The sequence below is a fragment of the Stenotrophomonas sp. 2YAF26 genome (genome assembly GCF_052114625.1).
Classification (GTDB): Bacteria; Pseudomonadota; Gammaproteobacteria; order Xanthomonadales; family Xanthomonadaceae; genus Stenotrophomonas; species Stenotrophomonas indicatrix.
Genome location: NZ_JBFRFC010000014.1, coordinates 1 through 57,207, shown reverse-complemented (window position 1 = coordinate 57,207; position 57,207 = coordinate 1). Strand labels below are relative to the sequence as shown.

Annotated in this window: 45 protein-coding genes, 2 pseudogenes and 1 riboswitch (1 of these 48 only partly in view); of the genes and pseudogenes, 22 read left to right on the top strand and 25 right to left on the bottom strand. The window is 66.9% G+C overall.

Translation table 11 applies throughout. The features are described 5' to 3' along the window. From AB4Y98_RS14960 to AB4Y98_RS14945, 4 genes are all read left to right on the top strand, one after another. Positions 1-1,356, top strand: partial view of an ArnT family glycosyltransferase gene (locus AB4Y98_RS14960; RefSeq protein WP_442244620.1) — the 3' portion only. The gene continues 348 nt to the left of window position 1, outside the view; the window shows 1,356 of its 1,704 coding nt (coding positions 349-1,704); its start codon lies beyond the left edge, outside the window; the stop codon is at positions 1,354-1,356. A gap of 112 nt (positions 1,357-1,468) precedes the next feature. Further along, positions 1,469-2,221, top strand: a complete 753-nt coding sequence (locus AB4Y98_RS14955; RefSeq protein ID WP_442244619.1) for a phosphatase PAP2 family protein — start codon at positions 1,469-1,471, stop codon at positions 2,219-2,221. Then, positions 2,218-3,867: a phosphoethanolamine transferase gene (locus tag AB4Y98_RS14950; protein WP_442244618.1), complete on the top strand. Its 1,650-nt coding sequence runs from the start codon at positions 2,218-2,220 to the stop codon at positions 3,865-3,867. The genes AB4Y98_RS14955 and AB4Y98_RS14950 overlap by 4 nt, the downstream gene beginning before the upstream one ends. A 539-nt stretch (positions 3,868-4,406) precedes the next feature. Then, positions 4,407-6,377 (top strand): M2 family metallopeptidase, encoded by a 1,971-nt coding sequence (locus AB4Y98_RS14945; protein WP_428704382.1) that lies wholly within the window; start codon positions 4,407-4,409, stop codon positions 6,375-6,377. 80 nt (positions 6,378-6,457) lie between these two features. Here AB4Y98_RS14945 and AB4Y98_RS14940 read toward each other — a convergent pair whose 3' ends face one another. The 3 genes from AB4Y98_RS14940 to AB4Y98_RS14930 all read right to left on the bottom strand — a co-directional run bounded on the left by AB4Y98_RS14940 (position 6,458) and on the right by AB4Y98_RS14930 (position 9,192). Next, positions 6,458-6,850, bottom strand: a complete 393-nt coding sequence (locus tag AB4Y98_RS14940; RefSeq protein ID WP_089236443.1) for a hypothetical protein — start codon at positions 6,848-6,850, stop codon at positions 6,458-6,460. 77 nt (positions 6,851-6,927) lie between these two features. Next, positions 6,928-7,824, bottom strand: a complete 897-nt coding sequence (locus AB4Y98_RS14935; RefSeq protein WP_442244617.1) for a siderophore-interacting protein — start codon at positions 7,822-7,824, stop codon at positions 6,928-6,930. Positions 7,825-7,965: 141 nt separating this feature from the next. Then, the gene (locus AB4Y98_RS14930; protein WP_088100553.1) at positions 7,966-9,192 is read right to left on the bottom strand and encodes a multidrug effflux MFS transporter; all 1,227 of its coding nucleotides are present in this window, start codon (positions 9,190-9,192) and stop codon (positions 7,966-7,968) included. Between the two features lie 299 nt (positions 9,193-9,491). Then, positions 9,492-9,594: riboswitch (glycine riboswitch) on the top strand. Between the two features lie 61 nt (positions 9,595-9,655). On the opposite strand from AB4Y98_RS14930, the gene gcvP reads away from it, so the two are divergent. Next, complete coding sequence (gcvP, locus tag AB4Y98_RS14925; protein WP_442244616.1) at positions 9,656-12,523, top strand: aminomethyl-transferring glycine dehydrogenase; 2,868 nt, start codon at positions 9,656-9,658, stop codon at positions 12,521-12,523. 88 nt (positions 12,524-12,611) lie between these two features. Here gcvP and AB4Y98_RS14920 read toward each other — a convergent pair whose 3' ends face one another. The 3 genes from AB4Y98_RS14920 to AB4Y98_RS14910 form a co-directional block, all read right to left on the bottom strand. Further along, positions 12,612-13,022 carry a VOC family protein gene (locus tag AB4Y98_RS14920; RefSeq protein WP_442244615.1) on the bottom strand — a complete coding sequence of 137 codons (411 nt, stop codon included), beginning with the start codon at positions 13,020-13,022 and terminating at the stop codon, positions 12,612-12,614. Between the two features lie 103 nt (positions 13,023-13,125). Further along, complete coding sequence (locus AB4Y98_RS14915) at positions 13,126-14,496, bottom strand: amino acid permease (RefSeq protein ID WP_442244614.1); 1,371 nt, start codon at positions 14,494-14,496, stop codon at positions 13,126-13,128. Positions 14,497-14,577: 81 nt separating this feature from the next. Further along, complete coding sequence (locus tag AB4Y98_RS14910; protein WP_025877061.1) at positions 14,578-15,300, bottom strand: AraC family transcriptional regulator; 723 nt, start codon at positions 15,298-15,300, stop codon at positions 14,578-14,580. Positions 15,301-15,418: 118 nt separating this feature from the next. Between AB4Y98_RS14910 and AB4Y98_RS14905 the strand changes: the two genes are divergently transcribed. Both AB4Y98_RS14905 and AB4Y98_RS14900 read left to right on the top strand, forming a co-directional pair. After that, complete coding sequence (locus tag AB4Y98_RS14905) at positions 15,419-17,515, top strand: catalase (RefSeq protein WP_442244613.1); 2,097 nt, start codon at positions 15,419-15,421, stop codon at positions 17,513-17,515. Between the two features lie 21 nt (positions 17,516-17,536). Beyond that, a complete protein-coding gene (locus tag AB4Y98_RS14900; protein ID WP_428704376.1) occupies positions 17,537-18,025 on the top strand; it encodes a hypothetical protein in 489 nt (162 codons plus the stop codon). Here AB4Y98_RS14900 and AB4Y98_RS14895 read toward each other — a convergent pair. Beyond that, positions 18,022-18,768 carry an alpha/beta fold hydrolase gene (locus AB4Y98_RS14895; protein WP_442244612.1) on the bottom strand — a complete coding sequence of 249 codons (747 nt, stop codon included), beginning with the start codon at positions 18,766-18,768 and terminating at the stop codon, positions 18,022-18,024. The two genes, AB4Y98_RS14900 and AB4Y98_RS14895, sit on opposite strands and share 4 nt — an antisense overlap. A 138-nt stretch (positions 18,769-18,906) precedes the next feature. On the opposite strand from AB4Y98_RS14895, the gene AB4Y98_RS14890 reads away from it, so the two are divergent. Together AB4Y98_RS14890 and AB4Y98_RS14885 are read left to right on the top strand one after the other, a co-directional pair. After that, the gene (locus tag AB4Y98_RS14890; protein WP_363732164.1) at positions 18,907-19,446 is read left to right on the top strand and encodes a hypothetical protein; all 540 of its coding nucleotides are present in this window, start codon (positions 18,907-18,909) and stop codon (positions 19,444-19,446) included. A gap of 14 nt (positions 19,447-19,460) precedes the next feature. Beyond that, positions 19,461-19,751, top strand: coding sequence for a hypothetical protein (locus tag AB4Y98_RS14885; RefSeq protein WP_032951973.1), 291 nt, complete (start codon positions 19,461-19,463; stop codon positions 19,749-19,751). Positions 19,752-19,835: 84 nt separating this feature from the next. Here the strand turns inward: AB4Y98_RS14885 and AB4Y98_RS14880 are convergent, their stop codons facing one another. Then, positions 19,836-21,962: a methyl-accepting chemotaxis protein gene (locus AB4Y98_RS14880; protein WP_442244611.1), complete on the bottom strand. Its 2,127-nt coding sequence runs from the start codon at positions 21,960-21,962 to the stop codon at positions 19,836-19,838. A gap of 234 nt (positions 21,963-22,196) precedes the next feature. On the opposite strand from AB4Y98_RS14880, the gene AB4Y98_RS14875 reads away from it, so the two are divergent. Next, positions 22,197-23,162 (top strand): L,D-transpeptidase family protein, encoded by a 966-nt coding sequence (locus tag AB4Y98_RS14875; RefSeq protein WP_442244610.1) that lies wholly within the window; start codon positions 22,197-22,199, stop codon positions 23,160-23,162. Positions 23,163-23,166: 4 nt separating this feature from the next. Beyond that, a complete protein-coding gene (locus tag AB4Y98_RS14870; RefSeq protein ID WP_442244609.1) occupies positions 23,167-23,823 on the top strand; it encodes a M23 family metallopeptidase in 657 nt (218 codons plus the stop codon). Between the two features lie 30 nt (positions 23,824-23,853). On the opposite strand, the gene AB4Y98_RS14865 is transcribed toward AB4Y98_RS14870, so the two are convergent. The 5 genes and pseudogenes from AB4Y98_RS14865 to hflK all read right to left on the bottom strand — a co-directional run bounded on the left by AB4Y98_RS14865 (position 23,854) and on the right by hflK (position 28,376). Further along, positions 23,854-24,510: a hypothetical protein gene (locus tag AB4Y98_RS14865; RefSeq protein ID WP_363732158.1), complete on the bottom strand. Its 657-nt coding sequence runs from the start codon at positions 24,508-24,510 to the stop codon at positions 23,854-23,856. An 88-nt stretch (positions 24,511-24,598) separates the two neighbouring features. Then, positions 24,599-25,891: an adenylosuccinate synthase gene (locus tag AB4Y98_RS14860; RefSeq protein WP_025877044.1), complete on the bottom strand. Its 1,293-nt coding sequence runs from the start codon at positions 25,889-25,891 to the stop codon at positions 24,599-24,601. A gap of 238 nt (positions 25,892-26,129) precedes the next feature. After that, positions 26,130-26,312: pseudogene (locus AB4Y98_RS14855) on the bottom strand (DUF2065 domain-containing protein); the annotation flags it as partial. A gap of 67 nt (positions 26,313-26,379) precedes the next feature. Continuing rightward, positions 26,380-27,243: a protease modulator HflC gene (gene hflC, locus AB4Y98_RS14850; RefSeq protein WP_025877040.1), complete on the bottom strand. Its 864-nt coding sequence runs from the start codon at positions 27,241-27,243 to the stop codon at positions 26,380-26,382. Beyond that, positions 27,240-28,376 carry an FtsH protease activity modulator HflK gene (gene hflK, locus AB4Y98_RS14845; RefSeq protein WP_223496164.1) on the bottom strand — a complete coding sequence of 379 codons (1,137 nt, stop codon included), beginning with the start codon at positions 28,374-28,376 and terminating at the stop codon, positions 27,240-27,242. The genes hflC and hflK overlap by 4 nt, the downstream gene beginning before the upstream one ends. A 152-nt stretch (positions 28,377-28,528) precedes the next feature. Here hflK and AB4Y98_RS14840 point away from each other — a divergent pair, with 152 nt between their 5' ends. Continuing rightward, positions 28,529-29,524 (top strand): YhdH/YhfP family quinone oxidoreductase, encoded by a 996-nt coding sequence (locus AB4Y98_RS14840; RefSeq protein ID WP_442244608.1) that lies wholly within the window; start codon positions 28,529-28,531, stop codon positions 29,522-29,524. Positions 29,525-29,612: 88 nt separating this feature from the next. Beyond that, a complete protein-coding gene (gene pilH / locus AB4Y98_RS14835) occupies positions 29,613-29,984 on the top strand; it encodes a twitching motility response regulator PilH (protein ID WP_005410644.1) in 372 nt (123 codons plus the stop codon). 140 nt (positions 29,985-30,124) lie between these two features. Here the strand turns inward: pilH and AB4Y98_RS14830 are convergent, their stop codons facing one another. Beyond that, entirely contained in the window at positions 30,125-31,021 is an 897-nt protein-coding gene (locus AB4Y98_RS14830; RefSeq protein ID WP_108266796.1) for a DnaJ C-terminal domain-containing protein, read from the bottom strand. Between the two features lie 258 nt (positions 31,022-31,279). Between AB4Y98_RS14830 and AB4Y98_RS14825 the strand changes: the two genes are divergently transcribed. Together AB4Y98_RS14825 and AB4Y98_RS14820 are read left to right on the top strand one after the other, a co-directional pair. Continuing rightward, the gene (locus AB4Y98_RS14825; protein ID WP_025877032.1) at positions 31,280-31,762 is read left to right on the top strand and encodes a peroxiredoxin; all 483 of its coding nucleotides are present in this window, start codon (positions 31,280-31,282) and stop codon (positions 31,760-31,762) included. A 30-nt stretch (positions 31,763-31,792) separates the two neighbouring features. Continuing rightward, positions 31,793-32,374 (top strand): ferritin-like domain-containing protein, encoded by a 582-nt coding sequence (locus AB4Y98_RS14820; RefSeq protein WP_033831761.1) that lies wholly within the window; start codon positions 31,793-31,795, stop codon positions 32,372-32,374. 123 nt (positions 32,375-32,497) lie between these two features. Here AB4Y98_RS14820 and pbpC read toward each other — a convergent pair whose 3' ends face one another. The 7 genes from pbpC to prpB all read right to left on the bottom strand — a co-directional run bounded on the left by pbpC (position 32,498) and on the right by prpB (position 47,701). After that, positions 32,498-34,882 carry a penicillin-binding protein 1C gene (gene pbpC / locus AB4Y98_RS14815; RefSeq protein WP_442244607.1) on the bottom strand — a complete coding sequence of 795 codons (2,385 nt, stop codon included), beginning with the start codon at positions 34,880-34,882 and terminating at the stop codon, positions 32,498-32,500. A gap of 49 nt (positions 34,883-34,931) precedes the next feature. Continuing rightward, entirely contained in the window at positions 34,932-39,839 is a 4,908-nt protein-coding gene (locus AB4Y98_RS14810; RefSeq protein WP_442244606.1) for an alpha-2-macroglobulin family protein, read from the bottom strand. 208 nt (positions 39,840-40,047) lie between these two features. Beyond that, positions 40,048-41,508 (bottom strand): bifunctional 2-methylcitrate dehydratase/aconitate hydratase, encoded by a 1,461-nt coding sequence (locus AB4Y98_RS14805; protein ID WP_442244605.1) that lies wholly within the window; start codon positions 41,506-41,508, stop codon positions 40,048-40,050. Between the two features lie 148 nt (positions 41,509-41,656). Beyond that, positions 41,657-42,835 (bottom strand): 2-methylaconitate cis-trans isomerase PrpF, encoded by a 1,179-nt coding sequence (prpF, locus tag AB4Y98_RS14800; protein ID WP_394197842.1) that lies wholly within the window; start codon positions 42,833-42,835, stop codon positions 41,657-41,659. Positions 42,836-42,886: 51 nt separating this feature from the next. After that, positions 42,887-45,505 carry a Fe/S-dependent 2-methylisocitrate dehydratase AcnD gene (gene acnD / locus AB4Y98_RS14795; protein WP_312106607.1) on the bottom strand — a complete coding sequence of 873 codons (2,619 nt, stop codon included), beginning with the start codon at positions 45,503-45,505 and terminating at the stop codon, positions 42,887-42,889. Between the two features lie 109 nt (positions 45,506-45,614). Beyond that, complete coding sequence (gene prpC / locus AB4Y98_RS14790) at positions 45,615-46,772, bottom strand: bifunctional 2-methylcitrate synthase/citrate synthase (RefSeq protein ID WP_025877010.1); 1,158 nt, start codon at positions 46,770-46,772, stop codon at positions 45,615-45,617. A gap of 35 nt (positions 46,773-46,807) precedes the next feature. Continuing rightward, the gene (gene prpB, locus AB4Y98_RS14785) at positions 46,808-47,701 is read right to left on the bottom strand and encodes a methylisocitrate lyase (protein WP_025877008.1); all 894 of its coding nucleotides are present in this window, start codon (positions 47,699-47,701) and stop codon (positions 46,808-46,810) included. Positions 47,702-47,855: 154 nt separating this feature from the next. Here prpB and prpR point away from each other — a divergent pair, with 154 nt between their 5' ends. Beyond that, complete coding sequence (gene prpR, locus AB4Y98_RS14780; RefSeq protein WP_442244604.1) at positions 47,856-49,439, top strand: propionate catabolism operon regulatory protein PrpR; 1,584 nt, start codon at positions 47,856-47,858, stop codon at positions 49,437-49,439. Positions 49,440-49,638: 199 nt separating this feature from the next. Here the strand turns inward: prpR and AB4Y98_RS14775 are convergent, their stop codons facing one another. From AB4Y98_RS14775 to pdxH, 3 genes are all read right to left on the bottom strand, one after another. Continuing rightward, positions 49,639-50,100 (bottom strand): DoxX family protein, encoded by a 462-nt coding sequence (locus tag AB4Y98_RS14775; RefSeq protein WP_442244603.1) that lies wholly within the window; start codon positions 50,098-50,100, stop codon positions 49,639-49,641. 186 nt (positions 50,101-50,286) lie between these two features. Further along, on the bottom strand, positions 50,287-50,634 hold the full coding sequence (locus AB4Y98_RS14770; RefSeq protein ID WP_442244602.1) for a hypothetical protein: 348 nt from the start codon (positions 50,632-50,634) through the stop codon (positions 50,287-50,289). Positions 50,635-50,643: 9 nt separating this feature from the next. Beyond that, positions 50,644-51,243 (bottom strand): pyridoxamine 5'-phosphate oxidase, encoded by a 600-nt coding sequence (gene pdxH, locus AB4Y98_RS14765; RefSeq protein ID WP_033831770.1) that lies wholly within the window; start codon positions 51,241-51,243, stop codon positions 50,644-50,646. 40 nt (positions 51,244-51,283) lie between these two features. On the opposite strand from pdxH, the gene AB4Y98_RS14760 reads away from it, so the two are divergent. After that, a complete protein-coding gene (locus AB4Y98_RS14760; protein WP_442244601.1) occupies positions 51,284-52,111 on the top strand; it encodes a kinase in 828 nt (275 codons plus the stop codon). A gap of 6 nt (positions 52,112-52,117) precedes the next feature. Here the strand turns inward: AB4Y98_RS14760 and AB4Y98_RS14755 are convergent, their stop codons facing one another. Next, on the bottom strand, positions 52,118-52,321 hold the full coding sequence (locus AB4Y98_RS14755) for a dodecin family protein (protein ID WP_025876997.1): 204 nt from the start codon (positions 52,319-52,321) through the stop codon (positions 52,118-52,120). A gap of 98 nt (positions 52,322-52,419) precedes the next feature. Here AB4Y98_RS14755 and AB4Y98_RS14750 point away from each other — a divergent pair, with 98 nt between their 5' ends. The 5 genes and pseudogenes from AB4Y98_RS14750 (at position 52,420) to mdtD (ending at position 56,762) form a co-directional block, all read left to right on the top strand. After that, the gene (locus AB4Y98_RS14750) at positions 52,420-52,962 is read left to right on the top strand and encodes a shikimate kinase (protein ID WP_032976596.1); all 543 of its coding nucleotides are present in this window, start codon (positions 52,420-52,422) and stop codon (positions 52,960-52,962) included. Then, positions 52,959-53,888 (top strand): annotated as a pseudogene (gene aroB, locus AB4Y98_RS14745) (3-dehydroquinate synthase); the annotation flags it as partial. The gene AB4Y98_RS14750 and the pseudogene aroB, both read left to right, overlap by 4 nt. Before the next feature lie 22 nt (positions 53,889-53,910). After that, a complete protein-coding gene (locus tag AB4Y98_RS14740) occupies positions 53,911-54,150 on the top strand; it encodes a WGR domain-containing protein (protein WP_025876992.1) in 240 nt (79 codons plus the stop codon). Between the two features lie 28 nt (positions 54,151-54,178). Beyond that, entirely contained in the window at positions 54,179-55,261 is a 1,083-nt protein-coding gene (gene hemE / locus AB4Y98_RS14735) for a uroporphyrinogen decarboxylase (RefSeq protein ID WP_312785889.1), read from the top strand. A 91-nt stretch (positions 55,262-55,352) separates the two neighbouring features. Next, positions 55,353-56,762 carry a multidrug transporter subunit MdtD gene (gene mdtD, locus AB4Y98_RS14730; RefSeq protein WP_100460053.1) on the top strand — a complete coding sequence of 470 codons (1,410 nt, stop codon included), beginning with the start codon at positions 55,353-55,355 and terminating at the stop codon, positions 56,760-56,762. Positions 56,763-57,207: the final 445 nt, after the last annotated feature.

Sequence of the window (57,207 nt, the reverse complement as noted above, 5' to 3'; positions counted from 1 at the left end):
TACGCGCTTGGCGCACTGTTCTGCACCCTGCAGTTCGGCCTGATGGCCAAGCGCGCGCAGATCGACATGGTGCTGGTGGGCATGACCACGCTGGCCCTGTGGGGCCTGCTGCGCCACCTCTGCGAGCGCCGCAACCTGCCGGCCCTGTGGCTGGCGGGCTTCGCCGCCGGCGTCGGCACGGTGACCAAGGGGGTGGGCTTCCTGCCCTTGCTGATGGTGCTGCCCTGGCTGGGATGGCGGCTGTACCAGCGCCGTCGCGGCCAACCGGTGGACGGCCCCCACCCCGTCAGCCTGCTGTGGCTGATTCCGGCCTTCCTTCTGGGTACCGCGGTGTGGCTGGCACCGCTGGGCTGGGCGCTGCTGCATGAACCCAGTGCATCGCTGCAGTCGTACGCCCACGAGCTGTTGTTCAAGCAGACCGGCACCCGCTATGCCAACGCCTGGCACCATCGCCAGCCGGTCTGGTACTACCTGCAGGTGATCGCCACGCTGTGGCTGCCGGGTGCGCTGCTGCTGCCGCTGATGGTCAAACCGTGGTGGCGCCGGCTGCGTCGCGGCGACCAGCGCCAGTGGCCGCTGCTGGGCTGGGCCGCGCTGGTCCTGCTGTTCTTCACTGCCAGCCCCGGCAAGCGCGAGGTGTACGTGCTGCCGATGCTGCCGGCGATGGCACTGGCGGTGGCGCCGCTGTTGCCCGGCCTGCTGCGTCGCCTGTGCGTGCGTCGCTATCTGTTCGGCTACAGCCTGCTGCTGATGCTGGCCACCGGCGCGCTTGGCGTGATGATGCTGACCGACAGCGCCTGGGCGCAGGCGCAGCTGGCACGGCGGGCGATGCCCGACACCCTGCTGCCCGTGTTCGGCGATGGCCTGCTGACCTTCGCCATCGCCGTGGCGACGCTGGCGGTGTGGCTGCGGATACGACGCGCGGCCACGCTGGTACTGCTCACCCACGGTCTGCTGTGGATGCTGTACGGACTGGTGCTGATACCGGCGCTGGACCCCTACGCCTCGGCGTCGGCGGTGATGCGCCGGGTGGGCACGCGGATCGGCCCCGATGCGGAGCTGGCGCTGGTGGCCTGGCGCGAACAGAACCTGCTGCAGGCCGACCGGCCGGTGCGCGAGTTCGGCTTCAAGCGGCCGTGGGCAGAGCAGTGGCACGACGCCGGTCCATGGTTGGCCGAGGCGCCGGACAAGCGCTGGCTGCTGGTACTGGACAAGGCCATGAGCCCCTGTGTCGATCCGGCCCAGGTCATCGAGATCGGTGTTGCCAATCGCAATCGTTGGCAGTTGCTTCCGGGCACCGCCTGGGATGCGGCCTGCCATGCCGAGCGTGCAGGCGCCAACGACGAAGAAGACTGAACGATGATGCGCGCCGGGCACGGATTAACCCGGCGCAAACGCGTGTACGACCCTTCTCCGACATGCCAGTGACGAGCATGGTCGCGGATTCCCGTAACGGCCCCTTCCCTGCATGCCCGCTCGCCCTCTTGTCCCGGCAGTCTCCTTTGCGCCCTCGCTGCTGGCGTCGCGTTTTGCCGTTACCCATCTTTGGCTGCCTTCTGTCATCGGCATTGCGGTATTCACCGTGTTGATGGGCCTGGGTGGCGACCAGTGGCTGGCCGACCATCTGTTCCGGCTGGAAGGCGGCCGCTGGGCGCTGCAGGATGCATGGCTGACGCGTTCGGTGGTGCACAAGGCCGGCAAGTGGCTGAGCACCGCTGCGGCACTGGTGGCGATGCTGCTGTGCTTCCACCACTGGCGCCGCGGCCACGATCGCACGCTGCGTTGGGCGCTGCTGTATGTGGTGGTGGCCGTGGCACTCGGCACCGGGCTGATCTCGCTGCTGAAATCGCTGGTGCCGATGGACTGCCCGTGGGATCTGCTGCGCTATGGCGGACACGACCGGTTCGTCGGTCTTCTCAGCAGCCGCCCAACCGGCATGGCCGCACGCGCCTGCTTCCCCGCCGGCCACGCAAGCGCGGGATACGCATGGATGTGCCTGTACTTCTTCGCGCTGCTGTGGCGCCCCGCCTGGCGTTGGGCTGGGCTGTGGATCGGCCTCGGCAGCGGCCTGGTGTTCGGCATCGGCCAACAGCTGCGCGGCGCCCACTTCCTTTCGCATGACGTTGCCACCGCCTTGATCTGTTGGCTGCTGTCGCTGGGCCTGTACCTGATGGTCCGCCGCCAGTTGGATCGCTCGGCCCGCCAGGAGGCGATTGCATGAACGCATCGGTCCAACGCTCCTTCCGTCTGCCCACGCTGGCCAACATCCGCGCATGGCGGCCACAGCTGTCCACCGAAGCGTTGATCGTGCTGACCAGCCTGTTCTTCGCTGTGGCCGGCAATGGCCTGTTCTGGCACAGCGCCATGGCCAGCCATCCGGGCAGCCTGCGCTATGCACTTTCACTGCTGTTGCTGCTGCTGGGCGCGCACGGTGTGCTGCTGGGCATCCTGGTGTGGCGCTGGAATGCCAAGGTGGTGATCAGCGTGCTGCTGCTGGTCACCGCGTTTGCCGCGCACTACATGAGCCGTTACCACATCTATCTGGATGCGGACATGCTGCGCAACGTGCTGGCTACCGACCCCAAGGAAAGCCGCGAACTGATGACGGTGTCGCTGCTGTGGCCGGTCCTGCTGCTGGCTGTGTTGCCGATGGTGGTGCTGTGGCGCATTGACCTGCGCCGCCGCAGCTGGGGCCGCAGCCTGCTGTGGCGCATCGGCTTCCTGCTGGTCGCTGCGGCCACTGCACTCGGTGGCGCGCTGGTGTCCTTCCAGGATGTGTCGGCCTTGATGCGCAACCAGCGCGAAGTGCGCTACCTGGCAACGCCGGCCAACGTGCTGCTGGGGCTGCCACGTGCGCTGCGCGGCGACAACCCGGTGCAACGCGCGCCAAAGCTGCCGATCGGTACCGATGCCAAGGCGACCCCGCGCGCAGCGACCAGCAAGCCTCGCCTGCTGGTGATCGTGATGGGCGAAACGGTGCGCGCACAGAACTGGGGCCTGAATGGTGGCCGCAATACCACGCCGGAGCTGGCCCAGGCGGCGGTGGTCAATTTCCCGGACATGCACTCCTGCGGTACCAGCACCGAGGTTTCGCTGCCCTGCCTGTTCTCGCCATGGGGACGCCACGAGTACGACGAGAAGAAGATCCGTGCGCACCAGTCGCTGCTGCATGTACTGAACCGCGCGGGCATCGCGCCGCTGTGGCGCGACAACCAGTCCGGTTGCAAGGGCGTATGCGAGGGTCTGGACTTCCAGTCGCTGTCGGACGCGGCCACGCCGGGGCTGTGTGCCGATGGCCGTTGCATGGACGAGATCCTGCTGCAGGACCTGGCGACGCAGGTGCGTGCGCGCCCGGGCGACCGGGTGGTGGTGCTGCACCAGCTGGGCAACCATGGCCCGGCCTATTTCGAGCGCTACCCGCCCGCCTTCCGCCGCTTCACCCCGACCTGTGACACCCAGGACATTGGTCGCTGCTCGCGCGAAGAGATCACCAACAGTTACGACAACGCCGTGCTGTACACCGATCACTTCCTGAGCAAGACCATCGGCACGCTGCAGGGCCTGCAGGACTACGACACGGCGATGATCTACCTGTCCGACCACGGTGAATCGCTGGGCGAAAAGGGCCTGTACCTGCACGGTGTGCCGTACGCGATCGCACCGGCCGAGCAGACCCGGGTGCCGATGACGATGTGGTTCTCGCCAGGCTTCGCCAGCAGCCGTGGACTGGACCTGCAGTGCGTGCGCAAGCGCTCGGCCAGCTACACCGACCACGACAACCTGTTCCCGTCGGTGCTGGGGCTGATGCAGGTGAAGACCTCGCTGTACGAGCGGGATCGCGACCTGTTCGCCAACTGCGAGAGTTAGGGGTGTTCGGCAGGGCTGCGCCCTGCACTCGCAGAGGCAACGGCAACGGCCGAAGCAACAGCAAAGGCTGGTTTTCTGGGGGATGGCGGGGTGGGTCCGGTTGCGGGGGACGCCGTAAATCCGTCCATGGAGGCTCGGTCGCGCCATCCATGGCGCTCACGCCCCCGCAACCGGACCCACCCCGCCTTCGACAGTTGGCCGCGATCTGTTGGAACCTGCTGCTGATGGTGGGTGCCAACCGTTGGTCGGCGCTGGGGCGGATGTCGATATCTGATGGATTTCATCCACGCACGGCGTGGATCTACTGCCGTCACCGAATCGCGTCTGGGGGAGAGCCCCCTGAGTCAGGGGGCGGCCGCGAAGCGGCGGGGGTCTGGAAGCTGATAAGCGGGGCCCGCGTTTCGCGCAGCGAAGCGTGGGAGCGACAGCGCGCATGCGATGTCGCGGTCCCCGGGCGCCGCCCGGCCGACTTCCGCCACTTGCGGTGGCAACGCCTGCCCACTAGCCTTCGGCGGTCGTTCACCACCCAAGGATCGCCCGTGAAACACCGTCATCTCCTGCTGGCCGCGGCAGTCGCCGCCGCTACGCTGGCCCTGGCCGCCTGCAAGAAGGAAGCCGCCCCAGGCACCGAGACCGCCAGCAGCAGCGCAGCGGCCGGCGAAACCGCCGACCAGTTCGTGGCCCGCATCAATGCCGAATTCAAGGCGGCCTACCCGGAGATGACCTCGGCGCAGTGGCTGTCCTCCACCTACATCAACAGCGATTCAGAGCGCATCGCGGCCAAGGCCAACGAACGTTCGCTGACCCAGCTCAACAGCTGGATCGAGCAGGCCGGCAAGTTCGATGGCAAGCCGATGAGCGAAGACAGCAAGCGCGCGATCCACCTGCTGAAGCTGATGTCGTCGATGCCGGCGCCGCGCGATCCGGCCAAGCTGGCCGAACTGACCCAGATCGCCACCCGCATGGAAGGCAGCTACGGCGCAGGCAAGTACTGCACCGACGCCAACGATCCCAACTCCTGCCGCCAGCTGGGCGAACTGGAGCAGGTGCTGGCGCGCAGCCGCGACTATGACCAGCAGCTCGATGCCTGGCAGGGCTGGCACAGCACCACCAAGAGCATGCGCGGTGATTACCAGAAGTTCGTCGGCCTGGTGAATGAAGGCGCCAAGGGCATGGGCTTCACCGATGCCGGGCAGATGTGGCGCAGTGGCTATGACATGCCGCCGGAGCAGATCGGCCCGGAAACCGATCGCCTGTGGGAACAGGTCAAGCCGATGTACGAGCAGCTGCACTGCTACGCGCGCGGCAAGCTGGACAAGACCTATGGCAAGGACAAGGCCGAGGTGGGCAACGGCCTGATCGCCGCGCACCTGATGGGCAACATGTGGCAGCAGGACTGGTCCAACCTGTGGGACCAGCTGGAACCGTACCCGGGCGCCGGCAGCCTGGACATCACTGCAGCGCTGGAAAAGCAGTACCAGACCAACCTGAGCGCGGCGCTGGCCAAGGCCGGCAAGGATGCAAACGTAGCCGCGCAGTACAAGGCGCAACGCGAGGCCGAACTGCGCACCGCCAAGCAGATGACCGAGCGTGCACAGGACTTCTACGTATCGCTGGGCATGCCGTCGTTGCCGCAGTCGTACTGGGACAAGACCCAGTTCATCAAGCCCGATGACCGCGACGTGGTCTGCCACGCCAGTGCGTGGGACATGAACATGGAAGGCGATGTGCGCACCAAGATGTGCATCAAGCCCAACGAAGAGAACTTCACCACCATCTACCACGAACTGGGCCACATCTATTACGACCTGGCCTACAACCCGCTGCCGCCGCTGTTCCAGGGCGGTGCCAACGATGGCTTCCATGAAGCGATCGGCGACACCATCGTGCTGGCGATGACGCCGAAGTACCTCAGCTCGATCGGGCTGGTCGACGCGCCGACCGAGAGCCGCGAAGCGGTCATCAACAACCAGATGCGCATGGCGCTGTCGGGTGTGTCGTTCCTGCCGTTCGGCCTGATGATCGACCGCTGGCGCTGGGGCGTGTTCGATGGTTCGATCACCGCGGACAACTACAACAAGGCCTGGTGGGACCTGAAGGCCAAGTACCAGGGCGTGGCACCGGCCAGCGCCCGTGGCGAGGAGTTCTTTGATCCGGGTGCCAAGTACCACGTGCCGGGCAACACCCCGTACACCCGCTACTTCCTGGCGCGCATCCTGCAGTTCCAGTTCTACAAGGGCCTGTGCGATGCCTCCGGCTTCAAGGGCCCGCTGCACGAGTGCACCTTCTACGGCAACAAGGAAGCCGGCCAGAAGTACTGGGCGATGCTGAGCAAGGGCGCCAGCCAGCCGTGGCAGGCCACGCTGAAGGAACTGACCGGCTCGGACAAGCTCGATGCCGGCCCGATGATCGAGTACTTCAGCCCGGTCAACGCCTGGTTGAAACAGCAGAACGAAGGCCAGATGTGCGGTTGGCAGGCCAGCGCGGCACCGGCAGCGGCGGCGAAATGAAAGAAGGGGCGGGTCCGCGAGGATCCGCCCCTTTCCATTTCGGTAGTGCCGGCCGCTGGCCGGCATTGCCGAAATGAGGATCAGTTGCTCTTCTTCGCCGCCAGCTGTGCGGCCAGCGCGGCCTTGAATTCCTCGAAGGTCTGCCCCTTCTCGTTGGCTTCGGCCTGCGCCGCATCGCGCAGCGCATCCGAGTAAATCAAACGCACCGGTGTGCCCTGTCGTTCGTGCAGTTCACCGGCCTGCATGATCAGCGCCAGCACCTGGGCGGCACTTTCGCTCTGGCCGGCGATGCGGCCATCCATGCCCAGCACCCATTCGCCATCGCGGCGGACGACGCCGGCCAGCAGCGTGCGCTGCGTGTCGCGCAGTTCGGCATGCGGCTCGACGGGCGAGGCGGTGGCGGCGGCCTTGTTGGCAGCCTGCTGTTCCTGGCGACGGCGCTGGTCGCGGCGGGATTTGGAAGAGGTCGACATCAGTGGGGCTTGCATTGCGGGGGCGCAAGGATAACCCACACCCCCTGCATGCCGGTTCACGCCGGTGCGGTAGCGGCTCAGTCCAGCACCCGCCCCTGCCGCCAGTACCCCATGAAGGTGATCGCGCGGCGATCCAGGCCGCAGCCCTTCAGCAGATGCCGGCGGATCGCCATCACCGCGCCGGCCTCGCCCGCTACCCAGGCATACAGCGCGCCGTCCGCGCTGGCGTCAGCCTGCTCCCACAGGATCTGCGCATCAACGTCGATGTCGTCCAGCTCGGCAGCCTCGGCGACGGTCGCGGCCACCGCCAGCCGCGCCTGCACCGCCTGCAGCAACCGCTGCCCATGGGCCTGCTGCCCGCGTGGCAACCACACCAGTTCGGCCGTGGCCGGTGCCTTCAACGGCACCGCATCACCGGCCTGGGCGATCTCCAGCAGGGCCAGCGTGCGCGGCGGATCGGTCAGCCCGGCCAGTTCCTCGAGGATGCCGGCCACCGCCGGCAATGCGGTCTCATCGGCCACCAGCAGCACCTGGCCTACCCCGGCTGGCGGCTTCCATTCCCAGCCCTCGCTGCTGTCCGCACAGTCGGCATCGGGGGCCAGCAGCACCACGCGGTCGCCCGGCCGTGCATGCGTGGCCCAGCGCGAGGCCGGTCCGGTCTCGCCATGCAGCACGAAGTCGACGTCGACCTCGCACTCGCCGGCACGCAGTTGGCGGAGGGTAAAGGTGCGCATCGGCGGCCGCGCCTCATCGGGCAGTGCCCGGTAACGGGCATACCAGTCTTCACCGCTGGGCACGTCCGGCGCGTCCTGGCCGGGCAAGGGGAAAAACACCTTGATTCGCTGGTCCGGGCCTTCGGTCTTCATGTGCGCCACGTCGGCGCCGGTGAACACCATGCGGTCCAGGGAAGGAGAAAGAACGCGGCGCTCCTTCAGCGCCACCTCGAACAGGCGGTAGGTCTGCTGCGCAGCCATGCGGGTACCTCATGCGACGACATCGGAATGGCTGGCTGTCGTGCACCCACGAACCGGCTCGCTGGAAACCCCAGCCTAATCCCTGCCCGCAGCGCCGCAACGGATCCGCGCGTGATGACGCGCCCTACCCCTGCGCGACGCTCAATGCGCCGTGCCGGCTGCCTCTGATGCGCGCTCGCGCTGGTGCTCCCAGTACCAGAACACGAAGCCGGCCGCGAAGAAGCCCGCCTGTCCCAGTGCCAGGTGCAGCGGGTTGTTGTGCAGCAGCGGCGATACCACGCCGGCCACCACGGTGCTGATCATCAGCTGCACGAACGCCTGCAGCGACGACGCCAGGCCGCGCTGCAGCGGATACATGTCCAGCACCGCCAGCGCCAGGATCGGGAAGATCAGCGCCATGCCCATGCCGCCAAGGAAGATCGGCATCACCGCCCACGGCAGCGCGAACTGCGGCGCCAGGGTGACGTAGCCGATGTTCAGCACGGCAGAGACCGCACACAGGGTGAAACCGAGCGCGACCTGCCGGGTCGGTGTGCTGTGCCCGGCCATGCGCCCGGACAGGAACGAACCGGTGGTCATGCCGCCGATGGTGGGAATGAACAACCACGCAAAGCCACCTTCACCCAGATGCAGGTGCTGCATCACGATGGCCGGCGCCGAGGAGATGTACAGGAAGATGCCGCCGAACCCGATGCTGCCGGCCAGGGCCAGGCGCAGGAACCGCGGGTTGAAGCCGATGCGCACGTAATCGCGCAGCAACGTGCGTGGCGACAGGGCGATCCGCGCCTCCACCGGATGGGTTTCCGGCAGGAAGCGCGCGGTGGCCGCCAGCAGCACCAGCGCGAATACCACCAGGAACCAGAAGATCAGCGGCCAGCCGGCACCGCTGAGCAGGATCCAGCCACCGATGATCGGCGCGATGGCCGGGGCGATACCGAACAGCATCGACACCTGGCTCATCAGCCGCTGCGCGTCGTGGCCGTGGTACAGATCGCGGATCACCGCGCGGCCGACGATCATGCCCACGCCGGCGGACAGGCCCTGCAGTGCGCGGAACGCCAGCAGCGTGGTCAGGTCGGTAGACAACGCACAGCCCACCGAGGCGCCGACGAAGATCACCAGGCCGCCGAGGATCACCCGCTTGCGTCCCCACGCATCGGACAGCGGGCCATGGGCCAGGCTCATCAGGCCGTAGAACAGCAGGTAGACGCTGATGGTCTGCTGCACCGCCACCTCGTCCACCGCCAGGCGCTGGGCCAGCTGCGGAAACGCGGGAAAGATGGTGTCGATCGAGAACGGACCGAACATGGCCAGGCCAGCGAGCAACAGGGCCATGCGGCGGGTGGAAGGAGCAACGGCGGCGGTCATCGGGCAAGCGTCCGGCAGGGCCATGCATGACACGCACGGCGGGCGCCGATCCCCTGCAGCAGGGACGGCGCCAGATGAATACGAGAATCCCACCATCATAGGTGGGGRATGCGCGCGATGCCATGCACGGATGCACAGAACGCACGCCCGGGCCATCGGCCATTCAGCCCCGTGAGGCCATCCCGGGCCACCGTCAGGCGCCGGCAACGAGCTATAATCGGCGGGCAACACGGTGGGAGAAGCAGGTCACCGCTGCCGAAGGCGCAACGCCCGTAATCGCTCAGGCCCGATACCACCCGTAACAGAACTCTGGAGAGACCGGTTCGATCCGGCGCCGAAGGGGCACGAAGCTGCGGTTTTCCGCGCTTTTAAACTCTCAGGCAAAAGGACAGAGGGGCGCCCGCAGACCGCCGACCGGCGGCTTGTGCCCGTGCGTGTGCCCTTTCCTGACGGATCCTTCGCCATGTCCCAGAACACCCCTTCCCTGCGTGAGCTCGAGCACCATTCGGCGTTCGTCGAGCGCCACATCGGCCCTAACGATGCCGAGATCGCGCAGATGCTCGGCGTCATCGGCCACGCCTCGCTGGATGCGATGACCGATGCCATCGTGCCGGCCAAGATCAAGTCGCCGGCACCGCTGGCGCTGCCGGAGTCGATCACCGAAGTGCAGGCGCTGGCGAAGATCCGCGCGATCGCCGACAAGAACACCGTGCTGCGCAGCTTCATCGGCCAGGGCTACTACGGTACCCACACGCCGAACGTGATCCTGCGCAACATCCTGGAAAACCCGGCCTGGTACACCGCCTACACCCCGTACCAGGCGGAAATCTCGCAGGGCCGCATGGAAGCGCTGATCAACTTCCAGACCCTGTGCGCCGACCTGACCGGCATGGAAATCGCCAACGCCTCGCTGCTGGACGAAGCCACGGCCGCCGCTGAAGCGATGACCCTGGCCAAGCGCTCGGCCAAGTCGAAGTCGGACACCTTCTTCGTGCACGACGCCGTGCACCCGCAGACGCTGGAACTGCTGCGCACCCGCGCCGAGCCCATGGGCATCGTGCTGCGCGTGGGCACCCCGGCCGAAGCGCTGGAAGCGGAAGCCTTCGGCCTGCTGCTGCAGTACCCGGACACCTTCGGCCAGGTGGGCGACTACAAGGCGCTGGTCGATGCCGTGCACGCGCGCGGCGGCCTGGTGGCCGTGGCCACCGACCTGCTGGCACTGACCCTGCTGGCCGCCCCGGGCGAATGGGGTGCGGACATCGTGGTCGGCAACAGCCAGCGTTTCGGCGTGCCGTTCGGCTTCGGTGGCCCGCATGCTGCGTTCATGGCCTGCCGTGATGCCTACAAGCGTTCGATGCCGGGCCGCCTGATCGGCGTCTCGATCGACGCACAGGGCAACCCGGCCTACCGCCTGACCCTGCAGACCCGCGAACAGCACATCCGCCGCGAGAAGGCCACCTCCAACATCTGCACCGCACAGGTGCTGCTGGCGGTGATGGCCTCGATGTATGCCGTCTACCACGGTCCGGAAGGCCTGACCCGCATCGCCCGCCGCACCCATCGCCTGGCCGCCATCCTGGCCAGCGCGCTGCGCACTGCCGGTGTGCAGGTCGGTGCCGACTTCTTCGACACGCTGCACGTCACCGGCGTCGACGCCGACGCGATCCATGCCAAGGCCCGTGCCGCCGGCTACAACCTGCGTGCGATCGACAGCAGTTCGGTCGGCATCAGCCTGGACGAGACCGCCACCCGCGCCGACATCGTCGCCGTAGGCGCGCTGTTCGGTGCAACCGTTGATGTGGACGCGCTCGATGCCAGCACCGCCGATGCGCTGCCGGCCGGCCTGCTGCGCCAGTCCGCGTTCCTGACCCACCCGGTGTTCAACACCCACCACAGCGAGCACGAACTGCTGCGCTACCTGCGTTCGCTGGCCGACAAGGACCTGGCGATGGACCGCACGATGATCCCGCTGGGCTCGTGCACCATGAAGCTCAACGCCACCGCCGAAATGATCCCGGTGACCTGGCCGGAGTTCTCGCAGATCCACCCGCTGGTGCCGACCGAGCAGGCGCTGGGCTACAAGGAACTGATCGATTCGCTGGAAGCGATGCTGGTCGAGTGCACCGGCTACGACGCCGTCAGCCTGCAGCCGAACTCCGGTGCGCAGGGCGAGTACGCCGGCCTGCTGGCGATCCGCGCCTACCACCGCTCGCGTGGCGAAGATCACCGTGACATCTGCCTGATCCCGGATTCGGCGCATGGCACCAACCCGGCCTCGGCGCAGATGTGCGGCATGAAGGTCGTGGTCACCAAGACCGATGCCAACGGCAACGTCGACGTCGAAGACATCCGCCTCAACGCCGAGAAGTACAGCGACCGCCTGGCCGCGATCATGATGACCTACCCGTCCACGCACGGCGTGTTCGAGGAAGAGGTGGTGGAGATCTGCGAGATCATCCACAAGCATGGCGGCCAGGTGTACACCGACGGTGCCAACATGAACGCCCTGGTCGGCGTGGCCAAGCCGGGCAAGTGGGGTTCGGACGTTTCGCACCTGAACCTGCACAAGACCTTCTGCATCCCGCACGGCGGCGGCGGCCCGGGCGTTGGCCCGTGTGCGGTCAAGTCGCACCTTGCCCCGTTCCTGCCGGGCAAGCTGGGTGACAACGGTCCGGTCGGCATGGTCAGCGCCGCCAGCTTCGGCAGCGCCTCGATCCTGCCGATCAGCTGGATGTACATCGCGATGATGGGCACCGAAGGCCTGCGCAAGGCCACCCAGGTTGCCCAGCTCAACGCCAACTACATCGCCAAGCGCCTGGCCCCGCACTTCAAGACCCTGTACACCGGTCGCAACGGCCTGGTCGCGCACGAGTGCATCCTGGACGTGCGTCCGCTGGAGAAGACCAGCGGCATCGGTGCCGAAGACGTGGCCAAGCGCCTGATCGACTTCGGCTTCCATGCCCCCACCCTGAGCTTCCCGGTGGCCGGCACGCTGATGGTCGAACCGACCGAAAGCGAATCGCTGCACGAGCTGGACCGCTTCATCGACGCGATGATCCAGATCCGCGAAGAGATCACCGCGATCGAAGACGGCCGCCTGGACCGCGAGGACAACCCGCTGAAGAACGCCCCGCACACGGCCACGGCCGTGACCGCCAGCGAGTGGACCCACGCCTACCCGCGCGAGCTGGCCGCCTTCCCGCTGCCGAGCCTGAAGCTGCAGAAGTACTGGCCGCCGGTAGCCCGCGTCGACAACGTGTACGGCGACAAGAACGTGATGTGTGCCTGCATCCCGGTCGATGCCTACAAGGATGATGAAGTCGAGGCGTAAGCCATCGCGGCATCGGTAAGAGAACGGCCCGCGCAAGCGGGCCGTTCTCGTTTCCAGTAGATCCACGCCATGCGTGGATGCTTTGCCGTCATGGGTCGGGCATCTGCCCCAGGCTCAACTGCCACGACACGCCGAAGCGGTCCTGCACCCAGCCGTAGCGGCTGCTGAAATCCTGATCGCCCACCGGCATCAGCCAGTGCCCGCCGTCACCCAGCACGCGCGCGGCACGCTCGAATGATTCGGCGCCGGAACACTCGACGAACAGCGAAATCGAGGGCGTGAACGTGAAGTCGTGCACATCCAGGCTGTCAAAGCACAGGTAGTGGGTGCCGCCGAGCAGGAAAATGGCCTGGCGGACCTGCCCGGGCACGCCCGCGCCCGCCCCGTCCGGGTGGCGCTGCAGGGCCAGCAGGCGGAATTCGGCGAAGGCTTCGGCGTACAGGGCCAGCGCCGCTTCGGCCTGGCCGGTGAACATCAGGAAGGGACGGCTGCGCAGCATGCGGTGCTCCCGTTCGTCGGGCCGGTGATGGCCCACCCGATCAGGATGGCACGGCGGATGTGCAGCCCCCGTGGTAGTGCCGGCCTCTGGCCGGCAACGCCGATCAGGCCTCGCGCATGCGCCGGGCGATGGCGCTGCTGGCCGCGATGGTCGCCGTCAGCGCCACCATCGACAGGAACTGCAGGCGCGTATGCGACTCGCTCAGCAGCAGGCCGAAGATCAGTGCCAGGATGCCCAGCGCACAGACGGTCAGCCATGGGAAACCGGCCATGCGGAACGGCAGGCGGGTGCCGAGGCGGTCGGCGCGGCGGCGCAGCACCAGCTGCGAGACCAGCGACAGCGTCCACACCAGCAGGCAGGTGGAACCGACGATGTTCAGCAGCACCGGCAGTACCCGGTCCGGGAACAGCAGCTCCATCACCGTGGCGGCAAAGCCGAACAGCACGCTGGCCAGCACGGCGATCACCGGCACCTGGCGCGGGTCGGTCCAGCCGAGCACGGCCGGCGCTTCACGACGCTGCGCCAGCGAATACATCATGCGCGAGGCGCCGTAGAGGTTGGCATTGAGCGCCGACAGCAGCGCGATCACGGCGATCAGGGTGATGGCCGTACCTGCGCCCGGGATGCGGGCGATATCCAGCACCGCAGCGAACGGCGACTTCAGCGCCTCGCTGGTCCACGGCACCACGGCGATGATCACGCTCAGCGAACCGATGTAGAACACCAGGATGCGCCAGGCCACGGTGCGGATGGCACGGGCGATGCTGCGCTCGGGGTCTTCGGTCTCCGCCGCAGCGACGGCCACGATTTCGGTGCCACCGAAGGCGAACACCACCACCAGCAGCGCCGCGCCGATGCCGGCCAGTCCCTTCGGTGCGAAGCCACCGTGCTCGGTGAAGTTGCTCAGGCCCGGCGAGGCCACCTGCGGCAGCCAGCCCATCAGCAGCGCCACGCCCACGGCGATGAAGGCCAGGATCGCCGCCACCTTGAGGATGGCGAACCAGAATTCGAACTCGCCGAAGTTCTTCACCCCGAGCAGGTTGATCGCGGTGAAGAACAGCATGAAGGCCAATGCCGCCATCGGTACCGGCACCACCGGCCAGACTGTGGCCAGCAATCCGGCCGCACCCACCGCCTCGGCGGCAATCACGATGACCAGCTGCACCCACCACAGCCAGCCCACGGTGGCACCGGCGGTGGCGCCCATGGCATCGGCCGCATACACCGAGAACGCACCGCTGGTCGGCTTGGCCGCGGCCATTTCGCCCAGCGCGTTCATCACGATGATCACCAGCGCACCGGCCACCAGGTAGGACACCAGCACCGCCGGGCCGGCCGCCTGCACGCCCACGCCGGAGCCGAGGAACAGGCCGGCGCCGATGGCGCTGCCCAGCCCCATCATGATCAGCTGGCGTGGCTTGAGCGAATGGCCGAGGCGGGAGGGCGAAGCGGTCGTATCGGGGGTGGCGGGCATCGGCAGGGCTGGCGGCGGCTACAAGGGCGACACCTTACCGTGTCCAGCCGCCGCGGGGATAGGCACAGCGCAGCAGGAAACTCAGGCCGGTACCGGCTCGCCGACATTGCCGCCGATACGGGCGCGGTAGGCGCGCGGGGAGAAACCGGTTTCAGCCTTGAACTTGCGGGTGAACGCGCTCTGGTCGCTGAAACCGCAGGCCTGGCCGATGCAGGCAATGCTCTCGTTGCCATGCAGCAGGTGCATGGCCATCTGGATCCGCAGCCGGGTCAGCACCTGCTGCGGCGTCATCTGGAACACCTTGCGGAAGCTGCGCTCCAGCTTGGACAACGAGAACCCGGTGATGTCCAGCAGCGTCTGCATCCGCACGTTCTCGGCGTAGTGCGTATTGAGGTGGGCCAAGGCCAGACGGAGCTGCTCGTACTGGGTCCCCAGGCTGTCCTTCTGGCCGAGGTCGCGGGAAATGCCGATCAGCCCCTCGACCTGCCCGTCCACCAGCAGCGGGCGTTTGCAGGTCAGGCACCAGCCCGGTTCGCGGTTGGCGAACAGGTGCAGCTCCATCAGGTTCTCGATCACCTCGCCGGACAGCACGCGTGCGTCCTGGTCGACATAGTCCGCACTCAAGCCGGTGGGGTAGATCTCGGCCGCGGTGCGTCCGATCACGTCCTTGCGCGCACGCAGGCCCAGCCGTCGCAGCATGGTCTGGTTGACGTAGGTGTAGCGGCCCTGGCGGTCCTTCATGAAGAACAGCACGTCCGGAATGGCGTCGAACAGGGCTTCGATGTCGGCGGGTTCGACTCGCATGCGGCAAGCATACCCGAGCCGCCGATTTGTCTGCGCGTTCACTCTCACGGGACCGTGCATTAACGCCGGCGGCGCCACTGTCTGGGGTCTGCCCCCTACCCGCTCCAGGAGATCCTCCATGGCCGCCAGCAAGCCGACCGGCAAGCGCGCTCCCGCCACCACCTCCGCCGACCGTGACAGCCGCGGCCAGGGCGATGAACTGCATCAGCTCGCAGGAGGCGCCCATCCGGTACTGACCAGCAACCAGGGTATTCCGGTTGCCGACAACCAGAACTCCCTGCGCCAGGGACCGCGTGGACCCACCCTGCTGGAAGACTTCCTGCTGCGCGAGAAGATCACCCACTTCGACCACGAGCGTATTCCCGAGCGCATCGTCCATGCACGCGGTTCGGCCGCCCATGGCTTCTTCGAACTGACCCGGTCGCTGGGCAAGGTGACCCGGGCGAAGATCCTCACCGAGGTCGGGGTGAAGACGCCGGTGTTCACCCGCTTCTCCACGGTTGCCGGCGGCGCCGGCTCGGTCGACACCCCGCGCGACGTGCGCGGCTTCGCGGTGAAGTTCTACACCAGGGAAGGCAACTGGGACCTGGTCGGCAACAACATTCCGGTGTTCTTCATCCAGGACGCGATCAAGTTCCCCGACCTCATCCATGCGGTGAAGATGGAACCGGACCGCGCGTTCCCGCAGGCGGCCAGCGCACACGACACGTTCTGGGATTTCGTCTCGCTGATGCCCGAATCGATGCACATGATCATGTGGGCGATGAGCGATCGCACGATTCCGCGCTCGCTGCGCACCATCGAAGGCTTCGGCATCCACAGCTTCCGCCTGCTGGATGAGGAAGGGAACTCCACCTTCGTCAAGTTCCACTGGCGGCCGAAGCTGGGGCTGCAGTCCACCGTCTGGGACGAGGCGCTGAAGCTGCAGGCCGCCGACAACGATTTCCACCGCCGCGACCTGTTCGAGGCGATCCAGCGCGGCGACTTCCCCGAGTGGGAGCTGGCCGTGCAGCTGTTTACCGAAGAACAGGCCGATGGCTTCCCGTTCGACCACCTGGACCCGACCAAGATCATCCCCGAGTCGCTGGTGCCGCTGCAGGTAATCGGACGCATGGTGCTGGACCGCTGGCCGGACAATTTCTTCGCCGAGACCGAGCAGGTCGCCTTCTGCCCGGCCAACGTGCCGCCGGGCATCGATTTCAGCAATGACCCGCTGCTGCAGGGGCGGCTGTTCTCCTATCTGGATACCCAGCTGATCCGCCTGGGCGGACCGAACTTCAACCAGATTCCGATCAACGCACCGAAGTGCCCGTTCGCCAACCATCAGCGCGATGGCCACATGCAGATGCAGGTGCCGAAGGGGCGCGTGGCCTACGACCCCAGTTCGCTGCAGGAAGACAGCCCGCGCGAGACGCCCACCGGTTTCCGCAGCCACGCCAGCGCCGATGATGGGCGCAAGGGCCGCACCCGCGCGGAGAGCTTTGCCGACCACTACAGCCAGGCGCGGATGTTCTTCCGCAGCCTGGAAAAACCGGAACAGGCGCACCTGGCCTCGGCGCTGGTGTTCGAGCTGTCGAAGGTGGAAACCGAGAAGGTGCGCGTGCGCACCGTCAGCCATCTGCGCAACATCGACGAAGGCCTGGCCAAGCGCGTGGCCGACGGGCTGGCCCTGGGCACCCTGCCCGCCCCGGCACCGACGGCAACCCCTGCACAGGACCTGCCCGCCGCACCCGAGGTCCGCGTGATCGGCCGCAACAAGCCCCTGCTGCAGGGGCGCTGCATCGGCATCCTGTTCGACGAGGGCTCCGATGCACGGGTGATCGCCACTCTGCGCAAGTCCGCCGAAAAGGCCGGCGCCAGCGTCAAGCTGGTCGCGCCGAAAATTGGCGGTGCCACGCTCAGCGACGGCAAAACGCAGGCCGCCGATGGACAGCTGGCCGGTACCCCGTCGGTGGTGTTCGACGCAGTGGCGGTCGTGCTGAGTGCCGACGCCGGCAAGGCCTTGGCCAAGGACGCGGCAGCCGTGGGCTTTGTCAGCGATGCCTGGGCGCACCTGAAAGCCATCGCCAGTGACGAAGGCGCACAGGCCCTGTTGAAGGCAGCGCGCGTCGGCAACGATGCCGGCACCGTGGAGGCCGAAGACAGCAAGGCCTTCCTCGCCGCTGCCGCCACCCGCCAGTGGGCACGCGAGCCGAAGCTGCGCCTGCTGGCCTGATCATCCAACAGGAGAATCCCCATGCCCCGTGGTGACAAATCCGCCTATACCGACAAGCAGAAGCGCCAGGCCGAGCATATCGAAGAGAGTGAGCGCGAACGCGGTGCCAGTGAAGGCACCGCCGAGCGCATCGCCTGGGCCACCGTGAACAAGCAGGATGGTGGTGGCAAGCGCAGCGGCAGCGCGCGCAAGGCAACGAAGAAGGTGGCCAGAAAGACAACGGCGAAGAAGGCTTCCGCAAGCAAGGCGCCGGCGAAGAAGGTGGCGAATAAGACCGCTGCGAAGAAGACGCCTGCGAAGAAAGCCGCCACCAGGAAGACTGCTGCAAAGAAGGTGGTGAAGAAGGCGCCTGCGAAGGTCCCTGCAAAGAAGGCGGCCGCCGGGAAGGCAACGCAGAAGAGCGCCTCACGCAGCACCGCAGCGAAGAAGGCCGCGAAGACCCGTGCAGCAAAAAAGGCGGTACGCAAGACCGCGGCGAAGAAGGCCGCACGCACCCGCGCCGGCAATTAGCCGGTAGCGGGCAGCGCCCTCACCCAACCGGCCACCACCGCGGCGGCCGGTTCGGCACAGGCCTGCAGCAGCAGATGCGGCCCGTCCAGGGCCACGTGCCGCGCGTCCGGCAGCAGGGTCTGCAGCTCGGCTACGCTCGGCGGCCACAGCAGCCGGTCATGACCCGCCTGCAGGCACAGCGTCGGCACCCCGATCTGCGGCAGCAATGCGCGTACGTCCACCCGCAGGGTCGCTGCGGCGCGCTGCCGCAACGTGGTCGCTGGAACCTGAGCCAACGCAGCGCGCAGCATCGGCATGTGCTCGCCGGTGCGCCACCGCCCCAGCAGCAGGCGCGCCAGCATCGCCACGGGAGGCACCGGCCAGGCCGGTGACAGCAGTGCCGCGCCGGCTGCCGGCAATGGCACGGGCCGGCGCGCAAAGGTCGCGGCCAGCACCAGTCCGCGCAGCGCTGCGGGCTGGCGCGCGGCCAGCTCGACTGCCAACGGCCCCGAGAAGGACTCGGCAAGCAGGATGAAGGGGTGGCGGGGCAGCTGCGGCCACAGCCATCTGGCAAGCGTGGCGTAATCCTGCCCGCCCTGCGCAGGCAGCGCGATCGCCTGCGTCGTCAGCCCATGAGCCTGCAGTGCGGACAGCAACGGGGTCGACATGCTGCCGGTGCCATCCAGGCCTGGCAGCATCAGTACGTGCAGCGGCGCGGCCGACGCGGCATCACAGCCCCGTTTTTCCTCACGTCCCGTTCCCATGCCAGCTCCTTTGCTGGCAAGCATCGCCCGGATCGGCAGGCGAAGGAACCTCTTCCTGGCTCTCCCTCTGCTGTGCCGGCCAAGGTTGCGCGATACTGCCGGCTCCGCCGCAGGATGCGGCTACCAAGGAGAGCGTTGATGCGAGGGACCTACGCACTGGCCATGATGGCCCTGATGCTGCCAATGACCACCTTTGCCAGCGATGGCTGGATAAATGGCGACGGCAAGGCGGTGCCGCAGACCGATGCCATGAAATCCAGCGATGGCTTTGCGGCATCCCTGCTGGTCACCTCCGACGCCGACTGGCGGGCCAAATGGGAAACTCCACCGGAGAGCACTCCCAGCTTTACCGAGGCCAGCGAAGTCCACCTGGGCGGAGAATTGTTCCTGCTGACATTCCTGTCCAACCCGCAACTGGATGAGAACCGCGTACCCAAGGTGCACTGCGATCTGCACATGCTTCGCCCGGACGGCAGTACCAGTGTCGACGAACGCGATGTTCCCTGCTTCACTGCCGCCCTGCCCGGCCCGCCAACCCTGCTGTACATGACCAGTGTGCAGCTGAAGTTCGTCGCCGAGGCAGGTGACCCGAAGGGCACGTGGACCGCGCAGGTGGTGGTCAGGGATCTGTTGCGGAATGTGAGCCTGCCCCTGCAGGCCCGCTTCGACGTCCGTTGACAGGAGGCCTGCAGATGAAGATGCGACGACTGCTGAGCTGGACAGGCCTTGCGCTGTGCGTGGTCTACCTGCTGTTGACCGCGTGGCTGGTCCACGGCGCGCAGACAGACGCCGACCCGAAGGGTACCTACATCCTGATGGCACTCCCCATCACCCTGCAGTCCGCCGCGCTTGATGCCATCGGCGCAGGCAGCCTGTTGTACGGCAAGCCCTGGTCGACCGCGTATGCGGTGCTGGTTCCGCCAACCCTGCTGTTGCTGTACGCGGCCGGTTGGTTGATCGAACGCTCGGCACGCGGGCGCTAGCGGCCCTCAACCGTTGCGTGCATCGACGCCCTGCATGCGGGTCATCGCATGCAGGGCGCCATCCAACATCGCGTTGTCGTTGGCTTACGCCGCGCGTGCAGGCAGGCTGGGCATGCGTGCGCCCTGCTCCAGCTGGAACACCGACACCGACGTGGTCAGCGCATGCGCCTGCTCTTCCAGCGCGCGGCTGGCAGCGGTCGCCTCTTCCACCAGCGCAGCGTTCTGCTGGGTCACCTGGTCCATCTGCACCACCACCTGGTTGACCTGCTCGATGCCGGCCGCCTGTTCCTTGCTGGCGGCGGCGATGTCGCTCATCAGCTGGGTGGTACGCGAGCTCGCCTGGGCCACGCGGGCAATGGCGGCTTCCGATTCCACGGTCACGGCCAGACCACTCTGCACCTTGGCAGCGGCGTCCTCGATCAACTCCTTGATCTCCTTGGCAGCGACACCGGCACGCTGTGCCAGCGTACGCACTTCGCTGGCCACCACCGCAAAGCCGCGGCCCTGTTCGCCGGCACGCGCCGCTTCCACTGCAGCGTTCAGCGCCAGGATGTTGGTCTGGAAGGCGATGCCATCGATCACCGTGGAGATTTCCGAAATGCGCGCCGAAGACTGGTCGATCTCGCCCATCACCGTGGCCATCTGCGCCATGGCCTGCTCGGTCTCGCGCACGGCAACGCCGGCCGCATGCGCTTCGCTGTCGGCCTGGCGTGCCAGCTCGGCGTTCTGGCGCACGGTCGAGGTCAGCTCTTCCATCGAGGCGGCAGCCTCTTCCAGATTCGCGGCCTGTTGTTCGGTACGGCGCGACAGATCGTTGTTGCCGGCCGCCAGTTCCTGTGCCGCGTTGTTGATGCTGTCGGCGGCCACCTGGATGCCACGCACGATTCCGGTCAGCTGCGTGGTGGTGGCATTGGCATCGTCACGCATGCGCGCGAACACGCCCTCGTACTCGCCCTCCATGCGCGCGGTGAGGTTGCCATGCGAGATGGCGCGCAGCACGTCGGAGACATCGGCGATGCTGGCCTGCGAACTGGCCATCATGCCGTTGAGGTGGTTCACCATCGCCTGGAACTGGTACTGGAATGCCGCAGCGTCGCCACGCATGCTGAAATCGCCGGCGCGCGCGGCACGGGCCAGTTCATCGATCTGCGCGTTGATCGCCATCAGGCTCTGCTTCACCGCCGCCAGGGTGCGGGTCAGCGTGCCCTTCTCGCCGGGGTACTCGGGCAGATCGCGGCTGAGATCGCCGATGGCATAGCGCTGCATCACCTCGGCCATCAACAGCTGCACCTGCACGTGCGATTCGACCAGGTGGTTGGTGGCCTGCACCATGCGGCCAAAGTCGCCGGGGAACGCGCTGGCGTCCATCCGGTAACGGATCGCGCCGGCTTCATGCTGCTCGGCCATCTGCAACTGCGCGCCGATCGCCGCCTGAACACTCTGGCGCACGCTGGCCATGGCCTCGCCAAGCTGGGTCAGCTCATCACGACCGCCAAGACGGAATTCCTGGTCCAGTTCGCCCTTGGACAGGCGCTCAGCCAGCTGCACCGCACGCGCCAGCGGGCCGGTCATGCTGCGGCCGATCAACACCGACGCGGCGATGCCGACCAGCAGGGCTACGCCGCCCAGCGCCAGCAGCTGCAGCAGGCTGCGCTCGCCCAGGCGGATCGCCTCGGCCGCGGCCTCACGGCTTTCCTTCTCTTCATAGGCCACGCCATCGGCCAGGGCCTTGTTCCAGCCATTGGCCGCTTCCTGCACCGGGCCCAGGGTCAGCGCCACGGCGCCGGGGAAATCGCCCTGTTCCATCAGTTCGCTGGTCTGCTTGTTGAGCGGACGGGCGAGCGCGCGCTTGGCGGCGATGGTCTCGCCGATCACCTTGCCTTCGGCATCGCCGGGCAGGGCCTGGTAGGCCGTCCAACTGGCCTCGTAGCGCTTGACCAGATCGGCGATGCGCTGCTCGTCGTTGGCACGGTCTTCGCCCTGGCGGATCAGCATCTCGCGGCGCACGACCATCATCTGGTTGTTGGCATCAAGCATCTCCGACAGCAGCCGCACCTTGGCTACGCCGACCTCGACCACCTGCTCCATCGCGCGCTTCTGCACCATGGTGGCGGTGGCACCGGTAGCGACCACGGCGGCAACCAGCAGCAACAACAGGCCAAAGCCAAGCCCAAGACGCCAGGCGACCCTGACGTTCCTCAAGTAGTTCATGGGGTGAATCCAAAACGGGGGGGATGCGCCCATATCGGCCCGCCAGCCGGGAATCTTGATCGCCTCCCGCTCGACTGCGTCGGAAGCCGTTCACCTTGGTGAGACCCGGCCTCCCGCTTCTGCGGCGCGAGGATGGCCCTGCGGCGTGGCCCCACTGCTCATGCTGGCATCAGTTTTCTTTCACGGCGGCTGCGCAGCGTCTACGGGCAGGGTGGAGGCGTGATCTGCCTGGAGATGCCCATGCCCGTATGCCGCCCCGCCCTGCTCGCCCTGTCGCTGCTGATGTCGCCCGCCTTTGCGCAGACGCCCCCGCCCGCCGGGCTGCCAGCACCCATCGCCGAAAAGGCCGGCCCTGACACAGCAGCGCGCTCGCCCCTGCACGCGCAGGTACTTCTGGACCGCGCAAACTTCTCTCCGGGCGAGATCGATGGCGAAGTGGGCAGCAATCAACGCCGCGCGGTATCCGGCTTCCAGGCAGCGCACGGGCTGACAGTCAGTGGCGAACTGGACGACGCCACCTGGAAGGCCCTGCAGGCCGACTCGGTCGGCCCCCTTGCCAGCTACACGCTGACCGCAGAAGACGTGGCCGGTCCGTTCGTCGCGATTCCAAAGAAGCCCGCCGACCAGGCCAAGCTGAAGGCACTGGGCTTCAGCAGCGTGGAGGAATCGCTGGGCGAGCGCTTCCATGCTGCACCGGAGCTGCTGAAGGCGCTCAATCCCGGTGTGGATCTGAGCAAGGCCGGCAGCCGCATTCAGGTGCCCAATATTGCGCCCGCTGCGTTGCCCAAGGCCGCCAAACTGGTGGTCGACAAATCCGACTCCACCCTGCAGCTGCTGGACGCGCAGGGCAAGGTGATCGCGCAGGTACCGGTATCGTCGGGCAGCGAGCACGACCCGCTGCCGATCGGTGAGTGGAAGATCCTCGGCGTCTACCCGGATCCGCCATTCCACTACAACCCGAAGCTGTTCTGGGATGCCAGAAAGGGCGATCGCAAGGCCACGATTCCGCCCGGCCCGAACAATCCGGTCGGCCGGGTCTGGATCGACCTGTCCAAACCCCATTACGGCCTGCACGGTACGCCGGTGCCCGGCCATGTCGGCAAGACCGAATCGCACGGCTGCGTGCGCATGACCAACTGGGATGTGCTGCGCGTGGCTGCAGCCGTGGATACGTCGGTACCGGTCGTAATGCAGGAGTGAGCCGATGCGACTAGCGCAATTGATCGTACTGGGGCTGGTGATGGGCGTGGCAGCCGGATGGTGGCTGCAGCGTGAGGGCACGCCGTCCGATGACAGGGATGCCCGCCCCCTTGCAGTGGCGCAGACTTCCGCTGCGGCCGACAGCGCCCGTGCCGTACCCGAGGAGCAGGCGACAACGGCAATCGCCGCGCCCGCCCCAGCAGCAACGGGCGACACACCCTCCGGCCTGCTGCTGCCGGTACAGGGCATCACGCCCTCGCAACTGCAGGACACCTTCACCGACGCACGCAGCGAAGGCCGCGTGCACGATGCGATCGACATCATGGCTGCTGCCGGCACACCGGTGCTGGCGGTGGCCGATGGCCATGTCGAGAAGCTGTTCGACAGCGAGCGTGGCGGCCTGACCGTCTACCAGTTCGAACCCAGCGGCCGCTGGTGCTACTACTACGCGCACCTGCAGCGCTACGCCGACGGCCTGGCGGAGAAGCAGACCATCAAGCGCGGCGATGTGATCGGCTACGTCGGCAGCACCGGCAACGCAAACCCAGAAGCCCCGCACCTACATTTCGAAGTGCACGTGCTGGGCCCGGAGAAGCAATGGTGGAAGGGCGAGTCGATCAATCCCTATCCATTGCTGAAAAAAGGGGACGGAGGGGATTAAGTCGCAAGCCGCACGGTCTGGTCGTGGCACCTAGGCAGCGCGTGGACGACGCCTGCGCAGCGCGATGGTGAAGATCACCAGTGCGATGCCTGGAACCAGCAGCAACAGCGCTGCCAGTTTCCAGAAGAAGAACGGCCACAACCAGAGGTAGTCCAGGTCGGTCAGTTTCAGAAGATCCAACGGCGGCTGCACTTCGATCATTGCCGGCCTGCCGACCAGCGTCGGCTCCACTTCCAGCACGGTCACCCGCAGCCAGGAGCGGCCACGTGGCAATGCATCACCGCGGCCATAGCCGAAGTACGCGGCGGTAAAAACAGCCGTTTCAACGGTTTCCACCCTGCGCACAACATCCGGTCCGGGAGGGCCAGATCGCACGCTTGCACGGAAGTCCGCATGCTCGTTGGGGGTTTCAACGCGCATCAGCACGCCGGGGTCGACGGCCGGGTCGGCGGCGTTGGGCGGGTAACGCAGCCGCAACCGCAGGCGATCATCAATGAAGCGGTAGACCGTGATCTCCGCGCTCGCACCGGGGCTCAGCACCAGCGGCAGGGTCTGCGTGCGTGACGCCAGGTGGTTGGCCACGGCGCCCGCCGCCAACACCACACAGGCGACTGCCCACAGGCCCCAGAACACCCACAGGGTGATCCGCAGCACCCGCGTTCCTTTCGCGCTGACATCGCCGGTCATCGATCCGCTTCCCTGCTGGCATTGCGTACACACTAACGAAAAAGCCCCGCTTTCGCGGGGCTTTTCCTTCACGCTACCAGGCAGTCGCTCAGGCGAACGGATCCTGCAGGACCATGGTGTGGTCGCGATCCGGGCCAGTGGAGACGATGCTGATCGGGCAGCCGGCCAGCTCTTCCAGCGAACGCAGGTAGGCGCGTGCGGCCGGCGGCAGGTCGTCCCAGTTGGTGATGCCGTGGGTGTTTTCGGTCCAGCCCGGGAACTCCAGGTACACCGGGGTGCACTCTTCCCAGCCCTGCGCGTCCAGCGGCGCGTACTCGGTACGCTTGCCGTTGTATTCGTAGGCGATGCAGACCTTCAGCTTTTCCATGCCGTCCAGCACGTCCAGCTTGGTGATGCACAGGCCGCTGATGCCGTTGATGGCCACGGCGCGCTTCAGCGCGACGATGTCCATCCAGCCGCAGCGGCGCGGGCGGCCGGTCGAGGCACCGTATTCGGCGCCGCGGTCGCGGATGCCCTGGCCGATTTCATCGTCCAGCTCGGTCGGGAACGGGCCGCCGCCAACGCGGGTCGCGTAGGCCTTGGCAATGCCCAGCACGTAGTCGATCGCGTCAGCACCGACGCCGGCACCGGCCAGCGCACCACCGACGGTGGTGTTGGAGCTGGTGACGTACGGGTAGGTACCGTGGTCGATGTCCAGCAGCGCGCCCTGCGCACCCTCGAACAGCACGCGCTTACCCTGCTTGCGCAGGTCATGCAGGATGCCGGCAACGTCCGACTTCATCGGCTGCACGTATTCGCCGAAGGCCAGCGCCTCGTCGAAGGTCTTCTGGAAATCGACCGCGTCGGTGTTCAGGTACTTGGTCAGCACGAAGTTGTGGTAATCCAGCGCGGTGCGCAGGAGTTCTTCCAGCTGCTTCGGATAATGCAGGTCGGCGATGCGGATGCCGCGACGCGCCACCTTGTCTTCGTAGGCCGGGCCGATGCCACGACCGGTGGTGCCGATCGCCTTGCCGCCGGCAGCGCGTTCGCGCGCCTGGTCCAGGGCGATGTGGTACGGCATGATCAGCGGCGCGGCCGGGGAGATCTTCAGGCGCGAACGCACTTCGACGCCGGAGGTTTCCAGCTCGGCGATTTCCTTCTGCAGCGCGGCAGGCGAGATCACCACGCCGTTGCCGATCAGGCACAGCGCATCGTCACGCAGGATGCCCGACGGGATCAGGTGCAGGACGGTCTTCTTGCCGTTGATGACCAGGGTGTGGCCGGCGTTGTGGCCGCCCTGGAAGCGCACGACAGCGCCGATTTCCTCAGTGAGCAGATCGACGATCTTGCCCTTGCCTTCATCGCCCCACTGGGCACCAAGCACTACGACAGACTGACCCATGACGGGTTCCTCTATTTGTTGCGGCCATCGGGGCCGCGGACGGGTAAACCGCAGCGGGGCTGGCCAGCGCTTGGGTGGCGGCTCCAAACGGGGAGCGGCCGGCGATGGAAGGCCCAGACACGGAAAAAGCCGAACGGGGAGGCCCGTCCGGCTTTTGTGCATTATCCGGGTTTCCGGGGTCCGGTGCCACCTTTCCGACGGGCGGCTTCACCAGCCGGTCAGCCACCCCGCCCCGGTAGTGCCGTACCCACCACAGCAGGCTCAACCCGGCCAGCAGGACCAGGCCACCGAAGCTGCGCAGGGCCGGGCTGGGCAGGTCCAGCAGGCGTTCGGCCATGCGCTTCCAGGCCACGGGGGCCACGAACAGCAACAGGCCTTCCAGCACCGCGACCAGACAGACGGCGGCGAACAGATCTTTCATGGGGGAACTCCGGAAAAGCACGAGGCCCGGCGTATGGCCGGGCCCCGTGAGGTACTGCCGTGCGGACTCAGCGATCGTTCTTGAGGTACTGCAGGAACGGGTCGTTCTTGTCCAGCACGATCACGCCGTTGCCGTCGGTCATCGAGCCACGGTAGGCCTCGAGGCTGCGGTAGAACGCGTAGAACGACGGGTCAGCCGAACCGGCCTTGCCGTAGATGCGTGCGGCCTCGGCATCGCCTTCACCACGCAGGCGCTGGGCATCGCGTTCGGCTTCTGCGATCAGCACGGTGCTGTCACGGTCGGCCTGGGCGCGGATGGTCAGCGACTGCTCCTCGCCCTCGGCGCGCAGCTTCGCGGCTTCCTGCTTGCGCTGGGCGCGCATGCGCTCGTACACGTCATTGATCACCTGGCTGTCGGTGGGCAGGTCCACCTGCTTGATGCGCAGGTCGATCATCTGCATGCCCAGCCCGGCAACGGCTTCGTTGATGCCCTTCAGCTGCTCGGCGATCAGCTCGCTGCGGTCGCCGGAGACCAGCTGCTGCAGGGTGCGCGAGTTGATCTGGTTGCGCAGCGAGTCGGTGATGATCGGCGCCAGGCGGGCGTTGGCGATGCGCGGATCGCCGCCGGTGGCACGGAAGTAATCACCCACGTTGGAGATGTAACCGATGGCGAAGAAGTCGACGCTGACGTCCTTCTGCTCGGCCGTGAAGTAACGGGCCGGCGCGGTGTCCAGCACCTGGAAGCGGCGGTCGAACACCCGCACCGTTTCCACCACCGGCAGCTTGAAGTGCAGGCCCGGCTTGATGTCCGAACGCACCACCTTGCCCAGGTTCAGGACCATGGCGGTCTGGTCCTCGCGGACCACGTACACCGAACCCAGCAGGCCCAGCAGCACCGCTACGACAACGGCGATCCAGATTGAATTTCTCATCGGCTGCCCTCCTCACGGCCGCTCGAACGCCCGGTCGGGCGGCCCACCGGCCGGCCCGGATCACGGGAAGCTTCCACTGCGGTGGTACCCGGCAGCGACGGCATCACCACATCGGGGTTCGGCACCGGGGCCGGTGCCGAGGTGCTGGCACGGGTATCACCGGTCATCGGCACGTAGATCAGCTGGCGGCCATCGCCACCAATGACCTTGCGGTTCTCGCTCAACACCTGCTGCACCGTTTCCAGCCACAGGCGCTTGCGGGTGACTTCCGGTGCGTCCTTGTACTGGGCCTGCAGCAGGCTGAAGCGCTGACCATCACCCTCGGCCTTGGACACCACGGCCTGCTTGTAGCCCTCGGCGGTGGTACGGGCACGCGAGGCCTGGCCGCGCGCTTCAGGCACGACCTTGGCCGCGTAGGCCTGGGCTTCGTTGATCAGGCGCTCCTTGACCTGCTGGGCACCGTTGACCTCGTCGAAGGCCGGCTTGACCTCCTCCGGCGGACGGGCGTCCTGCAGGGTCAGGCCTGTCACGGTCAGACCGGTCTTGAAGGCACGCAGCAATGTCTGCAGGCGCTCTTCGGCGGCCACGGCCAGCGGGCCACGGTTGTTCAATACGGCGTTGAGGTCGGCGCGACCGACTTCCTCGCGCACCGCGCTCTGCGCCGACTGTTCCAGCACCTGGTTGGCATCAACGGTGCCGAACAGGTACTGCTGCGGGTCATCGATGCGGTACTGGACGTTCAACGAGACATTGACGATGTTCTCATCGCGGGTCAGCACCGGCACCTGGATCGAGAAGGTCTTGATCTCGGTGGCGTTGACCTTGGTGACCGATTCGATCGGCCAGGGCAACTTGAAGTTCGGGCCTGGGGTCAGGATGCGCGAGAACTGGCCGAAGCGCAGCACCACGCCACGCTGCTGTTCGCCGATCAGCTGGAAGCTGGAGAACAGCACCAGCAGGACCACTGCCGCCACCACCCAACGCAGGATGCCGCCGTCGAACAGATCCTTCAGCGGTCCGGGCAATCCGCCCCAGCCGCCACCATTGCCACCGCCGCGCGACCCGAACGGCCCGCGTCGATTGTCCTCGGGGCCTTGTCCGCCCTTGTTGCCGCCGGGTGTATTCCAGGCCATGCACGCTCCATCAAGATGTGGGCTGCGACGCGGGCCCTTCCCGCAACGCCAGCCGTTAACCACTACCGATCATACAAGATGGGGCGGACCGGCAGGATTGAAAGGGGTCGGACCGGGTAAGGTGGCGTTTTCCTCGAAGTCAGGCAACGCCGATGGCCCCCACCACCCCGTTCACCGCCTTCCGCATCGAAAAAGACGACGCCGGCTACCGCAGCGGCCTGGTCCCGCTGCGTCTGGACGACCTCAACCCCGGCCAGGTACTGATCCGCGCCCACTGGTCCTCGGTCAACTACAAGGATGCCCTGGCTGGCACCGGCAAAGGCCGGATACTGCGTCGCTTCCCGCTGGTGGGCGGGATAGACGTGGCCGGCACGGTGGTCACCTCCACCGATCCGGCCTGGCGCGAGGGCGATGCGGTACTGGCCACCGGCTGTGGCCTCAGCGAAACCCGTGATGGCGGCTACAGCCAGTACGTGCGACTGGAATCGAGCGCGGTCATCGCCCAGCCGGCGGGCTTGAGCCCACGCGAGGCGATGGTACTGGGCACCGCCGGCTTCACCGCCGCACTGGCGCTGCTGCGCCTGCAGGACAACCGGCAGACACCCGAGCTTGGGCCACTGGCGGTTACCGGCGCCAGCGGTGGGGTCGGCGCTCTGGCCGTGGACATCTTCAGCCGCGCCGGCTATGCCGTGCACGCGATCAGCGGCAAACCGGAGCAGATCGACTTCCTGCGCGGCATCGGTGCTGCCGAGGTGCTGCCGCGTGACGCCCTTGCCGACACCGGGCCGCTGCAGTCGGCACGTTTTGGCGGTGGCCTGGACAACGCCGGCGGGCCGATGCTGGCCAGCCTGCTGGCACAGACCGTACCTTACGGCAGCGTGGTCAGTGCGGGACTGGCCGCCAGCCCGACGCTGGACATGACCGTGATGCCCTTCATCCTGCGCGGTGTCTCGCTGCTCGGCGTTTCGTCGGCCAATGCCCCGCGCGCGCTGCGCGAAGAAGTGTGGGCACGCTTGGGCGACGCGTGGAAGCCGCAGCACCTGGACCGCATCTGCACCGCCGAAGTCGGTCTGGACGGCCTGCCTGCGGTGTTCGATCGCATGCTGGCGGGCGGCTCGCTTGGCCGCACGGTGGTGCGGATCGACTGAACGTCGCAGGCAGGCGACGGACGGCAGCAGTCGCCCTCCCGCCAACGGGATGCCGGCACTACACTTCCGGCATCACACGGGGAACAACATGGCACGCATTCTGATCGTCGACGACTCACCGTCGCAGCTGTTGGGGATACAGCGCATCGTCGAGAAGCTCGGGCACCAGATCCTGACCGCCACCGATGGTGCGGCCGGGGTGGAAACCGCGAAGGCCGAGCTGCCCGACCTGGTGCTGATGGACGTGGTGATGCCCAACCTCAATGGCTTCCAGGCGACCCGCACGCTCGCCCGCGATGAGGCGACCCGGCACATTCCTGTGATCCTGGTGACCACCAAGGACCAGGACACCGACCGCATGTGGGGCATGCGCCAGGGTGCCAAGGCCTATATCACCAAGCCGTTCTCGGAAGACGAGCTGTCCGAGGTGCTGGAGCGGGTGTTCGCCGGGCAGGGCTGACACACCGCTCTGGTGGATGCCAACCTTGGTTGGCACACCGCTCTGGTAGGTGCCAACCTTGGTTGGCACGCCTTTGCCGGCCAGCGGCCGGCGCTACCGCAAGGTGTGCGGACCGAGGCCCGCACCCACCGAAGCAGATTTCAGATCGTTTCGCCAAACGCCTTGGCCAGATTCCGATAGGCCTTCTTCTGCGCCTCGTCGGTCGCCGCCGGGGCGACAATCTCCAGCTCGACGATCTGGTCGCCGTCCGGGCTGCCCGGCAGGCCACGCCCACGCAGGCGCAGCTTGCGACCGGCATCGGAGTCGGCCGGAATCTTCAGTTCCACCGCTCCGCCCAGGGTCGGCACGCTGATGCTGGTGCCCAGCGCCGCCTGCCACGGGGTGACCGGCAGCGTGTACAGGATGTTGCGACCGTCGACCTCGAACTGCGGATGCGCGGCGTACTCCACTTCCAGCAGCAGGTTGCCGCCGTGGTTGCCCTGCCCGGCCAGGCGGATCACCTGCCCAGGACGGATGCCCTTGGGCACGCGCACGTCCAGCTGCTTGCCATTGACGGTGATGCGCAGGCTGTCGCCGTTGTAGGCCGCCTCCAGCGGTACCGACAGCTTGGCCCGGGTATCACGGTTGGGCGCATGACCGTGGCTGCTGAAGCCCGGACCGGGGCCCGCGCCCTGGCCGCCGCGCTGGCGCGCGAACAGGCTCTCGAAGAAGTCGCTGAAGCCACCGTTGGGGCCACCCCCACCACCACCGAACACTTCCTCGAAATTGAAACCGCCACCGCCGTAGTTCGGCGGCACGTTGAATTCCTCGCCCGGGCGATAGCCCTGAGCGCGCAGCTGGTCATACGCCGCGCGCTTCTCGGGATCGCGCAGCGCCTCGTAGGCCTCGTTGATGGCCTTGAACTTGTCCTCGGCCCCGGCCTCCTTGCTGACGTCCGGGTGGTACTTGCGTGCCAATCGACGATAAGCGGTCTTGATTTCCGCCTCGCCCGCGCTCGGCTCCACCCCAAGGGTGGCGTAATAATCCTTGAATTCCATCCAGCTACCTCGATTCGCTTCGGCGGCGCCGGTGGCGCCGCCCCGGGTTCATTCTACGCGCCGGCGATGCTACGCCGCCGGTCGTGCGGCAACGGTGAGGCCGACTGATCCAGCGCAATGCGCCTGCCATCGCCCGGCCGCATGCTGTGGCTGACAGCCCGCCGCGGACGACGGAGATGGGGTGTATACATGGGTTTTCCAATGTCTTGACGCGTCCGTCCCCTCCTGGCCCCTACCCTCACCCAGCAAGGAGTTCCCATGACCATCCATGTCGGCGACCGTATTCCGGAAGTCACCCTCAAGCGCATCCGCGAAGGCATCGAGACCCTCGATACCCACGCCCTGTTCGACGGGCGCAAGGTGGTGCTGTTCGCCGTGCCCGGTGCATTCACCCCCACCTGCTCGGCCCGCCACCTGCCCGGGTACGTGGAAAAGTTCGAGGCGTTCCGCCATCGAGGCATCGATGTCTACTGCGTGGCGGTCAACGATCCGTTCGTGATGAAGGCCTGGGCCACCGACCAGCACGTGCCCGACGGCCTGCTGATGTTGTCCGACGGCAACGCCGAACTGACCCGTGCACTTGGCCTGGAGCTGGATGCAAGTTCATCCGGCATGGGCACGCGTTCGCGCCGCTTTGCCCTGTACGTGGTGGACGGCACGGTACGCGCGGCCTGGATCGAGGAACCCGGCCAGTTCGAGGTGTCATCAGCCGACTACGTACTGGATCACCTGCCCACCTGAAACCCTGACTGCAGAGGAAACCGGCCAGCCATGTCCAACAAGCCAGCCAAAGCCAGCAACACCTCCCCTTCCGCCAAGGTCGCTGGCATCAGCGATCGTCAGACCCTGCGCGAGCGGGCACGGAAGAACATCGAAGACGGAGCGATCACCGACAGCTACAGCGCCGACCGCAAGGTGGTGATCAAGCTGCTCAACGACGCGCTGGCCACCGAATATGTGTGCGTGCTGCGCTACTACCGGCACTACTTCATGGCCAAGGGCATGCTGGCCGACGCAGTCAAGGGCGAGTTCCTGGAACACGCGCAGCAGGAGCAGGCACATGCCGGCAAACTGGCCGAGCGCATCGTCCAGCTGGGCGGCGAGCCTGACCTCAATCCGGACACGCTGACCGCACGCTCGCACGCCGAATACAAGGAAGGCAGCGACCTGCGCGACATGGTCCGCGAGAACCTGGTGGCCGAGCGCATCGCCATCGACAGCTACCGCGAGATGATCAACTTCATCGGCGACAGTGACACCACCACCAAGCGCATCCTGGAAGAGATCCTGGCGCAGGAGGAGGAGCACGCCGATGAGTTCGCCGACCTGCTGGATGGCTGGATCGGGGAGTAGCGCCGCACCGTGCCAGCGAACACCCCGGTAGTCGCCCACCTTGGTGGGCAGCTTCCGCGCGTGCCAACCAAGGTTGGCACCTACCGGGTCAGGGTGCACCAACCCGCCGGGCATGGCCCGGCGCTACCGCAGCACGTTGAACCGTACCTGCGTCCAGGCGCCGTCAGCAGCCAGCGCGGTCAACGTATGCGCGCCCGGATCGGCGAACTCGCGCTGCATCAGCTGCGCACCGCGTGTCTGCGCGATCCATCGACCATCCAGCAGCCAGTCCACGGCCTGTTCGCTGCCCAATGCGCGCAGCTGCAGGCGTACGCCGTGTTCGGCATTGGGTGCACGCGCCAGCGTCGCGCCTTCGTTGAGGCCATCGATATGCAGGGCCACGCTAGCCTCGCGACCATCATCGCGACAGTCCGGCGACAGCGCGGGAAGCTGTGAGGCATCGCGCGTGGCTTTGGGCAGCCAGGGTGACAACAGCGCCGGCCATCGCGCGATTTCCCGCGCGACTTCCTCATGCGGCGCGCTGCAGTCTGCCGATACGCGCAGTCCGGTGCGCGCGTCAGCCAGGTAGCGTTGGCGGCCAGGCTGCCATCGCCGTGCCTCGCGTTCGGGGAACGTCGGCGGTGCCGCACCGTCCAGCAGATAGGCCGACAGGCGTCGCTGGCAGAGTGCCGCTGGCAACCCTTCGGCCAGTTCTCCGGTTGGCCAGCAGATGTCTGCCTGGGTCACGCTGGCCGGCATCGGCGCGGCCGCCGCATCGCCGCGTTGGCGCGGCAGGCTGTCGACCACCTCGAACATCAACGGCAAGGCGGTGACCGCGCCGTACTGCCCCGGCAACGGCGTGCCATCCGGGCGCCCCACCCACACGCCCACGGTGTAGTGGCGGGTACTGCCGATCGCCCACGCATCGCGGTAGCCATAGCTGGTGCCAGTCTTCCAGGCCACGCGCGGCCGCCCGCCAACGTCGAACGTGCCAACGCCGTAACCCGGGCGCGGGTTCGATTCCAGCATCTCACGCACGATCCAGCTGGCACCGGGCGAAGCCAGCCGCCGCTCGATCATCGGTTCGTCATCGGTGTAGCGCACGCGGCCGGCAATGCCGTTGCGGTTGAGTGCAGCAAACGCACCGACCAGGTCTTCCAGCCGCGCGCCGGTGCCGCCGAGGATCAGCGACAGATTGGGTGAACTGCCCGGCGGGAAGCGCAACTGGATGCCGGCGTGCGACAGGCGCGCGGCGAAGCGTGCCGCACCTACCCGCTGCAGCAGGTCGACCGACGGCACGTTCAGCGACAGGCGCAGCGCACTGGCAGCACTGACCGGGCCGTTGAAGGCCATGTCGAAGTTGCCCGGCCGATAGCTGCCGAAGCTCTGCGGCGCATCCACCAGCAGGCTCTCGGAATGGATCAGGCCATCATCGAGTGCCATCGCATACAGGAACGGCTTGAGCGTGGAGCCCGGCGAGCGCCAGGCCTGCACCATGTCCACGTGGCCCAGCCGTTGCCGATCACCGAAAGACAGCGTGCCGACATACGCACGCGCCTGCAGGGTCTGGTTGTCGACCACCAGCAGTGCGGCTGACGTGCGCTCGGGCAGCGTGGAGAAATAGCTGGCCACGCGCTCTTCAAGGGTGCGCTGCAGGCCGATGTCGATGCTGCTCTGGATCCGCGCCTGCCCCGGATGCGCCGAGTGCAGGCGCTGGGCCAGCAGTGCGGCATGCAGCGGCGGGCGCAGCGAGCGTGCGACCACGTTCTCGACGCGCGCATCTTCCACTTCCTCCGGCGTCCATACGCCGAGCTCGGCCATGCGCGCCAGCACCTTGTCGCGCGCCTTCTGCGCGGCTTCGGGATGACGATCCGGGCGCAAACGGCTGGGTGCCTGTGGCAGCACCGCCAGCAGTGCGGCCTCGGCATGCGAAAGCTGCGCGGCCGGCTTACCCAGGTAGGCCCAGCTGGCCGCCTCCACGCCTTCGATGGTGCCACCGTAGGGCGCGCGCTCCAGATACAACGCGAGGATCTCGCGCTTGGACAGGTGCACCTCAAGTTGCACCGCACGCAGCATCTGCTTCAGCTTGCCCCAGGGCGTGCGCGTATGCGGATCGAGAATGCGCGCCACCTGCATGGTCAGGGTCGAGCCTCCGGAGATGATGCGGCCACCCCGCAGCAGCTGCCCACTGGCACGCAGGATCGCCAGCGGATTGATGCCCGGGTGCTGCCAGAACCAGCGATCCTCGTAGGTCAGCAGCGCCTGCAGGTACAGCGGCGACACGCTGTCGACCGACGCCGGATAGCGCCACACGCCCTCGGCATCGGCGAACGCCCGCATCGGGCTGCCGTCAGCGGCGACCACCAGCGTGCTGGTGTCGCGTTGCCGGGGCAACGGCGGCGGGAAGGCGAAATCCAGTATCAGCAGCAGCGCCAGCAACGCCGCCGTGCCCCAGCGCAGCCACGGCCACAGCGGTTGCAGCCGCTGCCGCAGGCGCGGCAGCCGCGTTTTCAGCGATCCCACCTTCATCCACGGCATCCAGTGGGACGGGCCGCGCCGTCGCGGCCCGTCCGCACGGTCACGGCTGTACCACCGTCAACGTGGTCGGGTTGCTGCGGCCGACGCCACGCAGCTGCGGCCGGTACATGTCCTCCACCAGCGACGGCGGCACCGTGTAGGTACCCGGAGTGACCGCACGCACCAGGTAGAACACGTTGGCCTTGCTGCCACGCGAGAGCTTCAGCGCCGCCACGTAGCGGTCATCGCGGAACTCCTCGTGCTTGGTATCGGCCGCTTCGCTGCGGTCGCTGATGGTGATGCCATCCACCACCACATCGGCCCACTGCTTGGCATCGCCCAGGTTGAGGTTCTCGATCTCCAGGCCCGCCGGCAGCAGGTCGGTCAGCAGCGCATCGGGCATCTCGCTGTCGGCGGTGATGGTGACGCGCACGATCAGCGCTTCGCCCTCCTTCAGCGGACGCGGCGACCACGGCTTGCCATCGGTGCCGAAGTAACTGCGCTCCACGCCGATCACGCTGTTGTCCGGCGCCGGTGCACTGCGCGGAATGCCGGCCACATCGATGCTGGCGAACATCGGCGGCTGTCCCTGCGGGGTGAAGCGCACGCCCGCGGCCAGCTGCGCTGCATCGAAGTTGCGGCCAAACAGCTTGCGCTCGCCGATGGCCTCGCTGTTGCCACCGATCACCAGCTCACCGGCCACCAGCGCCTTCTGGTTGGCGGCCAGCGCCTTGCCGAGACGGGCGATGGCCACCTGTTCCTGCGTGCTCAGCCACATCCAGCCACTGTTGCGGCGCGCATCCAGGCCACGGCCAAGATCAACCGCGCGTGCATCCCATGCCGGCTTGGCCAGCTTGTTTTCGTGGGTCAGCGCGATCATCAGCGCATCATCACGAACGGCACTGCCGTAGTCGCCGAAGTACGACGGGCGTTCGCTGCTGGACTTGGCAAAGCCCGCCGCGAGGGCCGCCTGGGCGCGCTTGGCATCGCCCTGCAGCGACAGCGCCACGCCCAGGTGCACCAGCGACAGGCCACCCACGGCTTTGCCGCGTTCGTTGTCGTACAGCGTGCGCAGGGTACCCAGCGGCGCGCGGTTGACGCGAGCCAGCACGTAACCCGAGTACGCCTGGTTGGCGAACTTCAGGCTTTCGCGTTTTTCCTGGCCGTAGAACTGGTTGCCACCGGACAGCAGGTCTTCGCTCAGGCGGTTCAGCGCCTTCTGCAGCACGTTGTCCGGCACCGCGAAACCACCGTCCTTGGCATCAAGCAGGAACTCGGCGATGTACGGCGTCAGCCACGGGTTCACGTAGCCATCGTCACCCCACATCGAGAAGTTGCCGTTGGCCACCTGCATCGACGCCAGGCGACCGAACGCACCTTCCATGCGCTCGCGACGGGTCTTCGCGTCCAGGCCGTCAGCGCCGAGCATGGACGACGTGGCCTGGTCCAGGATCAGCGCGGCGTAGCCCTTGCTGGTGGTCTGTTCGGCGCAGCCGTACGGGTAGTTCAACGCGCCCTGCAGCGCGCTGGCGAACGGGATCGGCGGCAGCGGGCTGACCAGCAGGCGGGCATTGACCGATTCGGACATCAGCCCGTCCATCAGGCTGCCATCCAGGCTCACCGCCGCCAGCGGATCGAGCGTACGCACCTGCGAGCGCAGTACCTGCGGCCACGCCGCGCGCACCGGCAGATCGTAGCGGCGGTCGGCCTTGAAGCCGTTGCCATCCACACGCACGCGCACCTTGGCCACGCTGTGGCCCTCGCGCGCCGACAACGGGAAGCTCAACGTGGTCTTGGCATCGGCATTGAGCTGCACGCTGCGCGTGCCTTCGCCCAGGCTGAGCGGGCCTTCGCTGTCCACGCGCACGTTGAACTGACCGGGCTTGCCGGTGAAGTTCTGCACGTCCAGGGTCACCGTACTGCGGTCGCCCGGGGCGAGCACGCGCGGCATGCTGGCCTCGGCCAGGATCGGCGCACGCACCACGGTTTCCACATCGCGCTTGCCGTACTGGTCATCGCTGTAGACCAGCGCCGACACCCGCAGGGTGCCATTGAAATCCGGCACTTTCAGGCGGATGCGGGCAATGCCCTTGGCATCGAGCTGCACCGGGCCGGAGAACAGGTCCACGGTCTGCACGCGCGCGGTCGGCCGCTTGGCCTGCGGCAACGCCTGCAGCGCCATGTCGCCGCCGAACTTCAGCTTGCCGCTGCCGCCGTCGAAGCTCTCGATCACCCGGCTGTAGATGTCATAGGCATCGATACCGAGGCGGCGCTGGGCGAAGAAGTGCGCGCCGGCATCGGGCACCGGGAAGCGGGTGATGTTGAGAATGCCCACGTCCACGGCCGAAACAGTGACGTGCGCGACCTTGCCGGCCAGCTGCGGTGCGCTGACCGTCACTGGCAGGTCCTGCTCCGGTCGCATCTGCTTGGGCGCGGCCAAGCCGACGGCCACGGTGCGGCCCTTGCGGTCCATCGGCACGTGCACCACGCCCACCGCGCGGGCCGGGGTGATCTTGCTCGGCGCACTGCCACCGCGGAACACCAGCGCGGTGATGTAGACGTCGTGGCGCTCCCAATCGGCGGTGACCGGGATCTTGTAGGTGGCACCGGGCTTGGCGTCGATGTCCTGCACGTACAGCATGCGGTCGGTCTCGACCATCAGCACGCCCTTGCCGGCATGCGGCGGGGTCACCGTCACTTCCAGGGTATCGCCGGCCTTGTAGCCGGTCTTGTCCAAGCCCAGCTTGACCTTGTCCGGGCGGGCATCGAGGCCACGGTTGTCATCGCCCCAGCTCCAGCCGGCCCGGAACGGATAACGGCTGGTCAGGCCGGTGGACGGATCGAACACGTCCACTCGGTACTCGCCCCACTCCACCGGGAAGTCGAAGGCCACCGCGCTGCCGCCGGCATCGACGGTACGGGTTTCCTTGTTTTCGAAGCGGCGGGTGAAATCGTAATCCCAGCGGTTGTCGTTGAAGGTCCAGTGGTAGTCGCGCAGCTCGCGCACCAGGGTGATCTTCAGGCCCTTGGCCGGCTGCGGCTTGCCGTCCGCATCCACGCGCATCAGTTCAAACCGCGCGTTGCCGTTGGAATCAGCACCGTCGTCCGGATTGAACAACGGGCGCACGCCGACCAGTGCGGCGGCCGGCCACACCACCCGCTTCAGGGTGCGGGTGACCGTGCGGCCACCGGTTTCATACAGGCTGCCGGACAGCACCACCGCGATCGGTGCCTTCGCCTTGGTCGCTTCTTCCGGCAACGACACGTCTTCGCGCAGCTGGCCATTGGCCGGCAGCGTGGTGTCGATGACATCCTTGGCTTCGCGCGGCAGCTGCAGGGTCGGGTCGCCGAAGAAGTAGCCCGGCAGGCCCTCCACCGGCTTCTGCTCGGCGGCCACCGCCATGCGCGCGGTGAAGCGGTTGCCATCGGCCGGGGCACCGTACAGATAGGCACCGTTGGCCTGCAGGCGCAGGTCTTCACCCGGCTTCAGCGTCTTCTGCGCGCTGTCCAGGTCCAGCTTCATGCGCTCGGGCAGGAACTCCTCGATGCGCAGGGTCATGCCCTGGATCGCTTCCTTGCTGGCCGGGTCGGTGCGGAACTCCACCTGCCAGCGCCCGGTCGGCGCCTCGGCGGGAATGGTCTGCTCGAAGTTGATGTAGCCCTGGTCGCCCGGTTGCACGCGGGTTTCGCGGAAGGTCTTGCCGTCGGGCTGCTTCAGGCGCAGGAACACCGGCTGGCTCTTCACCGGCTTGCCATCGTTGTCGCGCAGCAGCGCGGACAGGCGCACCGTCTCACCCGGGCGGTACAGGTCGCGACCCGACCAGGCGTAGACGTCGAACCAGGCGTTGTCACGCCCCGCCACGGCGAACTCGCTCAGGTCCAGCGCGGGCTGGTTGAAGGGCAGGAAGCTGGTGTCCTTGCCGCTGCTGGCGACCAGCACGTGGGTAGCATCCAGGGTGTAGTTCAGCAGCGCATTGCCGTTGCTGTCGGTGCTGCCCTTCAGCACTACCTCGCCCTTGGCATCGAGCACGCGCAGGTCGATACCCTTCAGCGATGCACCGTCCTTGAGCGCGGCGGTGTGTACGAACAGCTTGTCCTTGTAGGCACGGGTGTGCAGGCCGATGTCGCTGACCGAGAAGAACGCGGTATCGAACTCACCCTCGTAGTCTCCGGTGCGCTTGAGCAGGGCGAAATACAGGCCCGGCTCCTGCAGTTCCTTGATGTCCTGGGTCGGCAGGTAGGTCAGCACCCGCTCGTTCTGCTTGCCACCCAGAATGAAACGGTTGACGTAGACCGGCTCGGCCAGCTTGTTGATCGGGCTGCGCTCGTAGTCGCTGCTCAGTTCCCAGCTGCCACGGCGACCGCCGCGCTGGTACTGGCTGAAGAAGGTCGGCAGGTCCTTTTCGCGCACGCGCAGGAACTCGACATCGACTTCCGGCACGTTCACCGACACCACCGGCAGGCCACGGCTGTCCTTGGCCGGCAGCACGCTGCCCTGCGAGGCAAATCCGGCCACCGGCTTCAGCTCGCCGCTGAACACCTTCTGCTTCAGTTCCTTGCCCAGGCGGCTGCCATCGGCGGCCAGCAGGTCCGGGGAGACCACCAAGCTGAATTCCTTGCCGGCTTCGACGAAGGGGTAGCGCAGGGTCAGACCGTCATCGGACAGGGTCCAGCTGCTGTCATCGTTGCCGACCTTCTCTTCAAAGCGCACCAGCTTGTCGAAGTCCTGGGTGCCGACCAGCGGGCGCGAGAACTCCAGCGCCAGCGACAGGCCTTCACTTTTCTGGTCCGGGTAGGCACGCAGCAGGGTGAACTCCTTCACCTGCTCGGCCTTGGTGGCGATGGCCTCGCCGCTGGCCTTGGGCAGCTGCCCGCTGTCGTTGCGGCAACCGGCCAGGCCTGCCAACAAGCTGCCTGCCAAGAGCGCCGCCGCCCACCCCCACCGCATCCGCCGTGCCGGACCGCTCATGTCGTCACTCCTTGATCGAGGCGCCCATTATAGGGCCGCCGCGTCAAGGCGTTGACGCCGGCACCCGGCAACGGAAACCCGGTAGACGCCAACCTTGGTTGGCGCTGTCCGTCACGCGCCCGCTGCCCGCCTTGTGCCAACCAAGGTTGGCATCTACCAGAGCAAGTCCAGCGCGGGTGCCCGGTGGAGCATCGGAACGGGCCCCGCCCTACCCCGGCAGGTACAGGTCCACATAGTCGGTCACCGGCATCGCCGCCAGCGCGACCGGGTCCAGCGAGGCGGCCAGGATGCGCTGCTGCTGGGCAGTCGGGAAGCGGTGTGCCAGGTGCCGGCGGAACTTGTCCATCAGCAGCGGAATACTCTCTTCGCGCCGGCGCGCGTGGCCCAGCGGGTACTCCACCAGCACCTCCGGCAGCGCGCTGCCATCACTGAAACGCACGCTCAGGCCGTTGGCAATGCTGCGCTTGTCCGGGTCCAGGTAGTCGGCGCTGAGCTGCGGGTCTTCATGGCAGGCCATCTTCACCCGCAGTGCGTCGATGCGCGGATCGGCCGCCATGTCGTCCTCGTAGTCCTCGGCCACCAGCCGTCCATGCAGCAACGCGATGGCGACCATGTACTGCACGCAGTGATCGCGGTCTGCGGGGTTATGCAGCGGTCCCTGCTTGTCGATGATGCGGATGCAGGCTTGCTGGGTACGGATCGCGATGTGCTCGATGTCCTCGACCTTCCGCCCCAACGCGCGCAGCTGGTGGTGCAGCAGGACCGCTGCCTCCACCGCCGTCTGCCCGTGGAACTCGGCCGGGAAACTGATCTTGAACAACACGTTCTCCATCACGTAGCTGCCGAAAGGGCGGCCGAGGGTCAGCGCCTGGCCATGCATCGATACCGCCTCGAAGCCCCAGGTCGGTGCACTGAGCACGCTGGGGTAGCCCATCTCGCCGGTGGCGGCCATCAGCGCCAGGCGCACGCCACGGCTGGTCGCGTCACCGGCTGCCCAGCTCTTGCGCGAGCCGGTGTTGGGCGCATGCCGGTAAGTGCGCAGCGCCTGCCCATCCACCCAGGCCAGCGACACCGCGCTGAGCATGCGCTCGCGGTCCAACCCGAGCATCTGCGCGACGACGGCGGTGGTGGCCACCTTGACCAGCAGCACGTGGTCCAGGCCAACGCGGTTGAAGGAGTTCTCCAGCGCCAACACGCCCTGGATCTCGTGCGCTTTGATCATCGCCAGCAGCACGTCGTGCACGGTCGGTGGCGGGCGTCGCAACGCGGCCGCATTGCGGCCGAGCCAGTCGGCTACGGCAAGGATGCCACCCAGGTTGTCCGAGGGGTGGCCCCATTCGGCGGCCAGCCAGGTGTCGTTGAAATCCAGCCAGCGCACCATCGCGCCGATGTTGAAGGCCGCCTGCACCGGATCGAGTACGAAGTTGGTGCCAGGGACACGCGCGCCATTGGCCACGCTGATGCCCGGCACCAGCGGTCCCAGCAGCTTGCTGCAGGCGGGGAAGGACAGCGCCTCCAGCCCGCAGCCAAGCGTATCGAGCAGGCAGTGATGCGCGGTCTGGAACGCCAGCGGCGAATCGATGCGGGTGTCACGCACGTAGTCGACGATATCCACCAGCAGCGCATCCCAGGCTGCACGCGTGTTGGATGGGGTCTGATTCTCGGACATCGTCGATCTCCTCGTAGGTTTGCCAGGCCACGCCAGACCCGGTAGTCGCCAACCTTGGTTGGCGCGGACGTTCACCCGGCGCTGCATTCTTCATGCCAACCAAGGTTGGCATCTACCGAAGCATGTGATGCCACCGCCGACCAGCCCATCACTCGGCGGGCACCCGCACCTTGCCTTCCATCAGCACGCGGGCGCTGCGGCTCATGATGGCCTTGGACACCGTCCACTGGCCGTCAACGAGTGCGGCCTGCGCACCCACGCGCAACGTGCCCGACGGATGCCCGAAGGTCACGGCCTCGCGCTCGCCGCCGCCAGCAGCACGATTGACCAGCGTGCCGGGAATCGCCGCGGCGGTACCGATCGCTACTGCAGCGGTGCCCATCATCGCGTGGTGCAGCTTGCCCATCGACAGCGCGCGGGCATGCAGATCGATGTCCGCGGCCGGGATCGCCCTGCCGCTGGAGGAAACGTAGTCCTGCGCAGGGGCGACGAAGGCCACCTTCGGCGTGTGCTGGCGGGTCGCCGCGTCTTCCAGTTTCTGGATCAGGCCCATGCGCAGGGCGCCGTAGGCACGGATCTTCTCGAAGCGCTCCAGCGCCGCTTTGTCTTCATTGATCGCCGGCTGCAGTTCGGTGCCGGTGTAACCGAGATCGGCGGCGTTGAGGAAGATGGTCGGGATGCCGGCGGTGATCATCGTCACTTCGAAACTACCCTCGCCCGGCACGTCCAGCCTATCGACCAGGTTGCCGGTGGGGAACATCGCACCGGCGTCACCATCGTCGGACGGATCGAGGAATTCCAGCTGGATCTCGGCAGCCGGGAAGGTCACGCCATCCAGCTCGAAATCGCCAATCTCCTGCACCTGCCCATCGCGCATCGGCACATGGGCGATGATGGTCTTGCCKATGTTGGCCTGCCAGATGCGCACGGTGCAAAGGCCATCGTGCGGCACGCGGGCCGGATCGATCAGGCCGTTGGCGATCGCGAACGGACCAACGGCGGTGCTGAGATTGCCGCAGTTGCCGCTCCAGTCCACGAATGCGGTATCGATCGACACCTGGCCGTACAGGTAGTCCACATCGTGATCAGGCACCGAGGCGGTGGAGATGATCACGCACTTGCTGGTGCTGGAGGTGGCCCCACCCATACCGTCGGTCTGCTTGCCATACGGGTCGGGCGAGCCGATCACGCGCATCAGCAGCGCATCGCGTGCGGCGCCCGGCACCTGCGCGGCTTCGGGCAGGTCCTGCAGGCGGAAGAACACGCCCTTGCTGGTACCACCGCGCATGTAGGTGGCGGGAATACGGAGTTGCGGGAGAAATGCCATGGAACGGTTCCTTGCAATGAAAGACGGCCCGTTGCCGGGCCGTCGGATGCCTTACGCCACCTTGGCGCCTTCCAGGAAGTCCTGGGCGAAGCGCTGCAGTACGCCGCCGGCCTCGTAGATCGCCACTTCCTCGTCACTGTCCAGGCGGCAGGTGACCGGCACGATAACGTCCTGGCCGTCGCGGCGGTGGATGACCACACGCAACTCTGCGCGCGGTGTACGTTCACCGATGACGTCGAAGGTTTCGGTGCCATCGATGCCCAGCGTCAGGCGGGTGGTGCCCGGCTTGAACTCCAGCGGCAGCACGCCCATGCCGATCAGGTTGGTGCGGTGGATGCGCTCGAAGCCTTCGGCAACGATGGCCTCCACGCCAGCCAGGCGCACGCCCTTGGCGGCCCAGTCACGCGAAGAGCCCTGCCCGTAGTCGGCACCGGCGATGATGATCAGCGGTTGCTTGCGCTCCATGTAGGTCTCGATCGCTTCCCACATGCGCATCACCTTGCCTTCCGGCTCGACGCGCGCCAGCGAACCTTGTTTCACGCTGCCGTCTTCATTGCGCACCATCTCGTTGAACAGCTTCGGATTGGCGAAGGTGGCACGCTGCGCGGTCAGATGGTCACCGCGGTGGGTGGCGTAGGAATTGAAGTCCTCTTCCGGCAAGCCCATCTTCGCCAGGTATTCGCCAGCCGCACTCGAGGCCAGGATCGCGTTGGACGGCGACAGGTGGTCGGTGGTGATGTTGTCGGGCAACACCGCCAGCGCACGCATGCCGGCCAGCGAGCGCTCACCGGCCAGTGCACCTTCCCAGTACGGCGGACGACGGATGTAGGTGCTCTGCGGGCGCCAGTCGTACAGAGGGCTCACCGCTGCGCCGTGCTCAACGCGTACGTTGAACATCGGGTTGTAGACGCTGCGGAACTGCTCCGGCTTCACCGCCGCCTTCACCACCGCATCGATCTCGGCATCACTCGGCCAGATGTCCTTCAGGCGCACTTCGTTGCCGTCGTTGTCCACGCCCAGCACATCCTTCTCGATGTCAAAGCGGATGGTACCGGCGATGGCGTAGGCGATCACCAGCGGCGGCGAGGCCAGGAACGCCTGCTTCGCATACGGATGGATGCGGCCGTCGAAGTTGCGGTTGCCCGACAGTACCGCCGTGGCGTACAGGTCACGGTCGATGATTTCCTGCTGGATCTTCGGATCCAGCGCGCCGCTCATGCCATTGCAGGTGGTGCAGGCGAAGGCAACGATGCCGAAGCCCAGCTTCTCCAGGTCCGGCAGCAGGCCCGCTTCTTCCAGGTACAGCTGCACTGCCTTGGAACCGGGTGCCAGCGACGACTTCACCCAAGGCTTGCGCAGCAGGCCGCGCTCGTTGGCCTTGCGTGCCAGCAGGCCGGCGGCGATCACGTTGCGCGGGTTGGAGGTATTGGTGCAGCTGGTGATGGCAGCAATGATCACCGCGCCATCAGGCATCAGGCCCTGTGCCTGCTCGGCCTTGCCGGCTTCCAGCTTGGCGGCATCGGCGATGCCGCGCTCGACCAGTTCCGATACCGGCAGGCGGCGATGCGGATTGCTCGGGCCGGCCATGTTGCGCACCACCGTCGACAGATCGAAGCGCAGCACGCGCTCGTATTCCGCAGTGGCCAGGTCATCGGCCCACAGGCCGGTGCTGCGTGCGTAGTTCTCAACCAGTGCGACCTGCTTTTCCTCGCGACCGGTCAGGCGCAGGTAGTCGATGGTCTGGCCATCGATGTAGAACATCGCGGCGGTTGCGCCGTATTCGGGGCACATGTTGGAGATGGTGGCGCGATCACCGATGGTGAGTGCAGCGGCACCTTCGCCGAAGAATTCAAGCCAAGCGCCGACCACGCGCTCCTTGCGCAGGAATTCGGTCAGGGCCAGCACCACGTCGGTGGCGGTGATATCCGGCTGCGGCCGGCCGGTCAACTCGACACCGATGATGTCCGGCAGGCGCATCCACGACGCACGGCCCAGCATCACGTTCTCTGCTTCCAGGCCACCCACGCCGATGGCGATCACGCCCAGCGCATCCACGTGCGGGGTGTGGCTGTCGGTGCCCACGCAGGTATCGGGGAAGGCGACGCCGTCCTGCACGTAGATCACCGGCGACATCTTCTCCAGGTTGATCTGATGCATGATGCCGTTACCCGGCGGAATCACGTCCACGTTCTCGAAGGCCAGCTTGGTCCAGTCGATGAAGTGGAAGCGGTCCTCGTTGCGGCGGTCCTCGATGGCGCGGTTCTTCTCGAACGCCTGCGGATCGAAACCACCGCACTCCACTGCCAGCGAGTGATCGACGATCAGCTGCACCGGCACCACCGGGTTGACCTTGGCCGGATCACCGCCCTTGTCGGCGATCGCATCGCGCAGGCCCGCCAGATCGACCAGTGCGGTCTGGCCGAGGATGTCATGGCATACCACGCGCGCCGGGAACCACGGGAAATCCAGGTCACGACGGCGCTCGATCAGCTGCTTCAGCGAATCGGTCAGCGTGGCCGGGTCGCAGCGACGCACCAGGTTTTCGGCCAGCACGCGCGAGGTGTACGGCAGCGTGGCGTAGGCACCGGGCTGGATCGCATCGACGGCGGCGCGCGCGTCGAAATAGTCCAGCGAGGCGCCGGGGAGGGTCTTGCGGTAATCGGTATTCATGGGCTGGCGGAATGCTCGTGGCGGGCCGGGTGCCGGCAATACGGCGGTGACGGCATCCGGCCGGCACGGGGCCGGCCGGATGCATGCAGCAGTGCAACAGTGGCGATGATCAGGAACGCTTGTCGATGGCCACGAAGTCGCGATCTTCCGGGCCGATGTAGTTGGCGCTCGGGCGGATGATCTTGCCGTCGATACGCTGTTCGACGATGTGCGCGCTCCAGCCGGCGGTGCGGGCGATCACGAACAGGGGGGTGAACATCGCGGTCGGCACGCCCATCATGTGGTAGCTGACGGCACTGAACCAGTCCAGGTTCGGGAACATCTTCTTGATGTCCCACATCACCGTTTCCAGGCGCTCGGCGATGTCGTACATCTTCATGCTCGACTGCTCTTCGGACAGTTCGCGGGCGACGTCCTTGATCACCTTGTTGCGCGGATCGGAGACGGTGTAGACCGGGTGGCCGAAACCGATCACCACTTCTTTGCGCTCGACGCGGGCCTTGATGTCTTCCTCGGCTTCGTCCGGATTGTCATAGCGCTTCTGCACTTCGAACGCCACTTCGTTGGCGCCGCCGTGCTTGGGGCCGCGCAGTGCGCCGATGCCACCGCAGATCGCGCTGTACATGTCGCTGCCGGTGCCGGCGATGACGCGGCACGCGAAGGTCGAGGCGTTGAACTCGTGCTCGGCGTACAGGATCAGCGAGGTGTGCATCGCCTTCACCCACGAATCCTGCGGCTTCTCGCCGTGCAGCAGGTGCAGGAAGTGGCCACCGATGGAGTCATCGTCGGTTTCCACGTCGATCGCACGGCCGTTGTGGCTCCAGTGGTACCAGTAAAGCAGCATCGAACCGAGGCAGGCCATCAGCTTGTCGGCGATGTCGCGCGCGCCCGGATGATTGTGATCGTCCTTCTCCGGCGCCACGCAGCCGAGCACGGACACGCCGGTGCGCATCACATCCATCGGGTGTGCTGACGGCGGCAGTTCTTCCAGCGCAGCCTTCACCGCGGCCGGAATGCCACGCAGCGACTTCAGCTTGGCCTTGTAGGAAACCAGCTCGGCGCGGGTCGGCAGCTTGCCATGCACCAGCAGGTAGGCGATTTCCTCGAACTCGCTGGTGTTGGCCAGGTCCAGGATGTCATAGCCACGGTAGTGCAGGTCGTTGCCACTGCGGCCGACGCTGCACAGCGCGGTGTTGCCGGCAGCGGTGCCGGACAGGGCGACGGACTTCTTCGGCTTGAAGGTCGGGGTTGCGGTCGTATCGTTCATGTTTCCCTCCGAAACTTGATGGTGCAGGGTACTGCTTATTTCTTGGCGGCGAACAGCGCATCGAGCTGCTGCTCGAAGGCGTGGTAGCCGATACGGTCATACAGCTCCTCGCGGGTCTGCATGCTGTCGATCAGGTTGCGCTGGTGGCCCTCACGGCGGACCGTCTGGTAGACGTTCTCGGCGGCCTTGTTGGCGGCGCGGAACGCCGACAGCGGGAACAGCTGGATGGCAACGCCGGCCGAGGCCAGCTCGTCGCGGCTGAACAAGGGGGTCGCGCCGAATTCAGTGATGTTGGCCAGTACCGGCACCTTCACCGCATCGACGAAGCGGCGGTAGGTATCCAGGTCATAAGCGGCCTCGGCGAAGATGCCGTCGGCACCGGCTTCGACGCAGGCGATGGCACGTTCGATGGCCTTGTCCACGCCGTCCACCTGGATGGCGTCGGTGCGCGCGATCAGGAAGAAGTCCGGATCGGTCTTGGCATCGGCTGCGGCCTTCACGCGGTCGACCATTTCGCCCTGCGAGACGATCTCCTTGCCCGGGCGATGACCACAGCGCTTGGCGCCGACCTGGTCTTCGATATGACAGGCGGCCGCGCCGGCCTTGATCAGCGACTTCACGGTGCGCGCGATGTTGAACGCGCTGGGGCCGAAGCCGGTGTCGATGTCGACCATCAGCGGCAGGTCGCAGACGTCGGTGATGCGGCGCACGTCCACCAGCACGTCTTCCAGGGTGTTGATGCCCAGGTCCGGCAGGCCCAGCGAGCCGGCGGCCACGCCACCGCCGGACAGGTAGATGGCACGGAAACCCGCGCGCTTTGCCAGCAGCGCATGGTTGGCGTTGATCGCGCCGATAACCTGCAGCGGCGATTCGGCAGCCAGCGCCTCGCGGAAGCGGGCACCGGCGGAAGAGAGGGTCGAAACGGTCATGCGGCGATCCAGGTTGAAGGACACAGGGGTAAGCGCAAACACCATGCCAACCTGCAAGCGATTGATTTCACGGGGATGACCGGCCCGCAACACTGAAACATATGAAACATTGAAACGGATGTATCATGAAACATCGCCTCCCGGTCTCCGTTGCATGTACCTGCCCCGCTCACCCCTGCGCCACGCCGATGCCGACCCCGGCCGCCCGGTGATCTGGACGGTCAGCGTCTCGCGCCTGACCGGCCTGCTTGGCGATGTCATTCCCGAGTTCGACCGCCGCGCACGCATCGAGCAGATCAACCTGGGCTTCGAGGAAGCCGTGGAAGTGATCGGCCAGCGCCTGCGCCGCGAGCACTGCGACGTGGTGATTGCCGGCGGCTCAAACGCGGCCTGGTTGCGCGGTCGCCTGGACCTGCCGCTGGTACCGATCCACGCCAATGGCTTCGACCTGATGGAAGCGCTGGCGCGCGCCCGCCGCATCGCCCCACGCATCGGCCTGGTCACCCATGCCAGCGACGTGCCGGTGTTCAGCAGCTTCCAGCAGAGCTTCGGCCTGGACATCGAGCACCGCCGCTTCGTTACCCGCGAAGATGCCCGCGACTGCATCGCCGACCTGCGCGCCAACGGCATCGAAGTGATCGTCGGCACCGGCATGGCCATCGACCATGCCGAACAGGCCGGACTGCCCGGCGTGCTGCTGTACTCGGCCGATTCGGTGCGGCAGGCGTTCGAGCATGCGCTGGAGCTGACCCAGGCCATGGCCCGCTCCGGCGGCAACCGGCCGGCTCCGCGCCGCCGAACCGCCCCACGCAACGATGCGCATGCCCTGCTCGGCGACAGCAATGCGATGGCCGACGTGCGCGCACAGATCGCACTGTACGCCCCGCACGACAGCACCGTACTGGTTACCGGCGAGACCGGCACCGGCAAGGAACTGGTTGCACGCCAGCTGCACGCCGCCAGCGGTCGTCGCGGTCGTTTCGTTGCGCTGAACTGCGGCGCGATCAGCGAATCACTGCTGGAAGCGGAGCTGTTCGGCTACAGCGACGGCGCCTTCACCGGTGCGCGTCGCGGGGGGCGCGTCGGCCTGGTCGAGGCGGCCGATGGCGGTACGTTGTTCCTGGACGAGATAGGCGAACTGCCGCTGCCATTGCAGACCCGCCTGCTGCGGGTGCTGGAAGAACGCGAAGTGCTGCGCGTGGGCGCCACCGAACCGACCCCGGTCGACCTGCGCGTGGTCGCCGCCACCCTGCAATCGCTGGAGCAGCGCGCGGCGGGCGGCAGCTTCCGTCGCGACCTGTATTACCGGCTGGCCGCGCTGCGCATCGCACTGCCCACTCTGCGTGCACGGCGAGGCGATATCCCGCTGCTGACCACGCACTTCTTCCGCGAACTGCGCGGCATCGATGCACCGCTGGATGCAGAAGCGCTGGCCCTGCTCAGCGCAGCCGATTGGCCAGGCAATGTGCGTGAACTGCGCAATCTGGTGGATAGGCTGCGCATCCACTGGCAGCCCGGTGAAGGACTGATCGATGCAGCACGCCTGCTGCAGCTGGCGCCGGAGCTGGTGAGCGAAGGCGCCGCCACACTGCCGCTGGAAGGCAACGGCAAGCGCCCACCGCGTGCGCAGCTGGAGGCGCTGCTGCAGGAACACCGCAATGACCGCGAAGGCATGGCGCAGGCGCTGGGTGTGTCACGCACCACGCTGTGGCGGTGGCTGCGCGCGGAGGGGTTGTAACATCCTGCCGTCTGGTTGGTGCAGAACCGATGCAAGGCAGGGGCGAACCGCCGATGTCTGTTGAGGGCAGACCGATGCCTGGTGGGTGCGAACCTTGGTTCGCACCGCTTTTTCCCAAGTACCCCATCCACGCATGGCGTGGATCTACTGGAGCGCCCAGGCGCTACCGCACGCCCGCCGGCCGCGGAAGAAGGTGCACTCAGCGTGCCCAGCGCGCTTCGATGGCGAACCGTCCACTGCCCACGGCCGCAACCCATAGCAGCAGCACGCCCAGCGGGACTTCGCTCAGGTAGAAGAACCAGCTCAGCCAATCCGGCACGCTCAGCCCCGCAGGAATGCGCGCAATGCCATCGGTGAGCGCCGCTACCGCGCAGATCGCCGCCAGCAGCAATGCCGAAGGGCGGGTCAACAGGCCCAGCACCAACAGGCCACCGGCAATCCACTCAATGGCCCCGAGCACCGGCGCGCTGAGTACCGGAAATGGAATGCCCGCATCGACCAGCGTGTGCACCATGCGCTCGCGCCCGGCGTCGGTGAACAGCTTGTTCCAGCCGGATACGCAGAACATCACGCCGGCCACGATGCGGGCGAGCAGCAACAGGAACGCTTCCACGCCCTGGCGCGGCGATGGCACGGCAAACAGGCAACGCCAAGGGGACATGGCAACTCCGGAAATCGAGGGCATCAGTCCGAGTGTGACGTTTGCTGGCCTGCTCGCAGATGAAGCTGGCCGGTCCGTTTGCGACAAACGGCTCTCGCAGTGATACGCGTTGGAACAATGGCAGTGGTACAGGCTCGACCCTACGATGCAGGTGTACCGACCTTTCCATCCACGCATGGCGTGGATCTACCCGGCCAGCAGCAGCTCGATCTCTTCCACCTGCACCGCCGGCACCTGCCACGGGTGATGCGGCACGATGCCGTGCTCGAGGATGCGCTGTAGCCGCTGCGGATCGCGCGGCAGGCAGAACTCCAGCCGCACGCTGTCGACCACCTCGGTCTGCCCCGCCTCGCCCTGCGTGGGGATCGCACCCACGCGTGGCCGGAACTGTTCGAACCCCGGCGCGGACCACCACAGGCCGTGCTCGTAATCGCCGGCCGCCAGTGCATCCACCGAAAGGATGCCCTGCTTCACCGCCTCCAGGGCAGGCACCGGCACGAACACCACCACGCGATACAGCGGCACGCGTTGCATCACGGTGCCTTACGGGTACAACAAGCGCTTGCTCCAGCGCCCTTCGGCACCCGCTTCATAGCACCAGCGCTCGTGCAGGCGGAACTGCGCGCCGTACCAGAACTCGATGCGGTCAGGCACCACCCGCAGACCACTCCAACCGTCCGGACGCGGCACGTCCTTGCCCTCGAAGCGCGCCTCGACCTCGGCCACGCGCGCGTCGAACTCCTCGCGCGAGTTCAACGTCTTCGACTGCAGCGACGCCCACGCGCCGATCTGGCTCATGCGCGGACGGCTGGCGAAATACGCGTCGGCCTCGGCATCGGCCACCTGCTCTACGCGTCCCTCGATGCGCACCTGGATGCCGGCCTCGCGCAGGCTGCGCCACAGGAACAGCAGCGCCGCCTGCGGATTGGCCTGCAGCTCGTTGCCCTTGTGGCTGTCCAGGTGGGTGTAGAACACGAAGCCGCGCTCGTCGAACGCCTTCAACAGCACGGTGCGCGCCGATGGCCGGCCCTGCACATCGGCGGTCGCCACGGTCATCGCATTGGGCTCGACTTCGCGGCTCTGTTTCGCTTCTTCGAAAAGGGCGGCAAAGGTCGACAGGGCTTCGGCGTACAGGTCGCTCATGACAGCATTCTTCTCACACGGTTTGGGCTATTGTGGCGGCATGGTCGCCGCTGCGTACATGCCCCAGGTGAAAGGATTCCCCGAAACAGTGGTCGAGCAGGCGCTGGATGACGCGCTGGGCAGCAGCACAGCCGTTCCAGTATTGGCGATCAGCGGCCTGCAGGGGAGCGGCAAATCGACGCTGGCCGCGCAGGTGGTTGCCCGTGCCCAGGCGCGTGGCCTGAACGCCGCAACGCTGTCCATCGACGATGTCTACCTGACCCGCGCACAACGCCAGCGTCTGGCCCGGCAAGTACATCCGTTGTTGATCACCCGTGGCCCACCGGGCACCCACGACCTGCCGCTGGCACATGCGGCACTGGACGCAGTGGCAGCACGACAGCCCTTGGCCCTGCCCCGCTTCGACAAGCTGGCCGACGAGCGCCTGCCCGAAGCGCAGTGGCCGCAGCTGCAAACGCCGCTGGACCTGCTGGTGTTCGAAGGCTGGTTCCTGGGCACCCCGGCGCAGGACGATGCCGAACTGGATGTCCCGCTCAACGCCCTGGAGCGCGAGGCCGATGCCGATGGCCGTTGGCGGCGCTGGTGCAACCAGGCGCTGGCCCGCGACTATCCGGCGCTGTGGCAGCGCTGTGACCGCCTGTGGTTCCTGCAACCCCCTGATTTTTCGGTGGTGCCGCGTTGGCGCTGGCAGCAGGAGCAGAACCTGCAGGCGGCCCAGCCGGGGCGGCACGGTATGAACCGGCCCCAGCTGGAGCGCTTCGTGCAGTACTACGAGCGGGTCAGCCGGCAGGCGTTGCGTGCGCTGCCGGCCATTGCCGACCGGGTAGTGGCGCTGGATGCCCAGCGCCAGGTGCAAGGGCTGCGCTGAGCAGCCTCACTCCACCAGGAAGGTGACCCGCAGGTTCACCCGCCATTCGGTGATCTCACCGTTGCCGTCGGTGACCACCTTGGTCTCGTTGATCCAGGCGCCCTGGATGCCCTTGACCGTCCCGGACACCTTCTTCAAACCGCTGCGCACTGCGTCCTCCACGCTCTTGGGCGAGGACGCATTGATTTCGATGACCTTGGCAACCGACATGGCAGGCACTCCTTCAGGCGCGGGAAACCCCGCAGGAACCTCCACCCTGACGTGAAGAACGTAAAGGCCAAGGCACGGAGGTGTTAGCATCAGAGGGCATGAATCCCGCTCCGAACCTGATCCTGATCGGCCCGATGGGCGCCGGTAAAACCTGCATCGGCCGCCGCCTCGCCGAGCGCTTCACGCTGGACTTCGTCGACGTCGACCAGGCCATCGTCGATGCGACCGGGGCCAGCATCCCCACGATCTTCGAGCATTCCGGCGAAGCAGGCTTCCGCGCCCATGAGCGCCAGGCGCTGGCGCAGGTGCTGGCCGGCCGTGGCCAGCTGGTGTCCACCGGTGGCGGTGCCGTGCTTGACCCGGACAATCGCGCCCTGATCGCCAAGCGAGGCTTTGTCGTCTACCTGCGGGTCAGCGTCGCAGCCCAGCTGGAGCGCCTGTCACGCGACAAGGCCCGGCCACTGCTGCAGCGGCCGGACCGCGAACAGGTGCTGCATGATCTGGCCGCGCATCGCGACCCGCTGTATCGCGACCTCGCCGATGTCACTCTTGATACCGACCCGTTTACCGCCGCCGATGCCACTGCCCAGCTTGTCGTCAAGCTGGCCACGCACTGGCAGCGACAGGACCCCACTGCATGACCTCCCCTGCCCTGCTGCAGGTCGCCGTTGGCGGCGACCGTCCCTACTCCATCACCATTGGCGCTGGTGCCCAGGCCGACGGCGCTGCACTGGCCAGCCATGTGCGTGGCCGCCACGTGCTGCTGGTCAGCGACAGCGAGGTTGCTCCGCGCTATCTGGATGCCGTCAGGCAGACGCTGCTGGCCGCACGCCCGGACCTGATCGTGGGTGAGCATGTGCTGGCCGCCGGTGAAGCCTCCAAGACCCTGGCCGAGTTCGGCTCGGTCATCGAGGCGCTGGCCGCGCTCGGCGCGACCCGCGATGCCTGCGTGTTCGCCCTCGGTGGTGGTGTGGTCGGCGACCTCGCCGGCTTTGCCGCGGCCTGCTGGATGCGCGGCGTCGACTGCGTGCAGCTGCCAACCACGCTGCTGGCGATGGTCGACTCCTCGGTGGGCGGCAAGACCGCCGTGGATATCCCGGCCGGCAAGAACCTGGTCGGTGCGTTCCACCCACCGCGTGCGGTGATCGCCGATACCCGCGTGCTGGCCACCCTGCCGCCGCGCGAGCTACGCGCCGGCCTGGCCGAAGTGGTGAAGTACGGCGCACTGGGTGATGCGGTGTTCTTCGAATGGCTGCAGCAGCATGCCGAGGCACTGGCGGCCGGCGAGGATGCGGTCATCGCCGAGGCCATCGCCCGCAGCTGCCGGCACAAGGCCGCCATCGTCGAGCGCGATCCCTTCGAGAAGGGCGAGCGCGCCCTGCTCAATCTTGGCCATACCTTCGGCCACGCCATCGAAACCGAACAGGGGTACTCCGCACCAGGACGCGATGCACTGAACCACGGTGAAGCCGTAGCAGTGGGCATGGTGCTGGCGGCACGCCTCTCCACCCACCTGGGCCTGCCCCCGGCCCCCACTACCAGGTCAGCGTTGCGGCAGGGGTCACACCGCCCCCGCTACAATCGACACCATGCACGTCCACCTGCAACAACCCGCCGACGGTGCCCAGGCACCGCGCTTCCTGCGCCTGACCCTGGTCCCGGACCTGTTCGGCGGCTGGGAACTGCTGCGTGAATCCGGCCGCGTCGGCGCCCGCTCGCAGCTGCGGCGCGAGCTGTACCTGACGGCCGACGAAGCCCGCCACGCCTACGACAAGGCCCGCGATGCCGAACTGCATCGGGGCTTCCAGATTCTTTCGCACGGCGACTGACTGCGCCGCTGCCCATTTCGCCCAAGGAATGCCCACTGTGACCAGCCCTCTCCGCAACGATCGCCTGCTGCGCGCCCTGCGCCGCGAACCGGTGGACTGCACCCCTGTCTGGCTGATGCGCCAGGCCGGCCGCTACCTGCCGGAATATCGCGCCACCCGGGCCAAGGCCGGCAGCTTCCTGGCCATGGCCAAGAACCCGGAGATCGCCTGCGAAGTCACCCTGCAGCCGCTGCGCCGCTTCCCGCTGGACGCGGCCATCCTGTTCTCGGACATCCTCACCATTCCCGATGCCATGGGCCTGGAGCTGTACTTCGTCGAAGGCGAAGGCCCGAAGTTCCGTCACCCGGTGCGCGATGAAGCGGCCATCGCCAAGCTGGCGGTACCGGACATGGAGCAGGATCTGGGCTATGTGATGGACGCGGTGCGCCTGATCCGCCGCGAACTGGATGGCCAGGTGCCGCTGATCGGTTTCTCCGGCAGCCCGTGGACGTTGGCCTGCTACATGGTCGAAGGCGGCGGCAGCAAGGATTTCGCGCGCATCAAGGCGATGGCGCTGAACCATCCGCAGGCCCTGCACCGCCTGCTGGAGGTAACCACCGACGCGGTGATTGCCTACCTCGGCGCGCAGCGCGCCGCCGGTGCGCAGGCACTGCAGGTGTTCGACACGTGGGGCGGCGTGCTGTCGCCGGCGATGTACCGCGAGTTCTCGCTGCGCTACCTGCAGCGTATCGCCGAGGGCCTGGAGCGCGGCGAAGGCAGCGAGCGCACGCCGCTGATCCTGTTCGGCAAGGGCACCGGCCTGCACCTGGAAGCGCTGTCGCAGACCGGCGCCGATGCGCTCGGCCTGGACTGGACGCTGGACCTGGACGAAGCGCTACGCCGTACCGGTGGCCGCGTAGCCCTGCAGGGCAACCTGGACCCGACCACGTTGTATGCCACGCCCGATGCGATCGCCGCAGCGGCCGCACGCGTGCTCGACACCTATGCCGCCGGCAACGGTGGTTCGCGCGAGGGCCATGTGTTCAACCTCGGCCATGGCATGTCGCCGGACATGGACCCGGCCCATGTACAGGTGCTGGTCGACGCGGTACACGCGCACAGCCAACGCTGAGCATCCCGCATGCAGTCACGGCGCGATGTTGATCGCGCCGTGACCCGCAGTGCGCGATCATGGCGCCCCCACGTTGCACCGGCCACGCCCCATGTCCACAGCGCCATCGACCTACACCCGCCAGCGTCCCCTGCTGTGGCTGGTTTCGCTGGCGATCTTCATGCAGATGCTGGACTCGACCATCGTCAACACGGCCTTGCCGGCGATGGCGGCCAGCCTCGGCGAAAGCCCGCTGCAGATGCAGTCGGTGGTCTTCAGCTACGCGCTGGCAGTGGCCACCTTCATTCCCGCCTCCGGCTGGATCGCCGACCGCTACGGCACCCGTCGCACCTTCCTGGTGGCGATCATCCTGTTCACCCTCGGCTCGCTGGCCTGCGCGATGGCGCAGCAGCTGCATCAGCTGGTGGCCGCGCGCGTACTGCAGGGCATCGGCGGCGCGATGCTGCTGCCGGTCGGGCGCCTGGCGGTGATGCGATCGGTGCCACGCGAGGACTTCCTGCGTGCGATGAGCTTCATCGCCATTCCCGCACTGGTGGGTCCGCTGATCGGCCCCACGCTGGGCGGTTGGCTGGTCGAGATCGCCTCGTGGCACTGGGTGTTCCTGATCAACCTGCCGATCGGTGTCATCGGCTTCATCGCGGCGATGAAGATCATGCCCGACCACTACGCCAGCCACCGCACCCGGTTCGACCTTCGCGGCTACGCCATGCTGGCCTTTGCGATGGTGGTGCTGTCGCTGGCACTGGATGGAATTTCCGGGCTCGGCACACCACACGCGCTGGTGATGCTGATGACCGTGGCCGGCCTGGCCGCGCTGGTCGGCTACTGGCTGCACGCAGCAAACTCAACGGCGCCGCTGTTCTCCCTGGCACTGTTCCGCGTGCCCAGCTACCGCATCGGCATTCTCGGCAACCTGTTCTCACGCATCGGCAGCAGTGCCATGCCGATGCTGATCCCGCTGCTGCTGCAGGTCGGCCTTGGCCTCGGGCCGATGAACGCCGGCCTGATGATGGTGCCCGTGGCCGCCGCAGGCATGGTGTCGAAGAAGCTGGCGGTGAAACTGGTTGAACGCTACGGCTATCGCCGCGTACTGATGACCAACACTGTGCTGGTCGGCCTGGCGATGGCCAGCTTCATCCTGATGACACCGGGCCAGCACCTGTCCGTGCGCCTGCTGCAGCTGGCCTTCTTCGGTGCGGTCAATTCGCTGCAGTTCACCGTGATGAACACCGTCACCCTGCGCGACCTCGACCGCGAGTTCGCCAGTTCCGGCAACAGCCTGTTGTCGATGGTGATGATGCTCGCCGCCGGCTTCGGTGCGGCGGCTGCAGGCAGCCTGCTGGCCGCGTTCGGCACGCAGCTGGAAGGCCACGGTGCGACGGCTGCGCTGCATGCCACGTTCCTGTGCGTGGGCGCGATCACCCTGACCTCGACGCTGATCTTCTGGCAGCTGCCCGACACCAAGCCGGAACCGCGCGAGGTCGAGCACGTAGCGGAGTAGTGGGTTCGGCAGGGCTGCGCCCTGCACCTGCAGAGGCAACGGCAACGGCCGAAGCAACAGCAACAGCTGGCTATCCGTGGGATGGCGGGGCGGTGTCGGATTGCGGGGACGCCGYAARTACRTCCCTGTAGGCTTGGCCGCGGCATCCATGCCGCGGACACCCCCGCAACCGGACCCACCCCGCCTTCGACAGATTTCCGCGATCTGTCGGAACGACGTTCTGTGTTGCTGTTGGTGGGTGTCGACCGTGGTCGACACCGGAATGGCATGGGGTCAGATCCGTTTTCCGCAGGAAAACGGATCTGACCCCAGAATTATTTCGATATCTGACAGAGATTCATCCACGCATGGCGTGGATCCATCAGCCACCGGGAATCTGTCGAAGGTGGGGCGGTGTCGGATTGCGGGGTGTCAGCCGCATGGATGCGGCTGCCAAGCCTACAGG

What these genes read in the sequence shown, in the direction of transcription:
- AB4Y98_RS14955 (WP_442244619.1), top strand. Translation starts at nt 1,469, where the DNA reads ATGCCCGCTCGCCCTCTTGTCCCGGCAGTCTCCTTTGCGCCCTCGCTG.
- AB4Y98_RS14950 (WP_442244618.1), top strand. Translation starts at nt 2,218, where the DNA reads ATGAACGCATCGGTCCAACGCTCCTTCCGTCTGCCCACGCTGGCCAAC.
- AB4Y98_RS14940 (WP_089236443.1), bottom strand. Translation starts at nt 6,850, where the DNA reads ATGTCGACCTCTTCCAAATCCCGCCGCGACCAGCGCCGTCGCCAGGAA.
- AB4Y98_RS14935 (WP_442244617.1), bottom strand. Translation starts at nt 7,824, where the DNA reads ATGGCTGCGCAGCAGACCTACCGCCTGTTCGAGGTGGCGCTGAAGGAG.
- AB4Y98_RS14930 (WP_088100553.1), bottom strand. Translation starts at nt 9,192, where the DNA reads ATGACCGCCGCCGTTGCTCCTTCCACCCGCCGCATGGCCCTGTTGCTC.
- gcvP (WP_442244616.1), top strand. Translation starts at nt 9,656, where the DNA reads ATGTCCCAGAACACCCCTTCCCTGCGTGAGCTCGAGCACCATTCGGCG.
- AB4Y98_RS14920 (WP_442244615.1), bottom strand. Translation starts at nt 13,022, where the DNA reads ATGCTGCGCAGCCGTCCCTTCCTGATGTTCACCGGCCAGGCCGAAGCG.
- AB4Y98_RS14915 (WP_442244614.1), bottom strand. Translation starts at nt 14,496, where the DNA reads ATGCCCGCCACCCCCGATACGACCGCTTCGCCCTCCCGCCTCGGCCAT.
- AB4Y98_RS14910 (WP_025877061.1), bottom strand. Translation starts at nt 15,300, where the DNA reads ATGCGAGTCGAACCCGCCGACATCGAAGCCCTGTTCGACGCCATTCCG.
- AB4Y98_RS14905 (WP_442244613.1), top strand. Translation starts at nt 15,419, where the DNA reads ATGGCCGCCAGCAAGCCGACCGGCAAGCGCGCTCCCGCCACCACCTCC.
- AB4Y98_RS14900 (WP_428704376.1), top strand. Translation starts at nt 17,537, where the DNA reads ATGCCCCGTGGTGACAAATCCGCCTATACCGACAAGCAGAAGCGCCAG.
- AB4Y98_RS14895 (WP_442244612.1), bottom strand. Translation starts at nt 18,768, where the DNA reads ATGGGAACGGGACGTGAGGAAAAACGGGGCTGTGATGCCGCGTCGGCC.
- AB4Y98_RS14890 (WP_363732164.1), top strand. Translation starts at nt 18,907, where the DNA reads ATGCGAGGGACCTACGCACTGGCCATGATGGCCCTGATGCTGCCAATG.
- AB4Y98_RS14885 (WP_032951973.1), top strand. Translation starts at nt 19,461, where the DNA reads ATGAAGATGCGACGACTGCTGAGCTGGACAGGCCTTGCGCTGTGCGTG.
- AB4Y98_RS14880 (WP_442244611.1), bottom strand. Translation starts at nt 21,962, where the DNA reads ATGAACTACTTGAGGAACGTCAGGGTCGCCTGGCGTCTTGGGCTTGGC.
- AB4Y98_RS14875 (WP_442244610.1), top strand. Translation starts at nt 22,197, where the DNA reads ATGCCCATGCCCGTATGCCGCCCCGCCCTGCTCGCCCTGTCGCTGCTG.
- AB4Y98_RS14870 (WP_442244609.1), top strand. Translation starts at nt 23,167, where the DNA reads ATGCGACTAGCGCAATTGATCGTACTGGGGCTGGTGATGGGCGTGGCA.
- AB4Y98_RS14865 (WP_363732158.1), bottom strand. Translation starts at nt 24,510, where the DNA reads ATGACCGGCGATGTCAGCGCGAAAGGAACGCGGGTGCTGCGGATCACC.
- AB4Y98_RS14860 (WP_025877044.1), bottom strand. Translation starts at nt 25,891, where the DNA reads ATGGGTCAGTCTGTCGTAGTGCTTGGTGCCCAGTGGGGCGATGAAGGC.
- hflC (WP_025877040.1), bottom strand. Translation starts at nt 27,243, where the DNA reads ATGAGAAATTCAATCTGGATCGCCGTTGTCGTAGCGGTGCTGCTGGGC.
- hflK (WP_223496164.1), bottom strand. Translation starts at nt 28,376, where the DNA reads ATGGCCTGGAATACACCCGGCGGCAACAAGGGCGGACAAGGCCCCGAG.
- AB4Y98_RS14840 (WP_442244608.1), top strand. Translation starts at nt 28,529, where the DNA reads ATGGCCCCCACCACCCCGTTCACCGCCTTCCGCATCGAAAAAGACGAC.
- pilH (WP_005410644.1), top strand. Translation starts at nt 29,613, where the DNA reads ATGGCACGCATTCTGATCGTCGACGACTCACCGTCGCAGCTGTTGGGG.
- AB4Y98_RS14830 (WP_108266796.1), bottom strand. Translation starts at nt 31,021, where the DNA reads ATGGAATTCAAGGATTATTACGCCACCCTTGGGGTGGAGCCGAGCGCG.
- AB4Y98_RS14825 (WP_025877032.1), top strand. Translation starts at nt 31,280, where the DNA reads ATGACCATCCATGTCGGCGACCGTATTCCGGAAGTCACCCTCAAGCGC.
- AB4Y98_RS14820 (WP_033831761.1), top strand. Translation starts at nt 31,793, where the DNA reads ATGTCCAACAAGCCAGCCAAAGCCAGCAACACCTCCCCTTCCGCCAAG.
- pbpC (WP_442244607.1), bottom strand. Translation starts at nt 34,882, where the DNA reads ATGAAGGTGGGATCGCTGAAAACGCGGCTGCCGCGCCTGCGGCAGCGG.
- AB4Y98_RS14810 (WP_442244606.1), bottom strand. Translation starts at nt 39,839, where the DNA reads ATGAGCGGTCCGGCACGGCGGATGCGGTGGGGGTGGGCGGCGGCGCTC.
- AB4Y98_RS14805 (WP_442244605.1), bottom strand. Translation starts at nt 41,508, where the DNA reads ATGTCCGAGAATCAGACCCCATCCAACACGCGTGCAGCCTGGGATGCG.
- acnD (WP_312106607.1), bottom strand. Translation starts at nt 45,505, where the DNA reads ATGAATACCGATTACCGCAAGACCCTCCCCGGCGCCTCGCTGGACTAT.
- prpC (WP_025877010.1), bottom strand. Translation starts at nt 46,772, where the DNA reads ATGAACGATACGACCGCAACCCCGACCTTCAAGCCGAAGAAGTCCGTC.
- prpB (WP_025877008.1), bottom strand. Translation starts at nt 47,701, where the DNA reads ATGACCGTTTCGACCCTCTCTTCCGCCGGTGCCCGCTTCCGCGAGGCG.
- prpR (WP_442244604.1), top strand. Translation starts at nt 47,856, where the DNA reads ATGTACCTGCCCCGCTCACCCCTGCGCCACGCCGATGCCGACCCCGGC.
- AB4Y98_RS14775 (WP_442244603.1), bottom strand. Translation starts at nt 50,100, where the DNA reads ATGTCCCCTTGGCGTTGCCTGTTTGCCGTGCCATCGCCGCGCCAGGGC.
- AB4Y98_RS14770 (WP_442244602.1), bottom strand. Translation starts at nt 50,634, where the DNA reads ATGCAACGCGTGCCGCTGTATCGCGTGGTGGTGTTCGTGCCGGTGCCT.
- pdxH (WP_033831770.1), bottom strand. Translation starts at nt 51,243, where the DNA reads ATGAGCGACCTGTACGCCGAAGCCCTGTCGACCTTTGCCGCCCTTTTC.
- AB4Y98_RS14760 (WP_442244601.1), top strand. Translation starts at nt 51,284, where the DNA reads ATGGTCGCCGCTGCGTACATGCCCCAGGTGAAAGGATTCCCCGAAACA.
- AB4Y98_RS14755 (WP_025876997.1), bottom strand. Translation starts at nt 52,321, where the DNA reads ATGTCGGTTGCCAAGGTCATCGAAATCAATGCGTCCTCGCCCAAGAGC.
- AB4Y98_RS14750 (WP_032976596.1), top strand. Translation starts at nt 52,420, where the DNA reads ATGAATCCCGCTCCGAACCTGATCCTGATCGGCCCGATGGGCGCCGGT.
- AB4Y98_RS14740 (WP_025876992.1), top strand. Translation starts at nt 53,911, where the DNA reads ATGCACGTCCACCTGCAACAACCCGCCGACGGTGCCCAGGCACCGCGC.
- hemE (WP_312785889.1), top strand. Translation starts at nt 54,179, where the DNA reads ATGCCCACTGTGACCAGCCCTCTCCGCAACGATCGCCTGCTGCGCGCC.
- mdtD (WP_100460053.1), top strand. Translation starts at nt 55,353, where the DNA reads ATGTCCACAGCGCCATCGACCTACACCCGCCAGCGTCCCCTGCTGTGG.